Origin of the sequence: Pseudomonas svalbardensis (assembly GCF_030053115.1) — a bacterium.
Lineage (GTDB): Bacteria > Pseudomonadota > Gammaproteobacteria > Pseudomonadales > Pseudomonadaceae > Aquipseudomonas > Aquipseudomonas svalbardensis.
Genome location: NZ_CP125619.1, coordinates 1 through 57,277, shown reverse-complemented (window position 1 = coordinate 57,277; position 57,277 = coordinate 1). Strand labels below are relative to the sequence as shown.

The following is a 57,277-nucleotide window of genomic DNA, read 5'->3' as shown; positions in this document are numbered from 1 at the left end:
GTCGCGGTAGAGATTCGTCTGCCGGGTTCGCTCACGGCCGATGCATTGCCCGCGTTGAGTCCTGCCCCTCGCGGATCCCATGAATGAGCGACGAAGCACAGCGCTGGAAAGAAAAATACCTCAAAAGCATCGAACAACAGGAAAAGCTCGAACGTCGATGGGACACCCGGCTCGACCTGCTGCGTCGTGGCCTGGTGCGCAGCACGCTGGCAGCCGAGGGCACCGACCGCGTCGTTGACCAATGCATGAAGGAAATGCGTGAAGTCGTGCGCACCGACGACATGGACGCCGGCCTGGCCGCCCTGCTTCCGCGGCTGGAAAAAGCCGTGCTCGACTCCGAACAACGCCGGGAAACCCGGGTTAATCAGACCAGCGCCGCATTGACCGCGCTGGTCTCGCAGCTGCAAACATTACCGCTGCCCCGCGAAGTAAGCCGGCCGCTGAAAAACTTCGCCAAGCATCTGGATGCAAGAGTCGGGCAGGCGCGCGAAATTCCGCTGCTGCTCAGCGAACTGAGCGGTCTGCAAGGAAAAGCCCTGAATCAGCTTGAAAACCCGACAGAACCCGGCCGCCCTGGTTTGCTGCAGCGACTGTTTGGTAGCCGTGAAGCGGATGAAGCGGCATTACAGGTTGTCCCCGGCGCTGTCCCGACGCCCACCCTGCAGCATGCCGAAGCGGTTGCTGTGCGTCATGCCGAGACACCACAGGTATCTGTCGATCTCGCGCCAGAGGTCGATAGGCCCCAAGTTGCGGTCGCACAAGTTGCCGCACCCGCTACTGCATCCGAGCCACCGACGATCGAGGCTCCGCCCGCAGCAGCGCCTTCTCCTGCGGTCGTAGCGTTTGTTCCGCCGGTGCTTGAGCCGGAGCGAGCGCGCACCCAGACTCCAGAGACGCAACCGCAACCGGACATAGAACATCCAGAAGAACCCGCTCCATCAATCATCGAGCCAGAAATACAGGCTCAACCGGAAAGCAATCCCGACGAACTGACCCCGGTGGTCTATCTCGACAGCCTGCCGCTGCCCCCGGCCATGGCTGAAGTGCTGGCCGCCGTAGACACTGAACAATCCGAGCCGGATGTTCTCTACGCCCTGCCGGACTCACCCGAGCCGTCCTACAGCTCGGTGGCCAAGCATATCGAAGACACGCTACTGGGCCTGCTCGACGACCTGACGCTGCCCGAGCGTCATCGTCCGCAAGCCGAAGCGATGCGTGATCGCCTGCAAAACGGTTTGAATTGGTACGAACTGCTGCCAATCCTCGACGATCTTGCAACCTTGATGCTGGCAATCACCGACAGTGGCCAGCATGAATTCGAAGCCTACTTGCAACAGTTAAACGAACGCCTCGAGTCGTTCCAAAGCAACTTGCAAGCCGCCAGCGAAGGCCATGCCGACAACCGTTCCGCCGCACGCGAGATGGACACGCAGATCCGCGAGCAGGTCGACGGCTTGCAGAGCAGCATGCAGGAAGCCGCCGACCTGGACGATCTCAAGCACGTCCTGGAAAACCATCTGGAAGGGCTGCTCGGCACCATGGACCAGCACCAGAAGCAGCGTGACGAGCGCGAGCAGGAAGTCGCGGCCCGCCTCCATAGTCTGGCCGAACGCGTTGCGCACATGGAGCAGGAAGCCCTGGGCTACCGCGAGCATCTTGAAGAGCAGCGTCAGAAAGCCTTGATCGACCCGCTCACCGGCCTGCCTAACCGGGCAGCCTGGAGCGAACGGCTGGATCACGAAATCAACCAATGGCAGCAACACGGCAACACCCTGTTGCTGGCAATGCTCGACCTCGACCATTTCAAACGCATTAACGATAACTATGGTCACCTGGCGGGCGACAAAGTACTGAAAATCATCGCCAGCGTGCTACGCAAGCGCCTGCGCGGGACGGATTTCATTGCCCGATTCGGCGGTGAGGAGTTTGTCCTGTTGATGCCAGACACGGTGCCAGCTGCTGGTGCGAAACTGCTGGAAAAGCTGCGCGCCTCGATCGAAGCCTGCCCTTTCCACTTTAAGGGTGAGCCAGTAACCATCACTATTTCCATGGGTCTGACTGCATTCAAGCCCGGCGAACATAGCGATCTGGTCCTTAAAAGAGCCGATCAGGCCCTATATCGCGCGAAACATGCCGGCCGTAACCAAGTCGCACTGGGCTGACGGGCAATTGTTCCATTTTGTTTAAAACTTCGCGTGGGCCGTCTGCCCGCAAGGCAGTACGTTACACTGTTGCATTACTGTCTTGCGTGTATTGCCTTCTGCCATGAAATATCTATCTCTCATCGTGTCGCTGATTCTGTTAGCCGGTTGTGCCAGCGGCCCCCGGTTCGACACCCGTCACCCTTCAGCCAATTACGACAGCCGCGTTCAGTTCGTGGTGGTGCACTACACCTCCGCGTCACTGGAACGCTCGCTGCAACTGCTGACCCACGGCGACGTCAGCAGCCACTATCTGATTGGCGACGACAAGGGCGCCACCATCTACAAGCTGATGGATGAAAACCTCCGAGCCTGGCACGCCGGGGAAAGCGAATGGCAAGGCCGGACCTGGTTGAACTCCAGTTCCATCGGGATCGAAATCGTCAATCCGGGTTTTAAAGACACCCCTGCCGGGCGCCTTTGGTATCCCTACAGCGAAGATCAGGTCCAGTCCCTGATCGTTCTGCTCAAGGACATCAGCAAGCGTTACGCCATCAATCCCCGCAGCATCATCGGCCACAGCGACATCGCCCCGCTGCGCAAGCTCGATCCGGGGCCGCTGTTCCCCTGGAAGCGTCTGGCTGCCGAAGGCCTGGGAGTCTGGCCGAACGAGCAGGCCGTAACGCGTCAGCAAGTACAGTTCGAAGTACAACTGCCAACCATCAGCTGGTTTCAGGCACAGCTGGCCCGCGCGGGTTATCCCACGCCGCAAACCGGCGAACTGGATGTTGCGACACGTCATGTGATTGCGGCCTTCCAGATGCATTTCCGACCGTCACGTTTCGATGGCACACCGGATGCGCAAACCGCGGCACTTCTACAAGTATTGAACCAGACAAAATAATGACGCCCGCCCGACGGTCAGGGCTTTTTTCCAATCAGCAGCTATAACTCATTGGTAATTCTTCGGATATTCCCTATGCCTGCTGCTCGAGAGACACTACGTAGTTGGTTCTTTCGCCCTTGGTTTTTGGCGATACTGGCTGCTGCCTTGAGCGCGACACTCCTGATGGCCGGCAGCCTGTTCGTGGCCATGCATCAAGTCGAGCAGAGCGAAAGCGAAGAAATGAATGCCCAGGGAAAGCGCTTCCTTGCTCGTCTGGAGCAACTTTTCGGGCAGTTGCGTGAAAGCCTCGACGACCTGGAAGCCCAGCCGTTACGCGGCTGCGATGACGAAATGATCGCGACCTTGCAACAGGTTAGCTTCAATTACCGTTTCGTTTACGAAGCCGCTTATATGGACGCCTCGCGGATCTGTTCCAACCGCCCCCGCCAGGAAGGGCTGTCGATGATAAGGCCGCCAGACATCAGGGGGCCGACCTACAGCTACTGGCTGAACACCACCACCGAACCCGATGAAAACCGCGCCGCGCTGATGCTCGGACGCGGCAATTTTCGTGTCGCGACGTCTCGCGGGCATTTGACCGACATGGTCGACTTGCCACCGGGAAGCAGCCTGCTAGTGGTGCTCGACCACGGTACGCGCGCGATTCCGGTACTGGGTGTCTCGCAGGCCTGGCCACCCACCGAACCCTGGCCCCCGAAAAGCCTCGACGCGCTACAAGTGACGCAGACCCGCTTGATTTACCGCATGCCAACCAACAATCCAGAATACCAATTGGTACTGATCAGCCCGCGCACCGGTATGCATGTGCCCGCTGTCTGGTGGTGGTTGCTGCCGGCCAGCCTGGCACTCGCCTTATGCGTGGGTTTTCTGGTGCTTCTGCTGGTGCGCCAGCGACAGTCGCTGGACGCCGAACTGAGTGGCGCCATACGACGAGGCGAATTGCAGGTGCTGTATCAACCGATCTTCGACCTCGACAGTCGCAACTGTGTCGGGGCAGAAGCCTTGCTGCGCTGGCGAAGACCGGACGGCACCCTGACCAGCCCCGACCTGTTTATTCCGATGGCGGAGAACACCGGCCAGATCCGCCAGATGACCGACTTCGTCCTGCAACGCCTGCTTGAGCAACTGGGTCAATTGTTGCGGGCCAATCCGCAACTGTACATCTCGGTCAACCTTGCGGCCTGCGACGTCATGGTGCCGCGCATCGGTCAGGTAATGGCGAGACTGCTGACCTTGCACCGCGTCGCGGCAAAGCAAATTGCCTTTGAGGTTACCGAGCGGGGATTGATCGATGTCGTGGTAGCCCGGGAAAACCTGCAAGCCTTGCGGGATGTCGGGCATCAAGTGCTGATCGATGACTTTGGCACCGGCTATTGCAGCCTCGCCTATCTGCAAACCCTGCCCGTCGATTGCCTGAAAATCGACAAGGCGTTTATCGATGCACTGGGCCATGACGCCGCGAGTAGCGGTGTCGCCCCGCACATCATTCACATGGCCCAGGCACTGCAACTCAAGGTAATTGCCGAGGGCATCGAACTTGAATCCCAGGCGGCGCTTCTGAGCAGTGAAGGCGTGAAGTTCGGTCAGGGCTGGCTATTCGCCCATGCGCTGAGTGCGGTGCAGTTCATCGAGCTGATTACCCGTGGTCGCCGATTGGCTGCCCGACGTCTCGATGACGAAGCCTGAAGCGGCTGCGGCTTAAACCGACAGCGCCATGTAGAACTGAGTACCCTGCCCTGGCCGCGAATAAACACCCATCCGACCGCCGTGCAACTGCACGATTTCCTTGCACAGTGCCAGACCGAGTCCGGCACCGCCCTTCTTGCGACCCACCTGTACAAAGGGTTCGAAAATCCGCCCCTGCTGACCATAGGCAATGCCTTCGCCGTTGTCCTCGACGCTGATAATCACTCGCTCCCCGTGGCGTCGAGCCTGCAAACGTATTTGCCCGCCGGAAGCGGTGTGGCGCAACGCGTTGTCGATCAGGTTATCGAGCACCCGGTCCAGCTGCGGCTGATCGGCCTGCAATCGCGGTAATGGCCCTTGCACTTCCACTAGCAGGTCGATGCCCTGCTCTTCTGCAGGGCCGGCAAAACGTGCCCGGGCCTGCTCCAGCAAATCCTCGATGGAGCACGGCGCCAACGTGAGCTTCTGCAATCCGTTCTGGTAGCGGGAGAAGTTCAGCAGGTCGTTGATCAACTGCATCAAGCGCTGCATCTCTTCATTCACGGTGTCCAGCAGATCAGCTTCACGCGAGTCCTTGGCAAAGTGCGCGCGCTCGCGGAACAGGCCGAATGCCATGTGCATCCCGGTGACCGGCGTTCGCAATTCATGGGAGGCGCGCAGCACGAACTCGCTGCGTACCCGTTCAAACGCCCGCTGTTCGGTGACGTCATGCAGCACCATCACGGCGCCCAGAATATGCCCCTGTGTATGGCTGACCGGCGTCAGGCTAAAGGTCAGCAACCGCGACTCACCGTCGACCTCGATACTCAGGTCCTCAGGCGCCCGCTCCAGGGTGCCGCCGCGCAGTACCAGTTGCAACTGATCATCGAGTTCGGGACGCTCAAGCGCCGTACCCAGACCTTGACCGAGACGATCGCTGTCCCAACCTAACTGACGCTGCGCCACTGGATTGAGGTGTTCCAAACGACCATCGCGGTCAATCATCAACAGCCCATCGTCGATGCTGTCGAGCACGGCCTGCAAACGCTGCTGGCCTGCGAGCAGTTCATCGACATTGGTGGCCTGATGCTCGCGCAGGGCCTCGGCCATGATCCCGAAGCGCTTGGTCAGCAGGTTCATTTCCACGGCCGAGGAAATCGGTAGCGTCACTTCGAAATTGCCTTGGCCGATGTTGTCCGCCGCTTGGGCCAGAGCCTCGATCGGTGCACCAAAACGTTGAGCGATAGCGTGGGCGGTGACGAAGCCGATGATCAACACCGCCAGCCCCACCAGCCCGAGCAGGCCGGCAACCAGCAGCGCCCTCTCCCGAGCCTGCCGTTCGGTGGCATTGATGTTATCCAGCGCACGCTGTTGCTCGACGATCAAACCATTGCGCAACGCATTGAATTTTTCGGTGAGTTCTTCGTTGCCACTCAACACCTGCGTCGAGTCACGTGAAAGGTCGTACGCCTGCAGAAAGCTCAGGTAGTCAGTCTTGGCCTGTTCGAAACCGTGTTGGAGCTCATCGCCAGCCTGGGCATGGACAATGCCTTCATCAAGCAACTGAAAATAATGCTGCCTGGACGCCTCGAACGCTGCAGGATCCGGCTTCTCGCTGAGCATGATCATCAGTTGATCGCCCAGGGTCTGACGCAATTTCAGTCCCAGGTCGAGCGTGACGAAATTATTGCGAATCAGCGCTTCCTGGGAACTCGCCATCTGCATCACGCTGACCAGCCCGAGCAACAGCCCAAGCAGCGCCACCGTGATCAGTGCGGAAATACTCAGAAACAGCCGCGTGCGCAGCTTCATCGCCAGTCTCATCGGAGACAGCTCACAAGTTGTACTGCTTGCGTTTTCGGTACAACGTCGAGGCATCGATACCCAGGGTCTTGGCGGCCTGGTCCAGCGTATCTGCAGTGGCGAGGACCGCTCCGATGTGGGCTTTTTCCAATTCATCCAGACTCAACGCAGCGCCGATGCGAGGTGCGTTGTTGACCGGGGTTTCAGCCATGCCCAAATGACTGATCTCGACTCGCTCCTGTGGACAAATGATGCTTGCCCGCTCCACAACGTTGCGCAGTTCGCGAATGTTCCCAGGCCAGCGGTAGCCGAGCAGCGCTTCACGGGCTTCGTCGCTGAAGCCCCGAGCCGGACGCGCGTATTCCTTGACGAAACGGGCCAGAAAGCGATCGGCCAGGTTAAGAATATCTTCCCTGCGCTCCCGCAGTGGCGGCAGGTGCAAGGTGATGACATTCAGGCGGTAGAGCAAATCTTCACGGAAACGGCCGTCGCGCAACATGTCTTCGAGGTTCTGGTTAGTGGCCGCGAGGATGCGCACATCGGCGCGGCGGGTGACCGGGTCGCCCACCCGTTCGTATTCTTTATCCTGGATGAAACGCAGCAGTTTAGGCTGCAAAACCAACGGAAAATCGCCGATCTCGTCAAGAAACAGCGTCCCACCATCGGCTTGATTGACACGACCCAGAGTACTTTCGCTGGCCCCGGTGAACGCGCCACGGCTGTGGCCGAAGAGCTCGCTTTCCATGAGTTCGGCGGTCAGGGACGGGCAGTTGATCGTGATGCAGGATTTCTTCGCGCGCTTGCTCCAGCCGTGAATGGCTTGGGACAGTTCGCCTTTACCGGTACCGGACTCGCCGAGAATCAAAATATTGGCATCGGTGGTGGCCACCTGTCGGGCGGTTTCGAGCACGACTTTCATCGCCGGGCTGTGAGAGTCCAGGCCATCCTTGGGTTTGCGCACTTCCCCTTCAAGGGCTTCCAGACGTGCCGACAGTTGCCGCACTTCCAGCTGCTTGGCGGTGGCCAGGCGCAATTGATCGGGGCTGCAAGGCTTGACCAGATAGTCGGCGGCGCCGGCCTGAATGGCATCCACGGCGGTGTCCACAGCCGAATGAGCGGTGACGATCACCACCCTCATCCACGGCGCCTGAATGCGCATTTGGGCCAGCACATCGAGGCCATTGTCTTCACCCAGGCGCAGGTCGAGGAAGCACAGGTCGAAGACTTGACGCTGAAGCAGTGCATCAGCCTGAGCGGCGCTGTTGGCGGTAGCGACGCTGTAGCCTTCATCTTCGAGGCAATAACGGAAAGTACGCAGGATGGCGGACTCATCGTCCACCAGCAAAATGCGGCCTTGATGCTCAGTGGCTGACTCCATTTTCCTACGCTCCTTAATGAATGATCTTGGTTAGTCCCGGAAAAATCGGGCAAGTTGCATGGTTGATTCTGGTCGATTCCAGCCACAGCAGCGTAGCTCTCTCGTCACCCTACGGCTAATCGCCTGATTTTGTTGTTTTTTTATCAGATAGCCGGTTCGCAGGCGATTGCCGGTGTCCCCTTGTGACATCCACGCCCTCCTCGCAATTCAAAAATATTGAAAGTTCCTACGAATCTATCGTGCATTACGCACGACCTCAACAGGACCATCGTGCAGGATGCGTCCGATCCGAATTCGACATCATTCATAACTAATTGATTTTATTGGTTTTTATTATCATGAAAAGCTGGCATGCAGACTGCAATGGTCTGATTAACCGGGGCATTCAAGAAGTCGCCCCTAACAAGATCACCACAGAGTGGGAGGAGCTTCAGGATGAGTCGCCAACGTGCCGCCCAGTTGCGTATCTCGCCACTGCATATCCAGCAAGGTCTATTTGCTGTTCTGGCGCTATTAATCACCTTGATCGCCGGCCAGCAGTTTCAGCGTTGGGAGCAAAACCAGCATCAAGAAGCGCCACGTTTGTTGATTCAGCACCCGACACAAACCCATTTCAGCGCGGCCAGCAGTAACCAGGCTGACGGCCCCCCAATGCGAATGATGGACGTCGACCAGGCTCAGCCTGCGGATGAGATGCCTCGCCAGGAACGTTGGGTGTTCTAAACACATGAACTTGGCGCGCTCGATGCGCCGGGAAAAGCACCACAAGCAACATCTCTAAATAGAAGCGTAAGGAGAATCACCATGTTGAGCTGGGCAATCACATTCTTGATCATTGCCATCATCGCTGCGGTACTGGGCTTCGGTGGTATCGCGGGCACCGCCACGGGTATCGCCAAGATTCTCTTTGTCGTGTTCCTGGTGATGTTCATTGCTTCCTTCTTCTTTGGCCGTCGCGGTCGAGGGTGAATATGAGCGTTTTGTTAAAGACACTGGCAGCCGCCCTGCTTCTGGGCGGCAGTGCCATGGCAACAGCGGCCAATGACGGCCAGGCGCGGGTCAATGAGTTGCTCAATGCAGACCCGCAGTACCGTGAAACCTGGCAAGGCGTGGTGAAGAAGGAAGAACGCCTGCCGGAATGGGTCATGAACCTGTCCGGCGACGCCGAGCAAATGAATGCCGTTGAAGAAGATGGCGAAAAGTATCTGGTTGGGCCGCTCTGCGAATCGCAGGCGACATGCCTCAATAAGCGCTTGATCGTTGCCGTCAGCTTCGACAAGAAGGATGCCTACGCCATGCTGGTCGAAGTGCCTGCGGGGCTGCCGGCCGACAAGTCGCCCACGCGACATGCCGACTACCGCTTTCTGGGAAAGCCAGACCAGGGCATGCAGGACTTGTTGATGGAACAGCTGAAGAAAGATCCACACTGGTACTGAATTCGTAACATGAAAGAAGCAGCATGGCTTCTTACCACTGCGCTACCCGAGGACGGTAGACGCATGATCAAGGGGCCGGGACGTTCTGCCTGTTTCAGGGGCGGAGTGACCTACGGGTACAGGGAGTGCCTGCGCAAGGGCCGGGTCAGGCAGAAGCTGCGACGCAAGTTCGCCGGTCACTCATGGATCGACGGACTTGCGAAGAGCTCCCTCAGCGCAAAGTGTTGTCCTAGAGCGTTCTGCTCGCCTGCTCCGTTAATCCCTCGCAAAACCATTTCGCGGTGTTTCTTTAGTGACCGTATATCGAGAAACTGCGACTCAAAGACCGAGAATTCTCGCGCTTAAACGTAGGCTTTTTCCCAAGTTTTAGCCCACACCCCCTTGTTCAAAAAACAACCAACCTCCTCTGCGATGGCCGGTTCACGGCACTTATGCCTGCCGAAATGTCGTATTCGAACCGGTTGGGACGCGAGTTTCAATTAAAAAAGCTCATGCCGATTCGGCATAGGGTAGGCGTTTACGGCATTAGACGTCGCTTCCTTGCATCTGAATAGTTGCGCCTTTTTTCGCCTGCCAGAAAGCCGATAACAAGCGCTCCGGGGCACCTTATACGGGGGTGGATGCACAAGACTTTTTCGCCACAAGCGTTCCAGTTCTTGCATCTGTCTGAGTCAAACGCAAGTAAGGGTAAAGATATGAAGAAGGCAAAGCTTAGCCTCGCCTGGCAGATCCTCATCGGTCTGGTATTGGGGATTGCAATCGGTGCGCTGCTCAACCATTTCAGTGCCGAAAAAGCCTGGTGGATCAGCAACGTCCTGCAACCAGCAGGCGATATCTTTATCCGTCTGATCAAGATGATTGTGATCCCGATCGTGATCTCGTCCTTGATCGTCGGTATTGCAGGCGTCGGCGACGCGAAGAAGCTCGGGCGTATCGGTCTGAAGACCATCATTTACTTCGAGATCGTCACCACCATTGCCATCGTGGTCGGTCTGATACTGGCCAACGTGTTCCATCCGGGCACCGGCATCGACATGAGCACCCTGGGTACTGTGGATATTTCCAAGTACCAGGCCACTGCCGCCGAGGTTCAGCATGAACATGCGTTCATCGAAACCATCCTCAACCTGATCCCGTCGAACATCTTCGCGGCCATGGCCCGCGGCGAGATGCTGCCGATCATCTTCTTCTCCGTATTGTTCGGCCTCGGTCTGTCGAGCCTGCAATCGGACCTGCGCGAGCCGCTGGTGAAGATGTTCCAGGGCGTGTCGGAAAGCATGTTCAAAGTCACTCACATGATCATGAACTACGCCCCGATCGGCGTTTTCGCACTGATCGCGGTGACCGTGGCCAACTTCGGCTTCGCCTCGCTGATACCGCTGGCCAAACTGGTGATCCTGGTTTACGTCGCCATCGCCTTCTTTGCCTTCGTGGTGCTGGGCCTGATCGCTCGCCTGTTCGGCTTCTCGGTGATCAAGCTGATGCGCATCTTCAAGGATGAGCTGGTGCTGGCCTACTCCACCGCCAGTTCCGAAACCGTGCTGCCGCGCGTGATCGAGAAAATGGAAGCCTACGGCGCGCCGAAAGCCATTTGCAGCTTCGTGGTACCGACCGGCTACTCGTTCAACCTCGACGGTTCGACCCTGTACCAGAGCATCGCGGCAATTTTCATTGCCCAGCTCTACGGCATTGATCTGTCGATCAGCCAGCAATTGCTGCTGGTGCTGACCCTGATGGTCACCTCCAAAGGCATCGCTGGCGTACCGGGCGTGTCCTTCGTGGTGCTGTTGGCCACCCTGGGCAGCGTGGGTATTCCGCTCGAAGGCCTGGCGTTCATCGCCGGTGTCGACCGCATCATGGACATGGCCCGTACCGCACTGAACGTGATCGGCAATGCCTTGGCCGTGCTGGTCATCTCCCGCTGGGAAGGCATGTACGACGACGCCAAGGGCCAGCGCTACTGGAACTCCCTGCCGCACTGGCGCAGCAAGGAAAAATTGCCAGCTGGCGAGATTTCCAGCAACTAATGCAAAACCCATGTGGGAGCAAGCTTGCTCCCACAGTGGATTGAGGCCAGTCCATAGCATTGGGTTCAACAAGGCCCAATGCAGTGCCAAACAGACCCCGGAGAAATCCGGGGTTTGTCGTTTCTGGCTACCCCGCTATCATTCGCCGCATTCTTCGGGGGATTTGACTGATGCTTAATGGCCTGTGGCTTGGCTTCTTCATCGTGGCTGCCGTTTCGGCACTGGCGCAATGGCTGATCGGCGGTAACGCCGGGATATTCGCGGCGATGGTGGAAAGCATTTTCGCCATGGCCAAGTTGTCGGTCGAAGTCATGGTCCTGTTGTTCGGCACCCTGACGCTCTGGCTGGGCTTTCTGCGGATTGCCGAGAAGGCCGGGATCGTCGAGTGGCTGGCCAGAGCGCTGGGCCCGTTGTTCCTGCGGCTGATGCCGGGAGTGCCGGCCGGGCACCCAGCCATCGGCCTGATCACGCTGAACTTCGCCGCCAACGGCCTAGGCCTGGACAACGCCGCCACGCCGATCGGCCTTAAAGCCATGAAGTCTCTGCAAGAGCTCAACCCCAGCGACACCATCGCCAGCAACGCGCAGATTCTCTTTCTGGTGCTCAACGCCTCTTCCCTGACACTGCTGCCGGTGACGATCTTCATGTACCGCGCCCAGCAAGGTGCGCCCGATCCGACCCTGGTGTTCCTGCCAATCCTGCTCGCCACCAGTTGCTCGACATTGGTCGGCCTGCTGTCGGTGGCGTTCATGCAGCGTCTGCGCCTGTGGGACCCGGTGGTGCTCGCGTACATGATTCCCGGCGCCCTGGCCCTCGGTGGCTTCATGGCGCTGCTGGCGACGCTCTCAGCGACCGCTCTGGCCGGCCTGTCATCGATCCTCGGCAACCTGACGCTGTTCGGGCTGATCATGTTGTTTCTGGTGATTGGCGCGTTGCGTAAGGTGAAGGTTTACGAAGCGTTCGTCGAAGGCGCCAAAGAAGGCTTCGACGTGGCCAAGAACCTGCTGCCGTATCTGGTGGCGATGCTGTGTGCCGTCGGCGTGCTGCGGGCATCCGGAGCGCTGGACTTCGGTCTGGACGGGATTCGGCATCTGGTGGAATGGGCCGGTTGGGACACGCGCTTCGTCGATGCGCTGCCGACCGCCATGGTCAAGCCGTTCTCCGGCAGTGCCGCCCGGGCGATGCTGATCGAAACCATGAAAACATCAGGCGTGGACAGCTTCCCGGCGCTGGTGGCGGCGACGATTCAGGGCAGTACCGAAACGACCTTCTATGTATTGGCGGTGTACTTCGGCGCGGTGGGAATCCAGCGGGCGCGGCATGCGGTGGGGTGTGCGTTGCTGGCGGAGCTTGCCGGCGTTCTCGGCGCGATCGGCGTTTGTTACTGGTTCTTCGGATAAACCAAAAACCCTGTGGGAGCGAGCCTGCTCGCGATGAGGTCGGCACATTCAACAACTCTGTTGGCTGTTAAACCGCCATCGCGAGCAGGCTCGCTCCCACATTGATATGTGTAGGTCTTCAAGGCCTCAGCGGCGGTGCAACCTTCTGACCTTGCTCAACAGCCCAAGCCACCACCTGCGCCGTCAACTGATCACTGGCCTGACCAAACCCGGCCACCACCGCCGGCACCTTCACATCGCTCAACGGCTGGCGCACTTCGAAGCGGCGGCTGGCGAGGATTCGCTGGTCATAACCGCGCACCAGCAATGCATCCAGACGCACGACGACGCTCGCACTCGCGCCTTGGTACTCGGTCTGGAACGCCTGAAGGCTACCGCCTAACTCCAAATCCGCCTGGAAATTGCTGTCATCTGTACTGAGCAGCGGCACCCGACCATCACGCTGGAAACCATCCAACAGACGATTGCGCAGCAACACCGGTGCCGGGTCGCTCCAACGCGAAGCGTTGTAGCTGCTGATCAGATCACCCTGAGGGATCACGGCGATCCTGGGGCTGTTCAAGGCCTCGCTGGCCTGCGGCTTGGTCAGACGCAGCGACCAGCGCTGCGGCGTCCCGTGACTGGCCGATGCGCTGCTCTGGGCCGAAGGCAACCGATAGACATCGGACGGCTCGGACTTGGGCAGGATCGAGCAGGCGCTGAGCACAATGAAGCTGGCGAGGAGGGCGAGGTGAGGCCGCTTCATGGCGTGAACTCCTTGTTCTTGTCATTGCCCAGCAAATAACCGGTGGGGTTGGCTTCCAGACGCTGGGAAATAGCCCGCAACGAGGTCAGGGTGTCGCGCAGTTCACGCACCGCCGGGGCCAGGCCATTGAGGCCTTGCATGCCGCTGTTAAGCGAATCCTGATTGGTCGTGAGCAACGTATTGATGGTCGCGCTGCTCTGTTCCAGCGACTTCATCGCCTGCTCGGCACTGCCGAACATCTGCTTGCCTTGATCGTTGAGCATGCCATTGGCGTTGCGTATCAGCGCCGACGTCTGTTCCAGCATGGCGCCGGCCTGTTTGCCGACCGACGCCAGTTGCTGCATCGCCTGGCGAATATCGCCGCGCTGGTCGGCGATGGTGCCGGTGGTTTGTTCCAGATGCTCAAGGGTCTTGCTGATGCGCTCGACGTTCTGCGAAGAAAACATCTGATTGGCGTTGTGCATCAGCATGTTCACACCGGCCACCAGATCGCCGCTGTCATTCAGCAAACGAGCGATGGGCGAGGGCGAAGCAATAATCACCGGCAGATTACCGTCCTTGCCCTTGAGCGTCGGACTTTGCGGTGTACCACCGCTGAGCTGAATGATCGAGGTGCCGGTGATTCCGGTCAGCGCCAATATGGCCCGGGTGTCTTCCTTGATCGGCGTATCACCGCCCAGACGAATCCGCGCCAGCACCCGGCGCGGGTCTTTCGGGTCCAGACGCAGGGTCACCACGTCGCCGACCTTGATCCCGCTGTACTGCACGGCGCTGCCCTTGGACAGGCCACTGACCGCCTCGTTGAAGACGATTTCGTAATCCTTGAACTCGGTGTCGACGCTGGACTTGGCCAGCCACAAGCCGAAGAGCAGGGCGCCCGCCACCACAATCACGGTGAACAGGCCGATCAATACATGATGGGCTCGGGTTTCCATGTCAGACCTCCTTAAGCTGTTGAGCAGCGGTCAGCGCCGCGCGGCCGCGAGGGCCATGGAAGTATTCGTGAATCCACGGGTCGTCGGTTTCCGAGACCTTGTCGATGGCATCCGCCACCAGCACTTTCTTTTGCGCCAGCACCGCCACCCGGTCGGTGATGGTGTAGAGCGTGTCGAGGTCGTGGGTGACCAGAAACACACTCAGGCCCAACGCATCGCGCAGGGTCAGGATTAATTGATCGAACGCGGCCGCGCCAATCGGATCGAGGCCGGCGGTGGGTTCGTCGAGAAACAGGATGTCCGGGTCCAGCGCCAGCGCGCGGGCCAGTGCCGCACGCTTGATCATCCCGCCGGACAGCGAAGCGGGGTACTTGTCGGCCGCCGACAGCGGCAGCCCGGCCAAGGCCATTTTCACTGCCGCCAGGTGTTCGGCGTCCTCTCGGCTCAAACCGGCATGCTCGATCAGGGGCAGGGCGACGTTCTCGGTCACGGTCAGCGAAGAGAACAGGGCGCCTTTCTGGAACAGCACGCCGAAGCGCCGTTCGACCAGCGAGCGTTCGTGTTCGGACAGCGTCGGCAGGTTTTTACCGAAGACCTTCACCACCCCTTCGCTGGGCTGGCGCAAGCCGACGATGCTGCGCAACAGCACCGATTTACCGCTGCCGGAACCGCCGACCACAGCCAGGATTTCGCCCTTGTACAAATCCAGGTCGAGGTTCTCATGCACGCTCTGACTGCCGAAGCGATTGCACAGCCCGCGGACTTCGATCACCGCCTCGGAGGGCGCTCGGGGTAGTCGACTCACCAGCCCATCTCCATGAAAAACAGCGCGGCCACGGCGTCGAGCACGATCACCACAAAAATCGACTGCACCACGCTCGACGTGGTGTGCGCGCCGACGGACTCGGCACTGCCACTGACCTTGAAACCCTCGAGACAGCCGATGGCGGCGATCAGGAACGCGAAGATCGGCGCTTTGACGATCCCGACCAGAAAGTGCTGAACGCCGATGTCGGTTTGCAGCAGCGACAGGAACATCGCCGGCGAGATATCCAGCGACACCGCGCAAACCACGCCGCCGCCGACGATCCCCGAAAGCATCGCCAGAAAGGTCAGCATCGGCAGCGCGACCAGCAGGGCCAACACGCGCGGCACCACCAGCAACTCCATCGGGTCGAGACCCAGGGTGCGGATGGCGTCGATTTCTTCGTTGGCCTTCATCGAGCCGATCTGCGCTGTGAATGCACTGGCGGTGCGGCCGGCCATCAGGATCGCGGTCAGCAACACACCGAATTCGCGCAGGAAGGAAAACGCCACCAGGTCCACGGTGAAAATACTCGCGCCGAAACTCGCCAACACCGTCGCCCCGAGAAACGCCACCACGGCGCCCACCAAAAAGGTCAGCAGGGCAACGATGGGCGCGGCGTCGAGGCCGGTCTGTTCGATGTGCGCCACCATCGGCGTGATACGCCAGCGCTTGGGGCGAAACAGACCGCGGGCGATGGTTTCCAGAATCAGGCCGACGAAACCCAACAGTTGCAGGGTGTCCTGCCAGACCGCGTCGACCGCGCGGCCGATGCGGGTCAGCAGTTGAATGCCGACGCTGATTTCCGGTTCCTTGATCGGCACGCAGAAGTCGGTCAGCGAGCAATAGACCGTCTGCAACAAGGCACGGTCGGCCGAGGACAGTGTGCAATCGGGGTGTTCGGCGGATCGCCCCAAACGCTCGGAACCGAGCAATTCCACCAGCAGCGACGCGCCGGCGGTGTCGAGCGCGCCGAGGCCATTGAGGTCGATGTGAGTGCTGTCGTCGTATTGGCCGTGGAGCTTTTCGCTCAGTTGCTTGAGATCGGCGTAATGGGCAAGCGTCCAGTCACCCGTGACCCGCAACTGAGCAGGGGAGTGAGAGGTGTCCAGTCGGGCACTGCCGGCCATTGTGCTGCTGGTCATAAGCTCCGTGCTTTATCGGCTATTACGCAGCTCTACGTAATAGCACGAACGGGTTACTTTGCGGCAGTTGCAGGCTTGTTGTCCTTTACCACGAAGCGCAACACACCGATGACCTGGCCATCTTCGGTCAGCACCCGAACCTGCCACTTACCCGCGGGGTTGCCGGGGAAATTCTGTTTGTGGGTCCAGGCCCGGTAACCTTCCTTGCGCCCGCCGTGGATGTCCAGGGGGATGCGGTCGACCTCTTTGCCGTTGAACTGCCACACGTGATAGATCCGCTCTTCCAGACCGCGCGGGGCGTTGATCGCGGTGTAAGCGTACAGGCCGCCACCACGGATCTGGTCGGCGCTGACTTCTTCCAGACTCTTGCCAGGTGTGCGGTCCTGCATTTGCGTGCTGATCGCCACGTCGGTCATCCACAGGGTCGCCGGTGGCACCCAGGATCGCAGCACCCAACCGAGCGCGCCGATGCCCAGCGTGATACTGAGAATCGCCAGCGCGTTGCGCACGGTACGAATCGGGAAGATCGACGCCAGGCTCGGGAACGACAGCACGACGGCGGTGCCCAGGGCCAGTTTGAAGCTCTGAGCGGTGGTCAGGTGCAGGATGACGGGCAGGGCGGTCAGCAGTGCAGCGAACAGCGTCAGGGTATGCAGCGCCAGGAACGCCCAGCGCCGGGGGGCCAGCCATTTGTAGTAGAGCGGGTCGATGATAGAAATCAGCGCGGCGATGCCCAGCAGACCGGTGAAGAACAGCTGGCCGCTGTTCCAGGTGGTGGTGATAAAAAAGAACGGCAGGACGAAGAACAGGCTTTCCTGGTGGATCATCTGCGTGGCGTAACGCAGCAGAGGTTTGGGGATTTCGCGTTTGAAGATCCTGGCGAACAGCTTGGTGAGGCTGTTTTCCAGCATCAGCCAGATCCAGCTGACGAGCATGATGGTGGTGATCCAGGTCGCCAGACCTTGCTGGCGATCCACCAGAATGAAGCTGCCGACCCCGGAAATGAAACCGCCGAGCGCAATGACCCCTGGGTAGCGCTTCATCAACTCCAGGATGCGCTGGACGTATAGGGTCAGAGTAGGCATTCGGCGGTTCGCAATCGTCGTGGGAAAAATCCTCGACAGGGTAACCGCCGAGAGGTCGGCGTGGCGAGGGGCTGCGGTCGGATCACGAATCCTTGTAGCAGCTGCCGAAGGCTGCGTTCGGCTGCGCAGCAGTCGCAAATCCGTTACGTCAGATATACCTGATGGACCGCGTTGAATGGTTTTACGACTGCTGCGCAGCCGAACGCAGGCTACGCCAGCTGCTACGCGGTTTGCGGTGTCCTTCGATGCAAGCGCCACCCCAGCAGCATCAATACGATGAGCCCCAGCATCCCGGCAATCGCCCACATAAACTGATCATCACTGGTCAACGGCTTTTCGATCCGCAGGTAGCCCGGCTGCATGAGCAATTCACGCATGGCCTTGTTTGCTTCCTCCAGCGTCACTCCTTGCAGTTCCTTCGCCGGGTTGGCGAAACGGCCATCCTCGTAGTCCCCAAGGGCACTCCAGTAATAATCGGCCAACGCGCTGTTGCCTTGCACGGCCCAGGCTTGGCGGGCAATGGCAGCCTGCTTGAGGCGGTTGAAGGTGTTGGCATTGAGACCGTCCCTGAGCATCCCGGCCTTCAGATCCTCCAGAACCTGTTCGGCCCTGGACACGTCATCGCGCTCAACATCGGCGTTCAGGCTCATGAAACCCACGCCACCAAACACCTCGCGCCCGGCCGAAGGCCCGTAGGACAAGCCATGGGCCAGGCGCATTTGGCGGTAAAGCGCCCAGTCCAGATAGTCCTTGAGCAAGTCGAAGGTTTCGTCGTGCTGATCCTCTTGCACCGGCTCCGGCACCAGCCAGTGCAACTTGGCACTACCACCAACGAAACCATGACTCAGCGTGCGTTCATGTGCAGCACTGGCCTTGATTTCCGGCAGGGGCGGGTGATCGGTAGGGTCGACCGCTTCAAGCGCACCATAAGACCGTTCCAGATAGGCCGGCAGAACTCGATCGAGGTCGCCGACCACGATCAGGGTCATGTTGTTCGGCGCGTACCAGGCCTTGCGTACCTTTTCCAGCTGTTCGCGGGTCAGGTAATCGACCTCAGGCCGCTCGGGGCATTTGAGGCCCAGTTCCACCGCCAGCTGATTACTCGCCGTGTGGCCAAGATCCTGGCGATCCAGCCAGCGTTGAAGGTGCGAATAATGGCCGCCGTCTTCGCGCTCGACCACTTGTTTGGCGGCCTTGATGGCGTTGTCGTCGATTCGGGTCTGGGTCAGCAGCGCCAGCAGCAGGTCGAGGACCTTGCGCTGGTTTTTCGCCGGGGCTTCGATGACGAACGTCGTGTCGGCATTGCTGGTGTAGGCGTTCCACTCGCCACCCAGGGCCTGCATGCGTTCTTCCAGCCCGCCCTCGCCAGTGGCGTCGATGCCGCTGAACAGCAAGTGCTCAAGCAGGTGCGGCAGCTCCTTGTCGGCGCAGCTGAAATCATCGATGCCGACGCCGACCACCAGACGAATCGCCACATGCCCGCGCTCGGTGCCAGGCTTGAGCAGCAATTGCAGGCCGTTGGACAACGTATAGCCCTCGACCTGAAAGCGATCCAGGGCAAATGAAGGGAATGATCCAAACAGCAGACAGGCGAACAACAGACAACGCATAACGGGTTTCCATACGGCTAGCGTAAGTTCAACAGACTTCAGGCAACGGTGGACGTTCAGGGTGAATGCGTGATGTCAGCAAAATCATCGGCAATGAGTGCGCCGGTGTCGGAAGTTTCCAGCACCACATAGGCGCTGCTGCAGAACAGAGAATTCAGACGCTTCATGTCGGCAATCAACTCCAGGTGCAACGAGCTGGTCTCGATACTCTGCACGATCTTACGTTGCAACCGGCTGACGTGAGCATGGGCCAGGCGCCGTTCCTGTGCGCGAAAGCGACGTTTCTCACGCAATAACTGGCGGGCACTTTCCTTATCGGCACTGAGGAACACCGACAACCCCAGGCGCAGGTTGGATATCAACTGACTGTGCAGCCCCGCCAACTCTTCCAGGCCGACCTCGGAAAAAGACCGACGCTGCGAGGTTTTCTGCTGCTGAACCTTGCGCAGCATGCGTTCGATAAGGTCGCTGGCCAGTTTAAGGTTGATCGCCAGCTCGATGATTTCCGCCCAGCGCCGGCTGTCCTGCTCGCTGAGGTCTTCGCGGGGCATTTGCGCCAGATACAGTTTGATCGCGCCATAGAGCGATTCCACATCATCGGTCAGGCGCCGCATTTCCTGGGTAACGGCGGTTTGCTTGCCGTTCAGCACGTCGAGCATGGCCTCGAGCATGTTGTCGATCAAGTCGCCGATGCGCAGGGTTTCCCGGGCGGCATTGGCCAGCGCCAGGCTGGGCGTGACCAACGCCGTCGGATCAAGATGCCGCGATTTGGCAGTACCATTGACTTGCGGGCGCTCCGGCAGCACCCACGCACAGAACCTGGCCATCGGTCCGACACTCGGCAGCAAGAGCAGGCAGCGCGCGGTGTTGTAGAGCAGGTGAAAGCCGATGACCATTTCCTGAGGGCTGAAGTCCAGGCTGTCGATCCAGTGCACCAACGGGTCGAGTACCGGGATGATCAGCAACAGGCCGATCAACTTGTACAGCAAGCTGCCCAACGCCACCTGACGACCAGCGGCGTTCTGCATGCTGGTGCTGAGGAAGGCAAGGATGCCGCTGCCGATGTTGGCGCCGATCACCAGACCGATGGCCACGGGCAGGCTGATCACTGCGGCACCGGCCAGGGTTGCGGTCAGCAGGACGGCGGCCAGGCTGGAATAGGAAACCATTGCGAACAACGCGCCGACCAAGGCATCCAGCAGGATGTCGCCGGTCAGCGAGGCAAAAATCACCTTCACGCCTTGGGCCTGAGTAATCGGCGCGGCAGCCTCGACGATCAGTTGCAGCGCCAGAATGATCAGCCCCAGTCCGATACTGACCCGGCCCATCTGTCCGACTCGGGTCTGTTTGCGCGACAGGAAGAAAATCACCCCAAGAAAGATCAGCAGCGGTGACAGCCATGACAGGTCGAAGGTCAGCACCCGCGCCATCAGCGCGGTACCGACGTCGGCCCCGAGCATGGTCGCCAGGGCTGGGGTCAGCGCCATCAGGCCCTGACCGACAAAGGAAGTGACGAGCATGGCGGTGGCATTGCTGCTCTGGACCATCGCCGTCACGACAATCCCCGAGATGAACGCCAGACAGCGCTTGGACATGTTCCGGCCAATCACATGGCGCAGGTTGGAACCGTAGACCCGCAGGATGCCGGTTCGGACGATGTGCGTGCCCCAAATCAACAAGGCCACGGCAGATAACAAATTGAGCAGGGTGAGCATGCAGGCCCCCTGTGGTGGTAGCGCCCCAAAGGGGCAAGTTGACGGTGCCGCGCGACGTTCTACGTTCGTGTACTTAAGCTGTAGTTGGCTAACGGTCTGTGCGCCAGCATCGCACAGCTAAAGAAGCGATTGAAACAAAACTGTCATGAAAACAGGTTGATGCAGATTTGAAAAAGGGGCCCATAGATCTCAGTCTCTCAGTTGAAAGGTTACGCGAACATAACCTGCGGCGAGGGCGCTTGTTCCCGCTGGGCTGCGCAGCAGCCCTAAAATCGGGGGGAGAACTCAATCGCTGAAATGATCCCTGCTCAGCCGTATGTCGATCAGATACCTGGCTGTTTCGGCGTCTCGCTCATCACAGTGGGCGTAGCATTTGATGTGCAGTAACAGACTGTATTTGTTGGGAATCAGAAGAATTACTCCGTCAGCCTGATCAAACAGCTTGGCTTGCAACTGTCGTTTCTCTTCGTCACTCGATACTTTTATCCAGTCGTTACCTTCAGCCAGCTCAGGTGTCCAACCGGTCTTTTTGAACATGGATTGCAGCTCGCCCAACAGTTTTGCTGTTTGGGCGAAAGGTAGCGTCTCCACCATCGGAGACGTAGTGATGCCATCCACTTTTCCCTTGCTGTAACCCACAGCCCCGTAGATGGTTTTGGGCAAGGTAAAGCCATGTTCAGGATCATCAAACGTAATGACGACCGGACTGCTTATCCAGGTGGAGTCAACTTCGGGAGGTTCGCTTGGGTAAACGGCGGTTTGGCGCTCGACGGGGAAAGTAGAGTCTTTGACGACCTCGGCATATGCTTTGCCGACATGGGCATAGAGCGTGGCTGAATTGGACATGAAATACGCTACAGCACCCGCCAACAAGACAACTGACCCAGTCGCGATAATCAGCGCTCGACGTGAAAACCTCATCACTTAATCCCGCCTCCATTGGCAATGTCCGTAATCGATTGCTTCAACTGAGCACGAGTTGCGGGATTTTTAAGCAAATTGTCAAATTGACTGGCTGCACGTAATACGAACTCCATCCGCTGATCTTTGTCCGCAAGATTAGCCACAGGGTTCTTGGAAAATGAAACCTGCCTGCTATCAGGTGCTTTACATTGACTAGCCAGCGTTAATTGAATTTCTTCTGCCACGCCGGACATCAACCCTGTTACCACAGACACATAGTTACCTGCGTGCGTGCTACGCATCAGCGCTGCGAAGTAGGTGTCCTCGTACATGGCTGGTTGCAAGATATTCAACTGTTCATGACGCGCCATCTGCCTTACGCTTTCGGCAATGTCGCCGACATCAATGGCTTCAAAGGTCCGATATATCTCGCCTGCATCAACACCAAACTCTACCGTCCCTGCAATCGACCACATCACGTCTTTCACAATGCTACGACGGCTCTTCAAGCACTTCTCCATTTCCTTATAACCCCGCACCATAAAAAACCGATGCAACGGATAAACGTCCAGAAATAGCGAAGTGTTCCCAAGCGCCAGCATTTCATACACGTAGTCCAACTGCTGCTGAACAGCGGAACGGGAGTTGTCGCCGAAGGTAATATCCTCAGTGGGAAGAGGATTGGCCGCTTTGGCGTTCGCTAACTCTTTCTCGATTTCGGGATCAGTCTTGCTGAGCTTGAACCCAAACCCTTCGAAAATGGTTTCCGACTTACCCGTCCGCAATTTCACCTGCGCCGTCTTCTGCGCCGCAATAGCCGTTTGCAACTTGGTGGCATGGATCAACCCACACCCCACCTGCTTCGAAGCAAACGCCGCCAACCCCGCCCACTGAAACCGGTTATCCGCCAGCCACAACTGCGCATAGGCCGCGTTAATCTTGCGATTGCGTGCTTGCGGATCAGCAATCAACACGCCGCCCGGTGCGACCCATTCTTCGGCTTCTTTCTGAAACCTGCGCCATAGGCAATTACACGTCAGCAACGGCACTTCGACGCGGGTTTTCGGGTTCGGGCCGCCCTTAGTGGTTTCGCGCTTGCAGGCGGGGAGTTCGCAGGTACTGCCCCAGAGTTTTTTCATGTCCAGATCGTCTGGGGCCATGCATTGTCCAGTCATTTCATTCTTCCTTGAGGGTCAGACGATCCAGCGGACGACGGCGAGGTCGGGCTGTAGGGTGACGACGCTCTGAGTCATACCCTGAGCGTTGGTCTGGCCTTTGACGATGCGGCCTTCGGCGGTTTCGATTTCGTAGTCTTGCTGGGCAATCGGTTCGCCGTTACCGGCGCTGATGGCTTTGAATTCGACCAAGGGCTGACCAATGATCGGCAAGGGCGGAATGAATGGCGCGGGGGTGTGACTGCTGCCGATGATGACGTTGCCGGAGCCGCCGATCACCACGCCGCCATGGCTGGCGGTGCTGTCGAGGGTCATGGCGTTCAGGCCGTTAATGAACACCGTTGAAGAGAATCCACCGCTGAGGGCTTGACCGCAGGTGCATTTGTCGCTGACCCGAGCGGCGGCGAGACCGTTGAAAAAGACATCGGGTGAGCCGCTGGCAATCGGGTTGGTACCGTGACCGGGGAGGGACAGGTGGTCGGGTCCGTGAGGCGTGCAGCCGGTTTTCCAGACATATGCATTCCTTGTCATTGTCGTTTGAAGCGAGCGGGGGACGCTAACCACCCAAGCATGATGCGTCAACCTCTGGAATGGACTGTCGGCTAATTCTTCAATTGCGTTGGTGTGATTCACGCGCTCTGCGACACATGTTTAATGACACCCAGAGTTACTTCTCGGAGGCTACAACGCCTTGCGCCGTTGCCTACGGTTACGCCAGAATCCGCCGGCTTGTGCGCCTAGAGGCTCGTCGGTAACTTGGCTCCCGTCACTGCCCATCAGTGATCGGGTTTAGTAGTCCGGCCAGTCATCTCGGTTGTACAAGCGTCATCCAGTCAGGTATCCGCCTGCGCTTGATGGTGGCTGTGCATAGGGCGCCCCCGGGCGCGCCGGGTGTTTTAGGTGACTTTGCCGGTCTACTAACCTGTGCACAGCTGCCACCCTTTCGTATTAGTAGCGAACGGGTTGCGGCCATACTGGAGAAAGTCCCTATGTTCAAAGTCACACCCAACCCGCCGCGCAAACCCAGCGGCATTTTCTTCATAGACCCCAAGGTCGATAACGAAACCTTGCTCGCGCACGCCTGCGAATCGTTGGCGTCAGCCAGCGTAATGGCCAGTGATTTCGCGGGGTTTCTGGATGGCCCACAGCGCAGCACTCTGCTGGGGATTCAGCAAAGCATCATGTTGGGGGAATTGGCGGTAAATCGAGTGCTGGATAACCTCGATCCGCCAGGGTAATCACAGAGCAAAAAAAATGTGGGAGCGAGCCTGCTCGCGATGGGGCCGTCACATTCAACATTGATGCTGACTGACAGGCCGCTATCGCGAGCAGGCTCGCTCCCACAGGTTTTGTGCACTGGCTGACACCAGCCAGTGCACAGGTTCGGGTTACTGACCCGGAATATCCTTGCGCAGTTTCACTGGGTCCTGCTGCTGCTTCTTCTTTTTCATCATTGCGGTGCGCATCTTGATGTTGATCGCTTCCACTGCCAGCGAGAACGCCATGGCGAAGTACACGTAGCCTTTTGGCAAATGCACTTCGAAGGACTCGGCAATCAACACGGTACCGACCAGCAACAGGAACGACAGCGCCAGCATTTTCAGCGACGGGTGCTTGTCGATGAATTCGCTGATGGTGCCAGCCGCCAGCATCATCACCAGTACGGCGACGATGATCGCAGCGACCATGACCGGCACATGGGAAACCATACCCACGGCGGTGATCACCGAGTCCAGGGAGAACACGATGTCGATAATCGCAATCTGGATGATGGTGTACAGGAAGCTGCCACCCTTGGCGGTCGGCTCCTCGTGGGTCTCATCCTCGCCTTCCAGTGCGTGGTACATCTCTTGCGAGCTCTTCCACAGCAGGAACAGACCACCGAAGAACAGGATCAGGTCTCGCCCGGAAATACCCTGGCCGAACATTTCGAACAGGTCGGCGGTGAGGCGCATGACCCAGGTGATCGACAGCAACAACAGGATCCGCGTGACCATGGCCAGCGCCAGGCCGAAAATCCGGGTGCGCTGCTGCATGTGTTTGGGCATGCGGCTGACCAGGATCGAAATCATGATGATGTTATCGATACCCAGGACGATTTCCAGGGCGGTCAGGGTGAAGAAGGCAACCCAGATTTCAGGGTTGGTCAGCCATTCCATGTGTATTCCTTTGAGCGATTGTTAAACCACGAAGGCCCGGGCTTCAAACAGCAAAGCCTGGACCCGTCATGGTGAGTCTTGGGCTTATAGAGTGCTGAACAGCGGAAAAATCCCCATCAGCAACGCGGCAACCAGTATGCACATGCACACCAGCACTGCCCATTTCAGGGTGAAGCGCTGATGGTCACCGAAGTCGATACCGGCCAGGGCCACCAACAAGTAAGTCGATGGTACCAGCGGGCTCAACAAGTGGACGGGCTGACCGACGATCGAGGCACGTGCCATTTCAACCGCGGTTATACCGTAATGACTGGCGGCTTCCGCAAGTACCGGTAACACGCCGTAATAAAATGCATCGTTCGACATGAAGAACGTGAACGGCATGCTTACCAGCGCAGTGATCACGGCCAGATACGGGCCGAGGAAATCCGGGATGACCGCCAGCAGGCTTTTCGACATCGCGTCGACCATACCGGTGCCCGTCAGGATACCGGTGAAGATGCCCGCGGCAAAGATCAACCCGACCACCGCCAGCACGCTACCGGCGTGGGCCGCAACGCGGTCCTTCTGTTGTTGGAGGCACGGGTAGTTGACGATCATCGCGATACTGAACGCCACCATGAACAGCACCGGCAGCGGCAACAGGCCCGCGATCAGGGTGCACATCAAGCCCAGGGTCAGGGCGCCGTTGAACCAGATCAACTTCGGACGACGGGCATCGGGGAATTGCGAAACGCTGATTTCACTGTGGTCGATTTCATCGCCCACCAGGTGCAACTCACCCAGACGCGCACGCTCACGCTTGCCGTAGAAGTAGGCGATCACGAGAATTGCCAGCACCCCGGCAGCCATCGCCGGAATCATCGGTACGAAGATGTCCGACGGGTCCACATGCAGCGCACTGGCCGCACGGGCGGTCGGGCCGCCCCATGGGGTCATGTTCATCACGCCACCGGCGAGGATGATCAGACCGGCCATGATCCGCGGGCTCATGCCGATGCGGCTGTAGAGCGGCAGCATGGCGGCCACGCAGATCATATAAGTGGTCGCGCCGTCCCCATCGAGGGAGACGACGAGCGCCAGTACGGCGGTGCCGACCGAAACTTTCAACGGGTCGCCCTTGACCAGTTTGAGGATCTTGCGCACGGCCGGGTCGAACAGGCCGGAATCGATCATCAAGGCGAAGTACAGAATGGCGAACATCAGCATCACACCGGTCGGTGCGAGCTTGGTGATGCCTTCGAGCATCATCGGGCCGATCTTCGGCGCAAAACCACCGAACAGCGCGAACAGGATCGGGATGATGATCAGAGCGATCAGCGCGGACAGGCGCTTGGTCATGATCAGGAACATGAACGTGATGACCATGGCAAAGCCAAGGAAAGTCAGCATAGGAATACTCCAGGCATAGCGCGGCTAGGGAATGGGCGAACCGGGTGGGTCAGCGCAGAACGGGAAGCACGAGGCGTATGGGCGGAGTGACAGCGAAGCGGCGGGTAGAAGCGGACATCAGGATCACCATTGTTGTTGTTAAATGGGCTGTGCGAGCGATAAAACACTGGCATTGGCCGACCGGTCTGCTGCCGGTAGTGGGGCGATCCTAATCGGGGAAGCTTTCACCCAGCTTTCGCGAATGAAAGCATTGACCCGATGTGCAACCGGTCGTCGGACGGGTTCACAGTCCCTGAATACGGGGCAGGAGGAAAAAACATGGCCGACATTCATACAGGCGGCTGCCACTGCGGACATCTGCGCTATCAATTCAGCGGGCCTTTGCACGACATCGCCCACTGTCATTGTTCGATTTGCCGACGGGTCAGCGGCGGGATTGTGACCACCTGGATCACCGTGCCCGCGTCAGCCTTTGAATGGGTGAAAGGGACACCCGCGCAGTACGACTCTTCGACAACCTGCGTACGGTATTTCTGCTCAAACTGTGGGGCGCAACTGGCGCTGGTCACGCACCTGAGCCTGGACAGCATCGACGTGACCATCGCCACCCTCGATCATCCCGAGCACGCACCCGCCGAAAGGCATATCTGGACTGACAACCGACTGCCCTGGCTGCATCTGGACGAACATTTGCCCGGCGAACCCGAGGAACAGTTGTAAACTGATCAAAAAATAGACAGATCCAGCGGGCGAATCGCGCCCATCCAGATGGCATGCTCGGTGTGGTCGAGCAGATCGTCGCCGGTGTCCGGGTGCAGGAACACCACCAAACCCTTGCGGTTGAGCGCAAGCCAGGGCAGCACGTCGCCGATGTATTGCGGCTCGAAAGCCAACTGGCAGCTCCAGTCCGGGTGTGGGCCCACCGGTAGTTCATGGACGCGGCCCATCTTCACTGGAAACAATTGCGCCGCCTGCTCACACAAGGCTCGCGCCTGTGGGAGGGTGCTGGCATCGAAATAGACATGCGCGTGGTAGCCCCTGATCCGCTGCATTTGAAACCCTCTGAAACCGAGTCGAACTGGCGCTGTTTCCCACAGGTCACACGCCATATAGATAGGAAGAACGGAGCACGGCCATGAAAAATGCCGAAACCCCGGTGGTGAAAGTGGTGCTTTATGGTGCCATGAGTAGCCTGGGCAGTGCGCTGATGGCTGAAATGCTGCGGCGCCAACATGAAGTGATCGCGATTCTCGATGATTTGACGGCGCTCGCGCCGCGCCCGGGACTGCGGACCAAGAGCGGCGATTTGTTCGACGCCAAGCGGGTCAAGCAGAGCGTCGCCGGTTGTTCATCGGTGATCTGTCTGCTGGATGCACCCGGGTTACCGATGAACAGCGAGCACGTGGAAAAATCCATCGTGCCCGGCCCGGTCGAGCAAGTCCTGGCGGTGGATGCTCTGATCGATGGCATGCAGGCCTCGGGAATTGCCCGGTTATTTCTGGTGGGCGATTTCGAGGTATTGGACGATCCGGAAATAGAAGATCAACTTCAACGCCACGCCGCCGAAGAAATTCGCGAGGCCCTGCAAAGCAGCACCCTGCACTGGACGCTGGTGAATGCGCCGCGCGGGGTGCCCGGGCTGACCATCGAACATTTCAGCCACGTCAGCAGTAGCCTGGAGCCGGGCCTCGCCGAACCGCTTGAACGGTTGAGCCGGGCGGCCGTGGGGATTGCCGATGAATTGCGGTTGAACCTGCATGTCGGCGAACACGTGACCTTCGTCGCGACCGAGGCTATACAGCGATAGATGGCAGCGGCAGGCCGTTCAACGATTGCGCACTGCTGGCCTGCTCAGCCATCAGCCAGTCCACAAACTGTTGAATCAGCGCTCCACGCCGTTTCCGCTGGGGCAGGACCACGTAATAGCCGAGCCTGGAAATCACCGTTTCCGCAATCGGTCGGCATAACAATCCCTGCGCAAGCAAGTTATCCACAAGGTGCCGCCATCCAATCGCCACACCTTGGCCGCCAATCGCCGCTTGAATCAACAGCGTGTAATTGTCGAAGCGCAATTGCCCGGGCGCTGGCGCAGAAGCAATCCCCAACTCACGAAACACGCCGCTCCAGTCGAACCAGTTGCTGCTGTTTTCGCCTCGAAGGTGCAGCAGCGGGAACTCGAGCAATGACTGGGAGGGCAAGGGCAGGGGACGATCCTTCAACAGCAGCGGGCTGCACACCGGAAATACTTCCTCGCTGAACAGCCAATGGCTTTCGCCCTGTTTGAATCGGCCATCACCAAACAACACTGCCACATCAATATCGGTGCGCAGCATGTTGAGGCTGCGTTCGCTGGTGACCAGACTGACATCCACCTGAGGATTGGCGGCATGAAAGCGGTGCAGCCGCGGCATCAGCCAATACGCGGCGAAGGCGAAATCGGTGGCGACCTGCAACACTTCATGCTGGTGCTGTGCGCTGATCGCGCTCAATCCTGAATCGATGTTCTGCAATCCGAGCTGAACCTGCTCAAACAGGATCGTCCCGGCCTCGGTCAGTTCGATGCCGCGATAGATCCGGTCGAACAGCCGCGTCCCGAGTTGTTCTTCCAACCGTTTGATCTGTTGGCTGATGGCCGGTTGCGTGGTGCCAAGCTCCACTGCGGCCGCCGTGAAGCTGCGTTGACGGGCCGCCGCTTCAAAAGCGCGAAGCAAATCCAGAGACAAATCACCGAGGGCATCATACATAAGCTGTGCTTATCCTAGTCATTGCCGTGCATGGGCTTTACCACAAGTTGCGTGGGCTACATGCTCGATCGCAGCACTCTCGCATAAATATTCACTATGGAATGCCGCGATCACATGAAGCGCAAGAATATTCTTTTCATCATGGCCGATCAGATGGCCGCGCCAATGTTGCCGTTTTACGGTCCTTCGCCCATCAAACTGCCGAATCTCAGCCGCCTCGCCGCCCAAGGCGTGGTGTTCGACGCCGCTTATTGCAATAGCCCATTGTGCGCGCCGTCGCGTTTTACCCTGGTCAGCGGTCAGTTGCCGAGCAAGATCGGCGCCTACGACAACGCGGCCGATTTCCCCGCCGATGTACCGACTTATGCTCACTACCTGCGTCGACTCGGCTACCGCACCGCGCTGTCGGGCAAGATGCATTTCTGCGGACCGGATCAGCTGCACGGCTATGAAGAACGCCTGACCAGCGACATCTACCCGGCCGATTACGGCTGGTCTGTGAACTGGGACGAGCCAGACGTGCGTCCAACCTGGTTTCACAACATGTCTTCGGTGCTGCAAGCCGGGCCGTGCGTACGCACCAATCAGCTGGATTTCGACGAAGAGGTGGTGTTCAAGGCCCAGCAGTATTTGTTCGATCACATCCGTGAGGACGGCGATCAGCCGTTCTGCCTGACCGTTTCGATGACTCACCCACACGACCCGTACACCATTCCCAAGGCTTTCTGGGATATGTACGACGACGCCGACATCCCGTTGCCTGAAACCCCGGCGCAGACCGAACTTGATCCGCACTCCCAGCGTTTGCTCAAGGTTTACGACCTGTGGGACAAACCGCTGCCTGTGGATAAGATTCGCGATGCGCGTCGGGCGTACTTTGGTGCGTGCAGCTATATCGACAGCAACGTCGGCAAACTCCTGCAAACACTCGAGGAAACCGGCCTGATCGATGACACCATCATTGTGTTTTCCGGCGACCACGGCGACATGCTCGGCGAGCGTGGGCTCTGGTACAAAATGCATTGGTACGAAATGGCCGCCCGCGTGCCGCTGTTGATCAGTGCACCGGGGCAATTCGGGGCTGGCCGGGTCAGCGCGGCGGTCTCGACTGCCGATCTGTTGCCGACCTTCGTCGAACTGGCCGGCGGGTCGCTGGAGCCGGGGCTGCCGCTGGATGGCCGCTCACTGGTCTCGCACCTGCAAGGGCAGGGCGGTCATGACGAGGTCTTCGGCGAGTACATGGCCGAAGGCACTATCAGCCCGCTGATGATGATTCGCCGTGGCGCCTACAAATTCATCTACAGCGAAGACGACCCTTGCCTACTCTTCGATGTACACAACGACCCGCGCGAACAGGAAGAACTCAGTCAATCGCCGCAACATCGGCCGCTTTTCGAAGAATTTTTCGCCGAAGCACGGGCTAAATGGGATATCCCGGCGATCCACCAACAAGTGCTCGCCAGCCAACGGCGCCGACGTTTTGTCGCCGATGCGTTAACCATCGGCAAACTGAAGAGCTGGGATCACCAGCCGCTGGTGGACGCCAGTCAGCAGTACATGCGCAACCACATCGACCTCGACGATCTGGAGCGTAAAGCACGTTATCCACAACCCTGCCAAAACCAATAATGTTAAGGGGAATGCCATGCGTAGGTTATCCACAGCAATGACGGTCGGGCTTCTGGCTCTGGGCAGTGCATCGGCGTATGCCGAGCAGAGTTGCGAGACGGTGAAAATGGCCGACCCGGGCTGGAGCGACATTGCCGCGACCAACGCCATCACCGGGTTTCTGCTGGACGGCATGGGCTACAAGGCCAAGGTCGACACGCTGGCGGTGCCGATCACCTTTGGCGGCTTGAAAGATGGTCAGGTCGACGTGTTTCTCGGTAACTGGATGCCGGCACAACAGGGTTTCTACGACAAGTTCGTGGCCACCGGCGATGTCACGCAACTGGCGAAGAACCTGGATGGCACCGAATTCACCCTCGCCGTTCCGGATTACGTCTGGGACGCGGGTGTGCATAACTTTTCCGACCTGAACCAATACGCCGACAAGTTCGACAAGAAGATCTACGGCATCGGCTCCGGCGCTCCCGCCAACATCTCCTTGCAGGAAATCATCAAGAAGAACGACTTCGACATGGGTCAGTGGAAACTGGTCGAGTCCAGCGAGCAGGCAATGCTGGCGGAAGTGTCTCGCGCGGTGAAGAAACAGAAGTTCGTGACCTTCCTCGGCTGGACCCCGCACCCGATGAACGTGCAACTGAAAATGCATTACCTGAAGGGCGGCGAGAAATACTTCGGCGACACCGGCAGCGTCTACACCCTGACCCGCAAAGGTTATGCACAGGCCTGCCCGAACGTCGGCAAACTGCTCACCAACCTGAGTTTCACCCAGGAAATGGAGAACAGCATCATGGCCGAGGTGGTGAACAAGAAGGTCAGCAATGCTGATGCGGCCAAGGCGTGGATCAAGGCTAATCCGGCGGTATTGGATAAGTGGCTGGATGGGGTGAAGACAGTGGATGGGAAGGATGCGTTGGGGGCGGTGAAGGCGAAGCTTTGATGGATCGATCCTGAGTATTGTGTCTGACTCAGGATCCACCCCTCACCCCAGCCCTCTCCCCAGAGGGGAGAGGGGGAAAGGGGGCCGATCTTCATGCTGTTCTAACATGAGTTCGACTCGATATCTCAGGTCGATGTAGCTCGAAGGAACACCTCGGTCAGTCCCCTCTACCCCTTGGGGAGAGGGTTAGGGTGAGGGGTGGATTCATCTGACACTCCTCACACCCTGCTACCCTTGCCCAAACCCCCACCCGAGAGGACCCATGGCCTTCCCAAGCCGCCATTCGCTCTTCCCCTTCCTCAGCTGGATGCCCCGGCAAACCCGCGCCAGCGTCGGTCGTGACCTGATCGTCGGCCTCAGCGGTGCGATTCTCGCGTTGCCGCAATCCATTGCCTACGCGCTGATCGCCGGTCTCCCACCTGAATACGGTCTGTACGCTGCGATTGTCCCAGTGCTGATCGCGTGTCTGTGGGGCTCTTCGTGGCACTTGATCTGCGGTCCTACGGCGGCGATCTCTATTGTCTTGTACGCCAGCGTCAGTCCGCTGGCCGTTCCCGCGTCAGAGGACTACGTCACCCTGATCCTGTTGCTGACGCTGCTTGCCGGCATTTTCCAGTGGCTGCTCGGTTTGCTGCGCTTCGGTGCCTTGGTGAATTTCGTCTCGCACTCGGTAGTACTGGGTTTCACCCTCGGCGCGGCGGTGGTGATTGCCATCGGCCAACTGCCGAATCTGTTGGGGCTGGAATTGCCCAACCAGGCAACAGCGCTGAACAGTTTGATGATGCTGTTCAGTCACCTCGGCGAAGTGAATAAACCTTCGTTAATGCTGGGCTTGGCGACTGTCGTGGTGGGCGTGGTGTTGAAACTGCTGTTGCCACGCTGGCCGACGCTATTGATCACCCTGGTGCTGAGCGGATTGCTGGTCTGGCTCTGGCCATCGATGTTTGGCCATGTGAAGTTGGTCAGCGCATTTGTCGGCCGACTGCCGCCCTTCAGCCCGCTGCCGCTGGATCTGGACCTGATTCTGCGCTTGCTACCCAGCGCGGTGGCAGTGGGCATGCTCGGGCTGGTCACCAGTCTGTCAATCGCCCGATCCTTGTCGGCCCGCTCCCAACAGTTGCTCGACGCCAATCAGGAAGTCCGCGCCCAGGGTTTATCGAACATGGTCGGTGCGTTTTTTTCCGGATCGCTGTCAGCCGGCTCTTTCACCCGCTCCGGCCTGAGCTACGAAGCAGGTGCCTGCTCGCCGATGGCCGGCGTTTTTTCGGCGGTGTGGGTGGCGTTGTTCGCCATCTTCGGCGCGAATTTGATCGCGAACATTCCGATCCCGGCCATGGCCGGCAGCATTCTGTTGATCGCCTGGGGGCTGGTGGATCATCGCGGCATTCGCGCGTTGTTGCGGGTCAGCCGCGCCGAGTTCCTGGTCATGGCGCTGACCTGTGTCGCCACGCTGCTGCTGGAATTGCAGACTGCGATCTACGCCGGGGTGCTGGCCTCGCTGTTCTTCTACCTCAAACGCACCTCGCAACCGCGTGTTCAGCATTGGCGAGATGGGGATGAAGACATTCTTCGGGTTGGTGGTTCGATCTTTTTTGGCGCCAGCCATTACCTGCAAGTACGCCTGCAACGAATGCACGGCGCGCGCGTGGTGATTGAAGCGCAGCAGATCAATTTCATCGACTATTCAGGCGTGGAGATGCTGCACCAGGAAGCGCGACGGCTGCTGCGGCAGGATCGCAGCCTGACCCTGCGGCGTGCACGGCCGCAGGTGGTGGAAGAATTGAGGAAGCTGGAAGGCGCGGAGAAATGTCCCATAAGGTTCGAAGACTGATCCGGAATCGGTATCGCAGCCATTCGCGAGCAGGCTCGCTCCCACAGGTTTTCGGTGATCCCCTGTGGGAGCGAGCCTGCTCGCGAAGCTTTTAAAGGGCCAACTGGCGGCGAAGTTCGGCGAGCACCGGCGCCGTATCCGGGCGCACACCGCGCCACAGGAAGAAGGCTTCTGCCGCTTGTTCCGCGAGCATCCCCAAGCCATCCATCGACACCGCCGCACCATGTTCACTGGTCCAACGGCAGAACGAGGTCGGCTCCTTGCCGTACATCATGTCGTAGCACACCGTCTTGCCCGGCTCGATCAAACTGCTGGCAATCGGCGGTACTTCCCCTGACAGACTGGCGGACGTCGCGTTGATGATCAGATCGACCGACTCCTTCAACCAATCAAAACCACTGGCCGACACCGGCCCCAAGTCCGCGAACAATTCCGCCAACAGTTCGGCTTTTTCCACCGTGCGGTTGGCGATGACCACCGAGGCGGGTTGCTCAGCCAGCAACGGCTCCAGTGCGCCGCGCACCGCGCCGCCAGCACCGAGCAGCAGGATGCGTTTGCCCTTGAGGCTGAAACCGGCGTTGACCGTCAGGTCCCGCACCAGTCCGGCGCCATCGGTGTTGTCGCCCAGCAGGCTGCCATCGGCCAGTTTGCTCAGGGTGTTCACCGCACCGGCGCGCTGCGCCCGTGCCGTCAGACTGTTCGCCAGACGATAGGCCTCTTCCTTGAACGGCACCGTCACATTCGCTCCGCGGCCTTCGAGGAAAAACGTCCGGGCGCACGTGGAAAAATCGTCGAGGGGCGCCAGCAACGTGCTGTAGTCCAGTTTTTGAGCCGTCTGCTCGGCGAATAGACGGTGGATCAGCGGCGACTTGCTGTGGCCAATCGGGTTACCGAATACGACATAACGGTCCATCAGGATTCCTCGTTCAGGCCTTGGCCAACCAATCGCGGTCTTGCAGGAAGTACTCGGTCAGCCGTGCTTCTTCGCTGCCCGGCTCGGCTTTCCAGTCGTAGCTCCAGCGTACTTGCGGCGGCAGAGACATCAGAATCGACTCGGTACGCCCGCCCGATTGCAGACCGAACAGCGTACCGCGGTCGTAGACCAGGTTGAATTCAACGTAGCGCCCACGGCGGAATTCCTGAAACTCACGCTGTTTGGCGGTAAACGCATCATTTTTGCGGCGCTGCACGATCGGCAGGTAGGCGTCGATGAACGCATCACCGATGGCACGCATGAAGGCGAAGCTGGTGTCGAAGTCCCACTCGTTCAAGTCATCGAAGAACAGGCCGCCGATGCCGCGCGGCTCGTGGCGATGCTTGATGTGGAAGTAGCTGTCGCACCAGGCCTTGTAGCGCGAGTAAACATCCGGACCGAACGGCGCGCAGGCCTGCTCGGCGACGCGGTGCCAGTGCACGCAGTCTTCTTCATTGCCGTAATAAGGGGTCAGGTCGAAGCCACCGCCGAACCACCAGACCGGTTCTTCGCCTTCTTTTTCAGCGATGAAAAAGCGCACGTTGGCGTGGGACGTCGGCACATACGGGTTGTGCGGGTGAATAACCAAAGAGACGCCAAGGGCTTCGAAGCCACGGCCGGCCAGTTCTGGGCGATGGGCGCTGGCGGACGGTGGGAGACCGCTGCCGAAGACGTGGGAAAAGTTGACGCCGCCCTTTTCGATGACCGCGCCGTTTTCGATCACCCGGGTGCGACCGCCACCGCCGGCAGGCCGGGTCCAGGCGTCTTCGACGAACTGCGTGCCGCCGTCTTCAGCTTCGAGGGCCGCGCAAATGCGGTCTTGCAGGTCGAGCAGGTAGGCTTTTACGGCCTCGGTGCGGGTCGTCATGTCATCACCTTGAATCGGGCAAAGCTACGCGGCGCTCCATGGGAGCGGGGGCCGGCGCAAATGGGCGCGTAGCATAACATCGCAGATGGACCTGCCGCAGTTGACGAAGATCAAGCTTGGGAGTTCGATAGGGAGCTTCGCGCTACAACTCTAGTAGCTAAGACCTAAGGAGAGTTCTGATGGCTAAGCGTATCCAGTTCCGCGCCCATGGCGGCCCTGAAGTGCTCGATTATGTCGATTACCAACCCGCCGAGCCCGGCCCGCAGCAGGTTCGCGTGACTAACAAGGCCATCGGCCTGAATTTCATCGACACCTATTACCGCAGCGGCCTCTATGCGCCGCCAGCCCTGCCATCGGGCCTGGGCTCGGAAGGCGCGGGCGTGGTCGAGGCGGTGGGCAGTGAAGTCACCCGGTTCAAAGTGGGTGATCGCGTGGCGTACGGCAGCGGTCCGTTGGGCGCCTACAGCGACGTTCACGTGTTGCCGGAGACCAATCTGGTGCACCTGCCGGACGCGATCAGCTTCGAACAGGCCGCGGGCGTAATGCTCAAGGGCCTGACCGTGCAGTACCTGCTGCGTCAGACGTATGAACTCAAGGGTGGCGAAACCATCCTGTTTCACGCTGCCGCGGGTGGCGTCGGTTCCCTGGCCTGCCAGTGGGCAAAGGCCTTGGGCGTGAAGTTGATCGGCACGGTCAGCTCACCGGAGAAAGCCGCACTGGCCATGGCCAACGGCGCTTGGGCAACCATCGATTACAGTCATGAAAACGTCGCACAGCGTGTACTGGAATTGACTGACGGGAAAAAAGTCCCGGTGGTGTACGACGGCGTGGGCAAGGACACTTGGCTGACTTCGCTTGATAGCGCGGCGCCTCGCGGGCTGGTAGTGAGCTTCGGCAATGCGTCGGGTGCGGTAGACGGGGTGAACCTGGGGATTCTCTCGGCAAAGGGTTCGTTGTACGTGACCCGGCCTACGCTCGCGACCTACGCCAATAACGCCGAGAACTTGCAGCGAATGGCGGATGAACTGTTCGAGATGATCATCAGCGGCAAGCTGAAGGTGGACATCAGCCAGAAGTATCCATTGGCCGAAGCGGCGCAGGCGCAGACCGAGTTGTCGGCGCGGCGTACGACTGGTTCGACTGTTCTGTTGCCTTGAGGGCCTCTTCGCGAGCAAGCCCGCTCCCACAGGATCGGTGTTGAACACAAATCTCGTGTCCACTGAAAATCAATGTGGGAGCGAGCCTGCTCGCGAATGGCCGCACTGCGGTCTCAATCCGGGCGAATTACGTTCCCGGTCGCGAGATCCCGGATCACGCTCGGGTTCTTGCGACCACCTAAATTCCCACCCAGCACCAAATCAACCTGCCCACGGAAATACTGCTCCACGCGAATCCGTGTGCGCGCCGCCGGCCGGCCCTGTGGATTGGCCGAGGTCGAAACCAGCGGCCCGACCACCGCGCACAAATCCCGCACCAACGGGTGATCGCTGACCCGCAACGCCACCGTCTCGTGCACACCCGTAATCCACTGCGGCAACAGATTCTGATGCGGCACCAGCCAGGTATTCGGCCCCGGCCAGGTGCTGGCCATGCGATCCATCCACAGTTCAGGGAAGTCTTCGAAGAGAAAATCGAACTGGCGAATGTTGTCGGCGACCAGAATCAGGCCCTTATCCACCGACCGACCCTTGAGCAGCAGCAGACGTTCTACCGCTTCTTCGTCCCACGGGTCGCAACCCAGGCCCCAGACTGCCTCGGTTGGATAGGCAATCACCGCCCCTGCGCGAATGGCTTGCGCGGCTTGTTGCACACGCCAATTGTTGACCATGAAAAACTCTCCGGAATAAGGCTCTGCGCAGTTTACCGATCTTCCTTATAAAACCTAGCTCACCCGCGCAAACCAGCGCCCGCTTTCGCAGACCGCACGGCCGTCCATTTCCAGCTCCGTCAGCGCTGCCAGCACTTTCGGCAAGGCCCAGCCGCTGGTGACGGACAACGCTTCACTGGTGTGGGGCGCGGCATGCAGCAGCATGAGCAACGGATGTGTCACCGCTGGTGTCGCTGTGGATAATGGCAAATGCTGCCAGCCGCGCAACGCTTCGAGGATATGCTCGATGGTTTCTACCAGCACCGCGCCGTCGCGGATCAGCTGATGACAACCCTTTGCGCCCGGGTGATGAATCGAGCCTGGGATTGCATACACCTCGCGCCCTTGTTCCGCCGCCAGCCTCGCGGTGATCAACGAACCGCTGGCGACACTCGCCTCGACCACCAGCACGCCCAGGGATAAACCGCTGATGATTCGATTGCGCCGGGGGAAGTTACTGGCGGTCGGCCCGGCGTCCAGCGGGAACTCCGAAAGCACTGCGCTGCCCGAGGCGATCATGGCGTCTGCCAGTCGTCGATTACGCTGTGGATAAAACTTTTCAAGTCCCGTGCCAAGTACACCGACCGTTCGCCCCCCCACGTCCAAAGCGGCTTGATGCGCGGCGGCATCAATGCCCAGTGCCAAACCGCTGGTAATGACAAAACCGGCGCCGGCCAGACTGCGGGAAAAGGCGGCGGCGGTGTCCAAGCCCGGCCGCGAAGCGCGACGGCTGCCGACCATCGCCAGCTGCGGTTTTTCCAGAATGCCGGGATCGCCCGCCACGAATAACAGCGGCGGCGCATCACTGATTTCCGCCAACAGTGCCGGATAGTCAGATTGGTCCCACATCAGTAAATGTTGGCCCGGACGCTCTAACCAGGCCAATGCATGGCTCGCGCCATCACGGATTTCACTGGAGCGCCTGGCCTCCGCGCAAGCGAGGGGCAAACCCAACGAACGCCAGGCACTGGCCGGCGCGCTGATAGCTTTGGACGCCGAGCCGAAGGCCTCAAGCAATTTCTTGAATCGCGCAGGACCGAGTTCCGGCAGGCGATGCAAACGTAAACGAGCTTCCAGTTCCGCAGGGGAAACCGGTGCAAAAGCAGACAGCGACATGGATCATCCTTGATCGTTATGAGCCCCGTTCAAACGGGAATAAGCTGTGGATAACTCTGTTGGTAACTTGTGGAGCCTGTTAAGGATTTCGCACCTTGTCCAGCACCGCCAGGGAGCGTGATGCGTTGAGCACCAGCCCGTAGCTGAGCTTGTCGTAGGTGCGGAAAACCATCAGCAAGCCGGCGCGCTCATCCGGGATTTTCAATGGCTGACCGGTGATCCGGTCACGCACGGTTTCGCCGGTTTTCATCACCACCAACACATTGCCTTCGGCCAGGCCATCGCGCTGGCCCTTGTTCAGCGTGACCACGTCCAGCGCGCCAATTTGGGTAACCCCGCGCGGCACGTCGATGATCAACCCGTTGATCTCGGTTTTGGGCGCACTGGGCATGAAGGTTGAGTTGATGGAGCGCTCTTCACCGCTGAACAAGCGGTCGCCGAGGCGAACTTCCTGAGTGGTGCGTTGCAGCGCCAGGGTGGCGACGTCGCCTTCGGTGGCCACAATCTCGCCACCGCCGATGTCATCGGCATTGATCCCCAAAAATTCTTTACTGACAGGATCGGTGTAGGCCTTGCCCTGACGGAAGATGCCGTAAACCGGCTGAGCCGGGTCGAAGTGGCCGCGAGCGAAGATTCGGTCACCGGTGCCACTGAGTACGCGTTCGGCATCGCCAGCGACGATATAAGGCGCCTTGTCGAAGTCCTCGACCTTATCGACGATGCGGTTGCTCAGCAGAAAGCTGTTGATCGATTGCAGCGGAATGCTCGGGATCGCATCGGCAACCGGGCTACTGCGGATGCGTGGCGACAGCTTGATGGTGCCCCGGGAAGCGCCGCGATTGAGGGTCAGGCGTGGCTGCCCGTTGACGTAGACCAGCGACAGCGAGTCGCCGGGGTAAATGAGATTGGGGTTTTCGATCTGTGGATTGGCCTGCCAGAGTTCCGGCCATTTCCACGGTTCACGAAGGTATTTCCCCGATATGTCCCAGAGTGTGTCACCCGATACCACGGTGTATTGCTGTGGAAAACCTTCCTTGAGTTGCACTTGCCCGTGCGCCAAACCGGCCGAGGCCAGAAGGAGCAAGGCGAGTAGTGATTTCCTCATGCGGTGAATCCCTTTATTATGTGCATTCGCGTAGAACGCCAGAGCCCTCGTGGCTCGCTCCCGACTCTTTACCAAAAAGAGCAGGAAGCTACGTTTTACAACGGTAGCCTGCATCTTCGGACCCGCCAGGCCATCGACCCGACATTACCTCAAACGTGCAGCAATTAAGCTTATGGCCATTTTAGACATCCTCGAATTCCCCGATTCGCGCCTGCGCACTATCGCCAAACCTGTGGCCGTAGTGGACGACGAAGTGCGTCAGTTGGTCGATGACATGTTTGAAACAATGTATGAAGCGCCAGGCATCGGCCTCGCCGCGACCCAGGTCAACGTGCACAAACGTATCGTCGTGATGGACCTCTCCGAAGACCGCAGCGAACCACGGGTGTTCATCAACCCCGAGTTCGAAACCCTGACCGACGAGATGGAGCAATATCAGGAAGGCTGCCTCTCGGTGCCGGGCTTCTACGAAAACGTGGATCGCCCACAGAAGGTCAAGATCAAGGCCCTGGACCGCGACGGCCAGCCTTACGAACTGATCGCCGAAGGCCTGCTCGCGGTGTGCATCCAGCATGAATGCGACCACCTGAACGGCAAATTGTTCGTTGACTACCTGTCCAGTCTCAAACGCGACCGAATCAAGAAGAAACTGGAAAAGCTCCATCGCCAGAACGCTTGATGCCCTCCTTTCAAAGGCTTGCTGCGGCAAGCCTTTTTCTTTTGCGAGACCTTTTGAATGACTGAGCCACTGCGCATCGTCTTTGCCGGCACCCCGGAATTCGCCGCCGATCACCTCAAGGCCCTGCTCGACAGCCCTTATGAGATCGTCGCGGTCTACACCCAACCGGACCGTCCGGCGGGTCGCGGGCAAAAACTGATGCCCAGCCCGGTCAAGCAGTTGGCTCTGGAAAACAACATTCCTGTGCTGCAACCGCCGACGCTGCGCAACGAAGACGCTCAGGCTGAACTGGCCGCGCTCAAACCGGACTTGCTGGTGGTGGTCGCCTACGGCCTGATCCTGCCGCAAGTGGTGCTGGATATTCCGCGCCTGGGTTGCATCAACAGCCACGCCTCCTTGCTGCCACGCTGGCGCGGTGCGGCGCCGATCCAGCGTGCCGTCGAAGTGGGTGACAGCGAAAGCGGCGTGACCGTGATGCGCATGGAACTGGGCCTCGACACCGGGCCGATGCTGCTGAAAGTCACTACGCCGATCACCAGTGAAGACACCGGTGGCAGCCTCCACGACCGTCTGGCCGAAATGGGTCCGCCAGCCGTGATTCAGGCGATTGCCGGCCTCGCTGCGGGCACTTTGGAAGGCGAAGTGCAGGACGACAGCCTCGCCACTTATGCTCACAAATTGAACAAGGACGAAGCGCGCATCGACTGGAGTCGCCCGGCGGTTGAGCTGGAACGCCTGGTTCGCGCCTTCAATCCATGGCCGATTACCCACAGCACGCTGAACGGCGAAGCGCTGAAAGTCCTGGCCGCCAACCTCGCTGAAGGGCAGGGCGAACCGGGGGAAATCCTCAGCGCCAGCAAGGATGGTTTGATCGTCGCCTGCGGTGAGCAAGCCCTGTGTCTGACTCGTCTGCAATTGCCCGGCGGCAAGGCGCTGAACTTCAGCGACTTGTTCAACAGCCGTCGTGAGAAATTCGCCGTCGGCACCGTCCTCGGTCAAGCGGCGGACGCTCAATGAATCCACGTCTGGCCGCCGCCAAGGCACTTGCTGCTGTTCTTAACGGAAAAGCCTCACTCAACAGTTCCCTGCCGACGCAAATGGACAAGGTCGAAGACCGCGACCGCGGCTTCACTCAAGACTTGGCATTCGGCACCGCGCGCTGGCAGCCGCGTTTGTCGGCGCTGGCGGCCAAGTTGCTGCAGAAGCCGTTCAAGGCAGCCGATGCCGATGTCGAAGCGCTGTTGCTGGTCGGTCTCTACCAGTTGCTCTACACCCGGGTTCCGGCCCATGCCGCCATCGGTGAAACCGTGGGTTGCGCCGACAAGCTGAAAAAGCCCTGGGCCAAGGCCTTGCTCAACGCCGTGCTGCGCCGCGCCCAGCGTGAAAGCGAAGCGCTGCTGGCCGAGCTGGAACACGACCCGGTCGTGCGCACCGCCCACCCGCGCTGGCTGCAAAAATCCCTGAAAGCCTTCTGGCCTGAACAATGGGAAGCCATTTGTGCGGCGAACAACGCGCATCCGCCGATGATCCTGCGGGTCAACCGTCGTCATCACAGCCGCGATGCTTACCTCGGGTTGCTGACCGACGCCGGCATCGCCGCCACGCCATGCGTTTACAGTCAGGACGGCATCATTCTCGAAGCCGCTGCCGACGTGCGCAGCCTGCCGGGTTTCGCCGAAGGCTGGATCAGCGTGCAGGACGAAGCCGCGCAACTGGCCGCCGATCTGCTCGACCTGGCACCGGGCCAACGGGTGCTGGACGCCTGCTGCGCACCGGGCGGCAAGACCTGCCACATCCTTGAAGCCGAGCCGGCACTCGCCGGCGTGGTGGCGGTGGACCTGGAAGCCAAGCGTCTAGTGCGGGTGCGGGAAAACCTCGCACGCCTGGGCCTGAGCGCCGAACTGATCGCCGCCGACGGCCGCGACACCGCCACCTGGTGGGACGGCAAGCCGTTCCAACGCATTCTGCTGGACGCGCCGTGCTCGGCCACCGGTGTGATTCGTCGTCACCCGGACATCAAGCTGACTCGTCAACCCGACGACATCGCTGCGCTGGCGGTGCTGCAAGGTGAGCTGCTCGATGCCATGTGGATAACTTTGGAGGTCGGCGGCATCCTGCTTTACGCCACCTGCTCGACGCTGCCGACCGAGAACACCGAAGTGATCGAAGCCTTCCTCGCTCGTACGCCGGGCGCCCGTGAACTGGACCTCGCCACTCAAGCCGGTATCAAGCAGCCTCACGGTCGCCAATTGCTGGCCCAGGACGGCGGCCACGACGGGTTCTACTACGCCAAGCTGATCAAGATCGCCGCCGCGCGCGGTTAATGGGTTTTAAGGGAGTGACTGGATGAAAATCATCATCCTCGGCGCAGGGCAGGTCGGCGGTTCGCTGGCAGAACACTTGGCCAGCGAGGCCAACGACATCACCGTGGTCGACACCGACGGCGAACGCCTGCGCGACCTCGGTGATCGGCTGGACATCCGCACCGTGCAAGGCCGCGGTTCACTGCCGACAGTGCTGCGTCAGGCCGGCGCGGACGACGCCGACATGCTGGTGGCGGTGACCAACAGCGACGAAACCAACATGGTGGCCTGCCAAGTCGCCCACACCCTGTTTCACACGCCGACCAAAATCGCCCGGGTTCGCGAAGCCGCCTACCTGACTCGCTCCGAGTTGTTCGACAATGACGCGATTCCGGTGGACGTGCTGATCAGCCCGGAGCAAGTGGTCACCAATTACATCAAGCGCCTGATCCAGCATCCGGGCGCCTTGCAGGTGATCGACTTCGCCGAAGGCAAAGCCCAATTGGTGGCGGTCAAGGCGTACTACGGCGGCCCGCTGGTGGGTCAGCAACTGCGTCAGTTGCGTGAACACATGCCGAATGTCGAAACCCGTGTGGCGGCGATTTTTCGTCGTGATCGGCCGATCCTGCCGCAGGGCGATACGGTGATCGAGGCAGACGACGAAGTCTTTTTCATCGCCGCCAAGGCGAATATTCGCGCCGTGATGAGCGAAATGCGCCGCCTCGATGAGAGCTACAAACGCATCGTCATCGCCGGCGGCGGGCAGATCGGTGAGCGTTTGGCCGAGGCTATCGAAAGCCGTTACCAAGTGAAGATCATCGAGATGAACCCGGCGCGCTGCCGTCATCTCTCGGACACCCTCGACAGCACCGTGGTCCTGCAAGGCAGCGCTTCAGATCGGGATCTGCTGCTGGAAGAGAACATCGCCGACGCCGACCTTTTCCTGGCCCTGACCAACGACGACGAAGCCAACATCATGTCGTCGCTGCTGGCCAAGCGCCTGGGCGCGAAGAAGGTGATGACCATCATCAACAACCCGGCCTATGTCGACCTGATCCAGGGCGGCGACATCGACATCGCCATCAGCCCGCAATTGGCGACCATCGGCACCTTGCTGGCCCACGTGCGTCGCGGCGATATCGTCAGCGTGCACTCATTGCGCCGGGGCGCGGCGGAAGCCATCGAGGCGATTGCCCATGGCGATGAAAAGTCGAGTAAGGTCATCGGCAAGTGCATTGAGAACATTGGCCTGCCGCCGGGCACCACCATCGGCGCAATCATCCGTGACGAAGAGGTGATCATTGCCCACGACGATACCGTGATCGCGGCGGGCGACCATGTGATTCTGTTCCTTGTGGATAAGAAGCATATTCGGGATGTGGAAAAGTTGTTCCATGTGGGACTTAGCTTCTTCTGATCCGGGATTTGCGGTGGCGGGACGGGCCTCTTCGCGAGCAGGCTCGCTCCCACAATGGATTTTTGCCGTACACAAAATCTGTGTTCACTGAAGATCAACTGTGGGAGCGAGCCTGCTCGCGAAGGCGATCTCACGAAAACAGATCCCTCCCTGAGACACCCGAATAAGGAATTCACCATGATCGAATCCCTGGAAAAAATGCTCGCCAAGGGTGTGGATAACTCATTGCTGCGCTTTGGGCTGGGCAAGGGTTATCTGGACCTTGGGGAAAACGCCAAGGCCGCTGAGCATTTCCAGCGTTGCGTCGAATTTGATCCGAAGTATTCAGCGGCCTGGAAGCTATTGGGCAAGGCCCATCTGGGGCTTAAGGATTTCGCATCCGCACGTCAGGCGTGGGAACAGGGTCTGGAAGCCGCTCGCGCCCATGGCGACAAGCAGGCCGAAAAGGAAATGACCGTGTTTCTGAAGAAGCTTGAGCGTCAGGCTCACTGATCAGAGGTATCGCAGGCCAATGCCCTCGGCATCCACCAGCACCACCTCCATGCGCACCCGCGGCGCGCCTGTGGGTAAGTCCTGCACCTGACCGTATACCACCGCGCCCTTGGGCAATGTCGACAGGCCCGGATGCTTGACGTAGACGCCTGTCGTCGACAGGTTACGCGTCTGGCCCAGGCATTCGCCGAAGCTGTGGTGACTGATCTTGATGCGAAACGATTTGCGGTGTTCGGACATCTTCTGCGCCCTTTATTGAACGGTTGTGGATAACCCTGGCCTCAAGGTTATCCACAGATCATGCCAATCAACTCAATACCAGCGTTCTTCACCCGGCGGACGCTTCTTGAAGCGCTTCATGCTCCACATGTACTGGCTCGGATACGCCCGCACATAGCGCTCGACCACTTGGCTCATGGCTGCGCAGGACGTCTCGGTATCGGTGCTGTACATGGCTTCTGGCGCGGCTTCGAGGATCACTTTGTAACCCGAACCGTCCGGCAGACGTAGCGCATGCAGAAACACGCCGACCGCTTTGCCGCCGGCGAGCATGTTCGGTACGAATTTGCTGGTCAGGGCCTGAGTGGCGAAGAACGGCACGAAAATCCCGGCGGATTCGGACGGTTCCGGGTCAGCGGGAATGCCCACTGCACCACCTTTGCGCACTTCCTTGATGACGCTGAGGATACCTTCCTTGGTGGAAGCGGCCACGCGGTTGCCCAGTTGCACCCGTTGCTTGCGCAGCAAATCGTCCACCGCTTTCAACTTGGGCGGGCGATAGAAAATGATCGGTTTGCACTGGTTGCAATAGAAGTGGTTCAACACTTCCCAGTTGCCCAGGTGACTGGTGATGCCGACGACCCCTTTGCCGGAGGCGAGGGCGTCCTTTAATACGTCGAGACCTTCGACTTCACGCACCAGATCAATGGAGCGCTGAGCCGGCCAGATCCAGGCGCAGGCACTTTCGGTCAGCGACTTGCCAATGTCTTTCAGGCTCTGGCCTACCAGCCGCTCACGCTCGACCGGGTCCATGTCCGGGAAACACTTGGCGAGGTTGATCCGCACCACATCGCGGGAACGGTTGGGGGTTTTCCACATGAACCAGCCGATGGCCGAGCCCACTGCCTGCACTGCCCGCCACGGGAGTAGGGCAAACAGCCGCAGAGCGCCTACCAACAAGGCGCCTTTAAACTTATCCACAGGTCACTCCTGATCTTGTGCTGTGCGCGAGGCGGCTATTCTAACCGCCGTTCGCCAGCGCCGCGTAGCGATCGCAATCCTGGGTGTGATCCATGACCATGCCCGAGGCCTGCATCAGCGCGTAACAAATAGTCGGGCCGACGAACGTGAAGCCGGCCTTTTTCAGGCTTTTGCTCATCTCCACGGCGGTCGGCGTCACGGCCGGCACTTCGCTGCGGTCCTTGAAATGGTTGATCACAGGCTTGCCGTCGACGAAGGACCAGAGAAACGCCACCGGATCCTCCAGCGCCAGCCAGGCCTGAGCATTGCGCCGGGCCGCATTGAGTTTGAGGCGATTGCGAATAATGCCCGGATCGAGCATCAATTCATCGATTTCGGCGTCGCTCATCTGCGCCACCCGTTGTACGTCGAAGCCGAACAGCACCTCGCGATATCGCTCACGTTTACGCAGCACGGTGATCCAGGAAAGGCCGGCCTGGAACCCTTCGAGCAAAAGCAACTCGAACAAACCCTGCGCATCGCGTAGCGGCGTGCCCCACTCCTGATCGTGATAAGCCATGTACAGCGGATCTTCGGAACACCAAAAGCAGCGTGGCATAAGGCTCCAGGGGGCGTGCGCTGGACCGAATCGGGTATACTCCCGCTCTTTAAATCGCAGCCCAAGAAACAGGTGAATTTCGTGAGCCAGCCTACGCCAGCCGTGCGTACCTTCCAAGACTTGATCCTCGCCCTCCAGCAATACTGGGCCGAGCAAGGTTGTGTGGTACTTCAGCCCTACGATATGGAAGTAGGCGCCGGGACTTTCCACACTGCCACGTTTCTGCGCGCCATTGGCCCGGAAACCTGGAACGCCGCTTATGTGCAGCCCAGTCGTCGCCCGACTGACGGCCGCTACGGCGAAAACCCGAACCGTCTGCAGCACTACTACCAGTTCCAGGTCGTGCTGAAGCCGAACCCGGACAACTTTCAGGAACTGTACCTGGGCTCCCTCAAGCATGTCGGCCTGGACCCGCTGGTCCACGACATTCGCTTCGTTGAAGACAACTGGGAATCGCCAACACTGGGCGCCTGGGGCCTCGGCTGGGAAGTCTGGCTCAACGGCATGGAAGTAACGCAGTTCACCTACTTCCAGCAAGCGGGCGGCATCGAGTGCTACCCGGTGACCGGCGAGATCACTTACGGTCTTGAGCGCCTGGCCATGTACCTGCAAGGGGTGGACTCGGTCTACGACCTGGTCTGGGCGGACGGCCCGATGGGCAAAGTGACCTACGGCGACGTGTTCCACCAGAACGAAGTGGAGCAGTCGACCTACAACTTCGAACACGCCAACGTCGAGAAGCTGTTCGAACTGTTCGACTTCTACGAAAGCGAAGCCAAGCGCCTGATCGAACTCGACCAGCCGCTGCCGTTGCCGAGCTACGAAATGGTGTTGAAGGCCTCCCACACCTTCAATCTGCTGGATGCGCGCCGGGCAATCTCGGTGACCGCGCGTCAGCAATACATTCTGCGAGTGCGCACCCTGGCGCGTTCCGTTGCGCAAGCCTATCTGCTGGCTCGCGCCAAGCTGGGCTTCCCGATGGCGACTCCAGACCTGCGTGATGAAGTACTGGCCAAGCTGGAGGCTGCACAATGAGTGCTCAAGATTTTCTGGTTGAACTGGGCACCGAAGAACTGCCACCCAAAGCCCTGAACACCCTGGCCGACGCGTTCCTGGCCGGTATCGACAAGGGCCTGCAAGCCGCTGGCCTGAACTACGAGACCAAAACCGTCTACGCCGCGCCACGTCGTCTGGCTGTGCTGATCACCGATCTGGCGACTCAGCAGCCGGATCGCAGCATCAACCTCGATGGCCCGCCACGTCAGGCCGCGTTCGATGCCGAAGGCAACCCGACTCAAGCAGCTTTGGGTTTTGCCAAGAAGTGCGGCGTCGACCTGAGCGAAATCGATCAGAGCGGCCCAAAACTGCGTTACAGCCAAAGCATCGCCGGCAAACCGACCGCGAGCCTGCTGCCGACCATCGTCGAAGATTCCCTGAACGACCTGCCAATTCCCAAGCGCATGCGCTGGGGTGCTCGCAAGGAAGAATTCGTTCGTCCGACCCAGTGGCTGGTGATGCTGCTCGGTGACCAGGTCATCGATTGCACCATCCTCGCCCAGAAGTCCGGCCGCGATTCCCGTGGTCACCGCTTCCATCACCCGGAAAGCGTGCGCATCACCTCGCCGGCCAACTACCTGACCGACCTGCGTGCTGCTTACGTACTCGCCGACGCAAACGAGCGTCGCGAACTGATCAGCAAGCGCGTCGAAGAGCTGGCGACGATGCAGGAAGGGACGGCGATCGTGCCGCCAGCGCTGCTCGACGAAGTGACCGCGCTGGTTGAATGGCCGGTGCCGCTGGTGTGCTCGTTCGAAGAGCGTTTCCTCGACGTGCCGCAAGAAGCCCTGATCACCACCATGCAGGACAACCAGAAGTACTTCTGCCTGCTGGATGCCGACGGCAAGTTGCTGCCACGTTTCATCACCGTGGCCAACATCGAAAGCAAAGACCCGCAACAGATCATCGCCGGTAACGAGAAAGTGGTTCGCCCACGCCTGACCGACGCCGAGTTCTTCTTCAAGCAAGACAAGAAGCAGAAACTCGAAGACTTCAACCTGCGCCTGCAGAACGTGGTGTTCCAGGAAAAACTCGGCAGCGTTTATGACAAGGCCGAGCGCGTTTCCAAACTCGCTGCGTTCATCGCCCAACGCATTGGCGGTAACGCCGCATGGGCTTCCCGTGCAGGCCTGCTGTCCAAGTGCGACCTGGCGACCGAGATGGTCGGTGAGTTCCCGGAGATGCAAGGTGTCGCCGGTTACTACTACGCCCTCAACGACGGCGAGCCGGAAGAAGTCGCTCTGGCGCTGAACGAGCAGTACATGCCGCGCGGTGCCGGCGCTGAACTGCCGACCACCCTGACCGGTGCGGCCGTGGCCATCGCTGACAAGCTTGACACGTTGGTGGGCATTTTCGGTATCGGCATGCTGCCAACCGGTAGCAAAGACCCGTACGCCTTGCGCCGTGCAGCGCTGGGTGTGTTGCGCATCCTGATCGACAAGAAGCTCGACCTCGACTTGAACGATGCCGTGGCGTTTGCCGTGAATGCGTTCGGTACCAAGGTCAAGGTTGCCGGCCTCAACGATTCGGTGCTGGAGTTCATCTTCGACCGTCTGCGTGCCCGTTACGAAGACGAAGGGGTTGATGTCGGGACTTACCTGTCGGTGCGTGCTCTGAAGCCGGGTTCGGCGCTGGACTTCGATCAGCGCGTACAAGCGGTAGAAGCCTTCCGTAAATTGCCGGAAGCCGCTGCCCTGGCCGCGGTGAACAAGCGCGTTTCGAACTTGCTGAGCAAGGTCGAAGGCTCTGTTCCTTCGGTCGTGGAAGCCAAGTACTTCGACAACGCCAACGAGTTCTCCCTGTACTCGGCGATCCAGCAAGCTGACCAGGCTGTCCAGCCGATGGCGGCGGCGCGTCAGTACAGCGAATCGCTGGCACGTCTGGCTGCCTTGCGCGAGCCGGTGGATGCGTTCTTCGAAGCCGTGATGGTCAACGCTGAAGATGCCAAGGTCCGCGCCAACCGTTATGCGTTGCTGTCGCGCCTGCGTGGGCTGTTCCTCGGCGTCGCCGACATTTCGCTGCTGGGCTGAGGGGCTGCTGTTGAAACTGCTGATTCTCGATCGGGACGGGGTGATCAATTACGACTCCGACGCTTACATCAAGTCGGTGGAGGAGTGGATTCCGCTCCCTGGTTCGATCGAAGCCATCGCGCAGTTGAGCAAGGCCGGCTGGACGGTGGCGGTCGCTACCAACCAGTCGGGCATCGCTCGCGGCTATTACGACATCGCCACCCTGGACGCCATGCACGAGCGCTTGCGCGAGCGGGTGGCGGAGCAGGGCGGTGAAGTCGGGCTGATCGTCTATTGCCCGCACGGGCCGGACGATGGCTGCGATTGCCGCAAACCAAAACCCGGGATGTTGAAAACCATCGCCGCACATTACAACGTATCGCTGACCAATCTTTGGTTCGTCGGCGATACCCTTGGTGACCTGGAGGCCGCCAAAGCCGTCGATTCTCAGCCAGTTTTGGTAAAGACCGGGAAAGGCGAAAAGACTTTGGGCAAGACCCTACCGGTAGGCACCTTGATTTTTGACGATCTGGCGGCGATTGCCGCAGAACTTATCCACAATTAGAGTGCTTCTGATATTCCTGGCCAAGGATTGATCGGGAGTGCGCTTGAATAGGCGGGCAGTGCCCGCAACGGTAAATGTCGCCATGTCGATACTGCAGGCCATCAGAACCTTCCTCTTTTACCTGCTGCTGGGCACCAGTTCCTTGCTCTGGTGCAGCCTGAGCTTTTTTATCGCGCCTTTTCTGCCGTTCAAGGCGCGCTATCGCTTCATCAATGTGTACTGGTGCCGCTGCGCCTTGTGGCTGAGCAAAGTCTTTCTCGGTATCAGCTACGAAGTGAAGGGGGCCGAGAACGTTCCAGACCAGCCCTGTGTGATTCAGTCGAACCACCAGAGCACGTGGGAGACGTTCTTTCTATCGGCTTACTTCGAGCCGTTGAGCCAAGTGCTCAAGCGTTCACTGCTGTTCGTGCCGTTCTTCGGCTGGGCGATGGCCATGCTGCGACCGATCGCCATCGACCGCGACAACCCGAAAGCGGCGCTCAAGCATGTGGCGAAGAAGGGCGATGAACTGCTGAAAGACGGCGTCTGGGTCCTGATCTTTCCAGAAGGAACGCGCGTTCCTTACGGCACCATCGGAAAATTCTCTCGCGGTGGTACCGCTTTAGCCGTCAACGCCGCACTTCCCGTGCTGCCGATTGCGCACAATGCTGGCAAGTTCTGGCCGAAAACCGGTTGGGCGAAGAAGCAGGGCGTCATTACCGTGATCATCGGCGCACCGATGTATGCCGAGGGTAGCGGGCCACGAGCCATTGCTGACCTGAATGACCGGGTGCAGAGCTGGAACCAGCAGATGCAGCGGGAAATGGGTTCGATTCCAGCAGCCCCTGCGACCCCCTCGGCCAACGATCAGATGGCTGTCTGAGATTCTGTGGATAACCTGTGTACCGTTTTGTCAAAAAGTAGCGATTTATGTTTTTAACTTTATGATTTATATACATATTTCCTAAACACATAAAATTCGGGAAATGGTGCATAAGTTTTTTTCGGGCGCAAAAAAACCGGCTGATATAGCCGGTTTTTTTATGCCTGGAGTTTGTTGGGTTTCAGGCTTCGCACAAAGGGCACGCGGGGCCTGCTTTCACGGAATCGCAGAAATAAAAAAGGCCAACGCTTGAGCGTTGGCCTTTTTCGTTTGGCAGGTTCGCTCTGGATCAGAAGTCCAGGTTGGAAACCGCCAAGGCATTGCTTTCGATGAAGTCACGACGAGGCTCGACCGCATCACCCATCAGGGTGTTGAAGATCTGGTCCGCGCCAATGGCGTCTTCGATGGTCACTTTGAGCATCCGGCGCTGGCTTGGGTCCATGGTGGTTTCCCACAGCTGATCCGGGTTCATCTCACCCAGACCTTTGTATCGCTGGATGGTGTGACGCTTGGTGCTTTCGGCCATCAGCCATTCAAGGGCTTCCTTGAACTCGGTGACCGGCTTCTTGCGCTCGCCACGCTGGATATACGCGCCGTCGTCCAGCAAGGTGCTCAGTTGAGCGCCCAGAGAAACAACAGTCTTGTAATCGTTGCTGCCGAAGAAGTCGCGGTTGAAGGTGACGTAGTTCGACAAGCCGTGGGAGATCAGTTCGACCTCAGGCAGCCAGACGTTACGTTCACGGTCTTCACGCAGGCTGGCTTTGTAAACCAGGCCGGACTTCTCGACGGTGCGCAGGCGAACTTCGTACTGGGCCATCCAATCCTGCATTGCAGCGTGATCGGACAATTGCTCCAGGCTAACGGCAGGCAGGTAGATGAAGTGCTCGGTCAGCTCCTGTGGGTACAGACGCGACAGACGCTTGAGGGTCTTCATTACCAGACGGAAGTCATTCACCAGACGCTCGAGGGCGGGTCCGGAAATACCCGGGGCTTCCTCGTTCAGGTGCAGGCTCGCATCTTCCAGGGCCGACTGCGTCATGTACTCTTCCATGGCGTCGTCGTCTTTGATGTATTGCTCTTGCTTGCCTTTCTTGACCTTGTACAGCGGCGGCTGGGCGATGTAGATGTAGCCGCGCTCGATCAGCTCCGGCAACTGGCGGAAGAAGAAGGTCAGCAGCAGGGTACGGATGTGCGAACCGTCGACGTCAGCATCGGTCATGATGATGATGTTGTGGTAACGCAGCTTCGCGATGTTGTACTCATCGCGGCCAATGCCGCAGCCCAGCGCGGTGATCAAGGTGCCCACTTCTTGCGAAGAGATCATCTTGTCGAAGCGCGCCTTCTCGACGTTCAGGATCTTACCCTTGAGAGGCAGGATGGCTTGGGTCCGACGGTTGCGTCCCTGCTTGGCGGAGCCGCCAGCAGAGTCACCTTCCACGAGGTACAGTTCGGAAAGGGCAGGGTCTTTTTCCTGGCAGTCAGCCAGTTTGCCCGGCAGGCCGGCGATATCCAGCGCGCCTTTACGACGTGTCATCTCACGGGCTTTACGCGCCGCTTCACGAGCGCGAGCCGCATCGATCATCTTGCCGACGACCAGCTTGGCTTCGTTCGGGTTTTCCAGCAGGAAGTCGGAGAAGTACTTGCCCATTTCCTGTTCGACCGCGGTCTTCACTTCGGAAGAAACCAGCTTGTCTTTGGTCTGAGAGCTGAACTTCGGATCCGGCACTTTTACCGAGATGATCGCGGTCAGGCCTTCACGGGCATCGTCACCGGTGGTCGCGACTTTGTGCTTCTTCGCCAGACCTTCGGCTTCGATGTAGGTGTTCAGGTTACGCGTCAGAGCGGAACGGAAACCCACCAGGTGAGTACCGCCATCGCGCTGTGGAATGTTGTTGGTGAAGCACAACAGGTTCTCGTTGAAGCTGTCGTTCCACTGCAAGGCGATTTCCACGCCGATGCCGTCTTCGCGCTGGATGTTGAAGTGGAACACCTGGTTGACCGGGGTCTTGTTGGTGTTCAGGTACTCAACGAACGCACGCAGGCCACCCTCGTACTTGAACAGCTCTTCCTTGCCGCTGCGCTCATCCTTGAGGACGATGCCGACACCGGAGTTGAGGAAGGACAGTTCACGAATCCGCTTGGCCAGGATGTCCCAGCTGAAGTGGATGTTCTTGAACGTCAGGTCGGACGGTTTGAAGTGGATCTGGGTGCCGGTGGTTTCGCTCTCACCGACGATTTTCATCGGTTCTTTTGGAACACCGTGAATGTAGGTCTGTTCCCAGATTTTGCCGCTGCGGCGAACGGTCAAGACCAGCTCTTCGGACAGGGCGTTCACAACCGACACACCTACACCGTGCAGACCGCCAGATACTTTGTAGGAGTTGTCGTCGAATTTACCACCAGCGTGCAGCACGGTCATGATGACCTCGGCTGCCGAGACGCCTTCTTCTTTGTGCACGTCTACCGGGATGCCACGACCGTTGTCGCGAACGGTGATGGATTCGTCCGGGTGAATGATGATGCTGATGTCGTCGCAGTGGCCGGCGAGAGCTTCGTCGATCGAGTTATCGACCACTTCGAACACCATGTGGTGGAGACCGCTGCCATCGTCGGTGTCACCAATGTACATACCGGGACGTTTGCGTACGGCATCCAGGCCTTTCAGCACTTTAATGCTCGTTGAGTCGTACGTATTTTCTTCGCTCAATGCCTTCACTCCCGATGGTCGTGGGTCTGGGTGATACGGCCCTGTTCCACGTGGAACAGAGCGACTGGCGTTTCCGTCTGCCAGCCTTCCCTCAATAATTCGTGATCTACACAGGTGATAAACACCTGGCAGCGTAAGTCTTCCAGCAAGCGGCAAAGCGCGCGGCGGTGGTGCTCGTCCAGTTCGGACGGCAGGTCATCCACCAGATAAATACACTGGCCGCGTCGGGCCTGGCTGACCAAGTGCCCTTGGGCAATCCGCAATGCACAGACCACCAGCTTCTGCTGACCGCGAGACAAAATGTCCGCTGCGTTGTGTGCGCCCAATCTAAGACGCAAATCAGCACGCTGTGGTCCGGCCTGAGTATGACCCATTTGCTGATCCCGCTGAAGGGACCCGGCGAGCACTGCACTCAGCTCGCGGTCTTTGTCCCAACCTCGGTAATAGCTGAGCGTTAAGCCCTCGAGCTCAACCAGTTCGCTCAAGGTCTGTTCAAAGACTGGTTTCAAGGCTTTGATATAAGCGCGGCGGTATTCATCAATTTCAGCGCTGGCCTGGCACAGTTCCCTGTCCCAAACCGCTTGCGAAACGGCGTCAAGTGTACCATGCCGCAGCCAAGAGTTTCTCTGGCGCAGGGCCTTCTGCAAGCGCTGCCAGGTGGACATGAATCGTGGTTCCACGTGGAACACGCCCCAGTCTAGAAACTGCCGGCGAATCTTCGGTGCGCCTTCCAGCAATCGGAAACTGTCAGGGTTGATCAACTGCAGCGGCAGAATTTCCGCTAGCTGCGCCGCGCTACGAGCGTTCTGCCCGTCGATGCGAATCTGGAACTCGCCTTGACGGTCGCGGGAGATCCCCAAGGCGCTGTGCCCACCCTCAGCCATCTCCACCTGACCAAACACCGTACAGGCGAGCTGCTCGTACTGGATGACCGGTAACAGGCGGGTGCTACGAAACGAACGGGCAAGCCCCAGCAGATGAATGGCTTCCAGAACACTGGTTTTGCCGCTGCCGTTGGCGCCGTAAAGAATGTTGATTCGGGGGGAGGGGGAGAAGGTCACCGGGTGCAGATTGCGCACCGCGGTGACCGAGACGCGACTTAAGGACATCTAGCTTCTGCTGAGCATGATTACAGACGCATCGGCATGACAACGTAGGCCGAGTCGTCGTTGTCAGACTCTTGCACCAACGCACTGCTGTTGGAGTCGGACAGGATCAGACGAACCTGCTCAGTCGTCATGACGCCCAACACGTCCAGTAGGTAGCTGACGTTGAAGCCGATTTCCAGATTGCCGCCGTTGTACTCGACGCCCACTTCTTCTTCCGCTTCTTCCTGTTCAGGGTTGTTCGCCTGGATCTTCAGCTGACCGTTGGCCAGTTGCAGACGGATGCCGCGGTACTTCTCGTTGGACAGAATCGCGGTACGGCTGAAGGCTTCACGCAGGGCCTGACGATCGCCGAGGACCAGCTTGTCGCCACCTTTCGGCAGAACACGCTCGTAGTCCGGGAATTTACCGTCGACCAGTTTCGAGGTGAAGGTGAACTCGCCAGTGGTCGCACGAATGTGGTGCTGACCCAGTACGATACTGACGATACCGTCCGGTTCAGTCAGCAGGCGCGCCAGTTCAAGGATACCTTTACGTGGCACGATCACCTGATGGCGATCCGGCTGACCGATATCGGCCTTCATCGAGCACATGGCCAGACGGTGACCGTCGGTGGCCACGGCGCGGATGATGCCTTCGGAAACTTCCAACAGCATGCCGTTGAGGTAGTAACGCACGTCCTGCTGGGCCATGGCGAAGCTGGTGCGTTCGATCAAACGGCGCAATTTGCTTTGCTCAAGGCTGCACGTCAACGAGCCTGGGCCTTCTTCCACAGTCGGGAAGTCATTGGCCGGCAGGGTCGACAGGGTGAAGCGGCTACGGCCGGCCTTCACCACGAGCTTCTGCTCGTCGACCTTGATGTCGATCAGCGCATCGTTCGGCAAGCTTTTGCAGATATCCATCAGCTTGCGCGCAGGCACAGTGATGGAACCTGGATCCGCAGGCTCTTCGAGTTGTACACGACCGACCAGCTCGACTTCCAGGTCGGTACCGGTCAGCGACAGTTGCTGGCCTTCGACAACCAGCAGCACGTTGGAGAGCACCGGCAAGGTCTGTCGGCGCTCGACGACGCCTGCGACCAGTTGCAGGGGTTTCAACAGGGCTTCGCGTTGAATGGTGAAATGCATGGTCTAGTCCCTTGCCTTAATAAGCTGCGCTGGTGTTCATCAAGTGGTCAGTGTACGCAGCAGGTTCTTGTAGTCCTCGCGGATGTCCGCGTCGGATTCCTTAAGTTCGTTGATCTTGCGACAGGCGTGCAAAACAGTCGTGTGGTCCCGGCCGCCAAACACGTCACCGATTTCCGGCAAGCTGTGGTTGGTCAGTTCTTTGGACAACGCCATGGCGACCTGACGCGGACGAGCTACCGAACGCGAACGACGTTTGGACAACAAGTCGGAGATCTTGATCTTGTAGTACTCGGCGACAGTGCGCTGAATGTTATCCACAGAGACCAGTTTGTCTTGCAGTGCCAACAGATCTTTCAGGGATTCGCGAATCAACTCGATGGTGATATCGCGGCCCATGAAGTGCGAGTGGGCGATCACGCGTTTGAGCGCGCCTTCCAGCTCACGGACATTGGAACGAATACGCTGGGCAATGAAGAACGCCGCGTCATGGGGCAGATCGACTTTGGCCTGATCGGCCTTTTTCATCAGGATCGCCACGCGTGTTTCCAGCTCCGGCGGCTCGACGGCTACCGTCAGGCCCCAGCCGAAGCGGGATTTGAGGCGTTCTTCAAGACCTTCGATTTCTTTCGGGTAGCGGTCACTGGTGAGAATGACCTGCTGGCCACCTTCAAGCAGAGCGTTGAAGGTGTGGAAAAACTCTTCTTGGGAACGTTCCTTGCGGGCGAAGAACTGAATGTCGTCGATCAGCAACGCATCCACCGAACGGTAGAAGCGCTTGAACTCGTTGATGGCGTTCAGCTGCAGGGCCTTGACCATATCGGCCACGAACCGCTCGGAATGCAGGTACACAACCTTGGCATTCGGATTCTTCTTTAATAGGTGGTTACCTACCGCGTGCATCAAGTGGGTTTTACCCAAGCCGACGCCACCATAAAGGAAGAGCGGGTTGTAACCGTGCTTGGGATTGTCCGCCACTTGCCAGGCCGCAGCCCGGGCCAGTTGGTTGGACTTGCCCTCGACGAAGTTTTCGAAGGTGAAGGTGCGGTTCAGGTAGCTGGTGTGCTTGAGCGCGCCTTCGACCTGCACCGTACGCTGTTCGGCGCGAATCGGAGCTTGTTGCGAACTGGCCCCGGCCATCGGGTCGAAGCTGTCGCGCGATGGCTCTTCATTAACCTCGGCAACTTTTTGCGTTGCACGCTTGGTCGGAGCGGCTACCTGGGCTGACGCCGGGGCGCTGACAGGTATTTGAGCGGCCTGCGCATGTGAAGCAGCGGCGGCCAACGGAGCATTCGGGGCGGCACGCGGTGCCGAACTGCGTTTGCTGCCTATTAATAAGGACAGCGCTGGCGCCATGCCATTGCCATGCTCATCCAGCAGTTCAAGGACGCGGCCCAGGTACTTTTCGTTGACCCAGTCGAGAACAAAACGATTTGGTGCGTAGACACGCAACTCGTCGCCTTCGGCTTCGACCTGTAGTGGACGGATCCAAGTGTTGAATTGTTGGGCAGGCAGCTCATCGCGCAAAAGCTCCACGCACTGCTGCCAAAGTTCCACTGACACGGATATCCCCTAAGTTGAAAGCCGGTGAGGCAAAAACAAGCGGCCATTGTAGCCGACCAGGCCCCGACTTATCCACATGAAGGTTGTTCACCATCCATGA

52 protein-coding genes and 1 pseudogene (1 of these 53 cut by a window edge) are annotated in these 57,277 nt (G+C 59.2%); 25 read left to right on the top strand and 28 right to left on the bottom strand.

The genetic code is table 11. The features are described 5' to 3' along the window. From QFX16_RS00265 to QFX16_RS00250, 4 genes are all read left to right on the top strand, one after another. Nucleotides 1-87: the final stretch of an endonuclease/exonuclease/phosphatase family protein gene (locus QFX16_RS00265; protein ID WP_283182375.1), read on the top strand. 792 nt of this gene lie to the left of the window's left edge; only the last 87 of its 879 coding nucleotides appear in the window; its start codon lies off the left edge, out of view; it ends in the stop codon at nt 85-87. Further along, nucleotides 84-2,162 carry a GGDEF domain-containing protein gene (locus QFX16_RS00260; RefSeq protein WP_283182374.1) on the top strand — a complete coding sequence of 693 codons (2,079 nt, stop codon included), beginning with the start codon at nt 84-86 and terminating at the stop codon, nt 2,160-2,162. Before QFX16_RS00265 ends, QFX16_RS00260 begins: the two co-directional genes overlap by 4 nt. A gap of 103 nt (nt 2,163-2,265) precedes the next feature. Next, a complete protein-coding gene (locus tag QFX16_RS00255) occupies nt 2,266-3,045 on the top strand; it encodes an N-acetylmuramoyl-L-alanine amidase (protein WP_283182373.1) in 780 nt (259 codons plus the stop codon). Nucleotides 3,046-3,120: 75 nt separating this feature from the next. Further along, complete coding sequence (locus tag QFX16_RS00250; RefSeq protein WP_283182372.1) at nt 3,121-4,734, top strand: EAL domain-containing protein; 1,614 nt, start codon at nt 3,121-3,123, stop codon at nt 4,732-4,734. Between the two features lie 12 nt (nt 4,735-4,746). Here QFX16_RS00250 and QFX16_RS00245 read toward each other — a convergent pair whose 3' ends face one another. Both QFX16_RS00245 and algB read right to left on the bottom strand, forming a co-directional pair. Then, nucleotides 4,747-6,537, bottom strand: a complete 1,791-nt coding sequence (locus QFX16_RS00245; protein ID WP_283182371.1) for an ATP-binding protein — start codon at nt 6,535-6,537, stop codon at nt 4,747-4,749. Nucleotides 6,538-6,547: 10 nt separating this feature from the next. Further along, nucleotides 6,548-7,894, bottom strand: a complete 1,347-nt coding sequence (gene algB, locus QFX16_RS00240) for a sigma-54-dependent response regulator transcription factor AlgB (RefSeq protein ID WP_283182370.1) — start codon at nt 7,892-7,894, stop codon at nt 6,548-6,550. Between the two features lie 435 nt (nt 7,895-8,329). Between algB and QFX16_RS00235 the strand changes: the two genes are divergently transcribed. From QFX16_RS00235 to QFX16_RS00215, 5 genes are all read left to right on the top strand, one after another. Then, nucleotides 8,330-8,617, top strand: a complete 288-nt coding sequence (locus QFX16_RS00235) for a hypothetical protein (protein ID WP_283182369.1) — start codon at nt 8,330-8,332, stop codon at nt 8,615-8,617. An 81-nt stretch (nt 8,618-8,698) separates the two neighbouring features. Next, nucleotides 8,699-8,863, top strand: a complete 165-nt coding sequence (locus QFX16_RS00230) for a DUF1328 domain-containing protein (RefSeq protein WP_003177151.1) — start codon at nt 8,699-8,701, stop codon at nt 8,861-8,863. A 2-nt stretch (nt 8,864-8,865) separates the two neighbouring features. Then, nucleotides 8,866-9,330, top strand: a complete 465-nt coding sequence (locus tag QFX16_RS00225) for an inhibitor of vertebrate lysozyme family protein (protein ID WP_283182368.1) — start codon at nt 8,866-8,868, stop codon at nt 9,328-9,330. A 695-nt stretch (nt 9,331-10,025) separates the two neighbouring features. Beyond that, entirely contained in the window at nt 10,026-11,357 is a 1,332-nt protein-coding gene (gltP, locus tag QFX16_RS00220) for a glutamate/aspartate:proton symporter GltP (RefSeq protein ID WP_283182367.1), read from the top strand. A 170-nt stretch (nt 11,358-11,527) separates the two neighbouring features. After that, nucleotides 11,528-12,757 carry a nucleoside recognition domain-containing protein gene (locus QFX16_RS00215; protein ID WP_283182366.1) on the top strand — a complete coding sequence of 410 codons (1,230 nt, stop codon included), beginning with the start codon at nt 11,528-11,530 and terminating at the stop codon, nt 12,755-12,757. Between the two features lie 118 nt (nt 12,758-12,875). On the opposite strand, the gene QFX16_RS00210 is transcribed toward QFX16_RS00215, so the two are convergent. From QFX16_RS00210 to QFX16_RS00165, 10 genes and pseudogenes are all read right to left on the bottom strand, one after another. Then, nucleotides 12,876-13,502, bottom strand: coding sequence for an ABC-type transport auxiliary lipoprotein family protein (locus tag QFX16_RS00210; protein WP_283182365.1), 627 nt, complete (start codon nt 13,500-13,502; stop codon nt 12,876-12,878). Beyond that, on the bottom strand, nt 13,499-14,437 hold the full coding sequence (locus tag QFX16_RS00205; protein WP_283182364.1) for an MlaD family protein: 939 nt from the start codon (nt 14,435-14,437) through the stop codon (nt 13,499-13,501). The genes QFX16_RS00210 and QFX16_RS00205 overlap by 4 nt, the downstream gene beginning before the upstream one ends. 1 nt (nt 14,438) lies before the next feature. After that, a complete protein-coding gene (locus QFX16_RS00200; protein ID WP_283182363.1) occupies nt 14,439-15,242 on the bottom strand; it encodes an ABC transporter ATP-binding protein in 804 nt (267 codons plus the stop codon). Further along, entirely contained in the window at nt 15,239-16,387 is a 1,149-nt protein-coding gene (locus tag QFX16_RS00195; protein WP_283182362.1) for an ABC transporter permease, read from the bottom strand. The genes QFX16_RS00200 and QFX16_RS00195 overlap by 4 nt, the downstream gene beginning before the upstream one ends. Before the next feature lie 53 nt (nt 16,388-16,440). After that, on the bottom strand, nt 16,441-17,472 hold the full coding sequence (locus QFX16_RS00190; RefSeq protein WP_283182361.1) for a DUF5924 family protein: 1,032 nt from the start codon (nt 17,470-17,472) through the stop codon (nt 16,441-16,443). A 221-nt stretch (nt 17,473-17,693) separates the two neighbouring features. Further along, entirely contained in the window at nt 17,694-19,082 is a 1,389-nt protein-coding gene (locus tag QFX16_RS00185; protein ID WP_283182360.1) for a M16 family metallopeptidase, read from the bottom strand. A gap of 56 nt (nt 19,083-19,138) precedes the next feature. Continuing rightward, nucleotides 19,139-20,797, bottom strand: a complete 1,659-nt coding sequence (locus tag QFX16_RS00180; RefSeq protein WP_283182359.1) for a Na/Pi cotransporter family protein — start codon at nt 20,795-20,797, stop codon at nt 19,139-19,141. A 285-nt stretch (nt 20,798-21,082) separates the two neighbouring features. Next, the gene (locus QFX16_RS00175; protein WP_283182358.1) at nt 21,083-21,718 is read right to left on the bottom strand and encodes a hypothetical protein; all 636 of its coding nucleotides are present in this window, start codon (nt 21,716-21,718) and stop codon (nt 21,083-21,085) included. After that, nucleotides 21,718-22,875, bottom strand: a complete 1,158-nt coding sequence (locus QFX16_RS00170; protein WP_283182357.1) for a DUF2515 family protein — start codon at nt 22,873-22,875, stop codon at nt 21,718-21,720. The genes QFX16_RS00175 and QFX16_RS00170 overlap by 1 nt, the downstream gene beginning before the upstream one ends. A gap of 18 nt (nt 22,876-22,893) precedes the next feature. Further along, a pseudogene (locus QFX16_RS00165) lies at nt 22,894-23,390 on the bottom strand (PAAR domain-containing protein). A 474-nt stretch (nt 23,391-23,864) separates the two neighbouring features. Here QFX16_RS00165 and QFX16_RS00160 point away from each other — a divergent pair. Beyond that, nucleotides 23,865-24,113, top strand: coding sequence for a DUF6124 family protein (locus QFX16_RS00160; protein ID WP_283182356.1), 249 nt, complete (start codon nt 23,865-23,867; stop codon nt 24,111-24,113). A gap of 150 nt (nt 24,114-24,263) precedes the next feature. Here the strand turns inward: QFX16_RS00160 and QFX16_RS00155 are convergent, their stop codons facing one another. Then, the gene (locus QFX16_RS00155; RefSeq protein ID WP_283182355.1) at nt 24,264-25,034 is read right to left on the bottom strand and encodes a TerC family protein; all 771 of its coding nucleotides are present in this window, start codon (nt 25,032-25,034) and stop codon (nt 24,264-24,266) included. Between the two features lie 84 nt (nt 25,035-25,118). Beyond that, on the bottom strand, nt 25,119-26,426 hold the full coding sequence (locus tag QFX16_RS00150; protein ID WP_282379672.1) for a CitMHS family transporter: 1,308 nt from the start codon (nt 26,424-26,426) through the stop codon (nt 25,119-25,121). A 318-nt stretch (nt 26,427-26,744) separates the two neighbouring features. On the opposite strand from QFX16_RS00150, the gene QFX16_RS00145 reads away from it, so the two are divergent. Further along, nucleotides 26,745-27,146, top strand: a complete 402-nt coding sequence (locus QFX16_RS00145) for a GFA family protein (RefSeq protein WP_283182354.1) — start codon at nt 26,745-26,747, stop codon at nt 27,144-27,146. 5 nt (nt 27,147-27,151) lie between these two features. Here QFX16_RS00145 and QFX16_RS00140 read toward each other — a convergent pair whose 3' ends face one another. Continuing rightward, nucleotides 27,152-27,478: a DOPA 4,5-dioxygenase family protein gene (locus tag QFX16_RS00140; RefSeq protein ID WP_283182353.1), complete on the bottom strand. Its 327-nt coding sequence runs from the start codon at nt 27,476-27,478 to the stop codon at nt 27,152-27,154. A gap of 83 nt (nt 27,479-27,561) precedes the next feature. Between QFX16_RS00140 and QFX16_RS00135 the strand changes: the two genes are divergently transcribed. Then, on the top strand, nt 27,562-28,233 hold the full coding sequence (locus QFX16_RS00135; RefSeq protein WP_283182352.1) for an NAD(P)-dependent oxidoreductase: 672 nt from the start codon (nt 27,562-27,564) through the stop codon (nt 28,231-28,233). Here QFX16_RS00135 and QFX16_RS00130 read toward each other — a convergent pair. Then, a complete protein-coding gene (locus QFX16_RS00130; RefSeq protein ID WP_283182351.1) occupies nt 28,220-29,170 on the bottom strand; it encodes a choline sulfate utilization transcriptional regulator in 951 nt (316 codons plus the stop codon). The genes QFX16_RS00135 and QFX16_RS00130 overlap by 14 nt on opposite strands. A gap of 114 nt (nt 29,171-29,284) precedes the next feature. Between QFX16_RS00130 and betC the strand changes: the two genes are divergently transcribed. From betC to QFX16_RS00115, 3 genes are all read left to right on the top strand, one after another. Next, nucleotides 29,285-30,799: a choline-sulfatase gene (gene betC, locus QFX16_RS00125; RefSeq protein ID WP_283182350.1), complete on the top strand. Its 1,515-nt coding sequence runs from the start codon at nt 29,285-29,287 to the stop codon at nt 30,797-30,799. A 16-nt stretch (nt 30,800-30,815) separates the two neighbouring features. Beyond that, nucleotides 30,816-31,736, top strand: coding sequence for a choline ABC transporter substrate-binding protein (gene choX / locus QFX16_RS00120; protein ID WP_283182349.1), 921 nt, complete (start codon nt 30,816-30,818; stop codon nt 31,734-31,736). A gap of 262 nt (nt 31,737-31,998) precedes the next feature. Next, entirely contained in the window at nt 31,999-33,567 is a 1,569-nt protein-coding gene (locus QFX16_RS00115) for a SulP family inorganic anion transporter (RefSeq protein WP_283182348.1), read from the top strand. 91 nt (nt 33,568-33,658) lie between these two features. Here QFX16_RS00115 and aroE read toward each other — a convergent pair whose 3' ends face one another. Both aroE and hemF read right to left on the bottom strand, forming a co-directional pair. After that, the gene (gene aroE / locus QFX16_RS00110; protein ID WP_283182347.1) at nt 33,659-34,480 is read right to left on the bottom strand and encodes a shikimate dehydrogenase; all 822 of its coding nucleotides are present in this window, start codon (nt 34,478-34,480) and stop codon (nt 33,659-33,661) included. 13 nt (nt 34,481-34,493) lie between these two features. Next, on the bottom strand, nt 34,494-35,408 hold the full coding sequence (gene hemF, locus QFX16_RS00105) for an oxygen-dependent coproporphyrinogen oxidase (protein WP_033059730.1): 915 nt from the start codon (nt 35,406-35,408) through the stop codon (nt 34,494-34,496). A 179-nt stretch (nt 35,409-35,587) separates the two neighbouring features. On the opposite strand from hemF, the gene QFX16_RS00100 reads away from it, so the two are divergent. Continuing rightward, a complete protein-coding gene (locus QFX16_RS00100; RefSeq protein ID WP_283182346.1) occupies nt 35,588-36,565 on the top strand; it encodes an NADPH:quinone reductase in 978 nt (325 codons plus the stop codon). Nucleotides 36,566-36,678: 113 nt separating this feature from the next. Here QFX16_RS00100 and tsaC read toward each other — a convergent pair whose 3' ends face one another. The 3 genes from tsaC to QFX16_RS00085 all read right to left on the bottom strand — a co-directional run bounded on the left by tsaC (nt 36,679) and on the right by QFX16_RS00085 (nt 39,496). Then, on the bottom strand, nt 36,679-37,236 hold the full coding sequence (gene tsaC, locus QFX16_RS00095) for an L-threonylcarbamoyladenylate synthase type 1 TsaC (RefSeq protein WP_283182345.1): 558 nt from the start codon (nt 37,234-37,236) through the stop codon (nt 36,679-36,681). A 54-nt stretch (nt 37,237-37,290) separates the two neighbouring features. Next, nucleotides 37,291-38,391, bottom strand: a complete 1,101-nt coding sequence (gene dprA / locus QFX16_RS00090; RefSeq protein WP_283182344.1) for a DNA-processing protein DprA — start codon at nt 38,389-38,391, stop codon at nt 37,291-37,293. A gap of 79 nt (nt 38,392-38,470) precedes the next feature. Beyond that, nucleotides 38,471-39,496 carry a LysM peptidoglycan-binding domain-containing protein gene (locus QFX16_RS00085; RefSeq protein ID WP_283182343.1) on the bottom strand — a complete coding sequence of 342 codons (1,026 nt, stop codon included), beginning with the start codon at nt 39,494-39,496 and terminating at the stop codon, nt 38,471-38,473. A gap of 172 nt (nt 39,497-39,668) precedes the next feature. On the opposite strand from QFX16_RS00085, the gene def reads away from it, so the two are divergent. The 5 genes from def (at nt 39,669) to QFX16_RS00060 (ending at nt 44,387) form a co-directional block, all read left to right on the top strand. Further along, nucleotides 39,669-40,175, top strand: coding sequence for a peptide deformylase (gene def / locus QFX16_RS00080; protein WP_027926190.1), 507 nt, complete (start codon nt 39,669-39,671; stop codon nt 40,173-40,175). Nucleotides 40,176-40,232: 57 nt separating this feature from the next. Next, the gene (gene fmt / locus QFX16_RS00075) at nt 40,233-41,192 is read left to right on the top strand and encodes a methionyl-tRNA formyltransferase (RefSeq protein WP_283182342.1); all 960 of its coding nucleotides are present in this window, start codon (nt 40,233-40,235) and stop codon (nt 41,190-41,192) included. Further along, on the top strand, nt 41,189-42,499 hold the full coding sequence (rsmB, locus tag QFX16_RS00070) for a 16S rRNA (cytosine(967)-C(5))-methyltransferase RsmB (RefSeq protein ID WP_282479388.1): 1,311 nt from the start codon (nt 41,189-41,191) through the stop codon (nt 42,497-42,499). Before fmt ends, rsmB begins: the two co-directional genes overlap by 4 nt. 22 nt (nt 42,500-42,521) lie before the next feature. Next, entirely contained in the window at nt 42,522-43,895 is a 1,374-nt protein-coding gene (gene trkA / locus QFX16_RS00065) for a Trk system potassium transporter TrkA (RefSeq protein WP_283182341.1), read from the top strand. A 177-nt stretch (nt 43,896-44,072) separates the two neighbouring features. Then, nucleotides 44,073-44,387, top strand: coding sequence for a tetratricopeptide repeat protein (locus QFX16_RS00060; protein ID WP_056738491.1), 315 nt, complete (start codon nt 44,073-44,075; stop codon nt 44,385-44,387). Here QFX16_RS00060 and QFX16_RS00055 read toward each other — a convergent pair whose 3' ends face one another. The 3 genes from QFX16_RS00055 to tag all read right to left on the bottom strand — a co-directional run bounded on the left by QFX16_RS00055 (nt 44,388) and on the right by tag (nt 46,185). After that, the gene (locus QFX16_RS00055; RefSeq protein ID WP_046056616.1) at nt 44,388-44,627 is read right to left on the bottom strand and encodes a PilZ domain-containing protein; all 240 of its coding nucleotides are present in this window, start codon (nt 44,625-44,627) and stop codon (nt 44,388-44,390) included. It lies immediately after the preceding gene. 72 nt (nt 44,628-44,699) lie between these two features. Continuing rightward, nucleotides 44,700-45,587, bottom strand: coding sequence for a lysophospholipid acyltransferase (locus tag QFX16_RS00050; RefSeq protein ID WP_283182340.1), 888 nt, complete (start codon nt 45,585-45,587; stop codon nt 44,700-44,702). Nucleotides 45,588-45,627: 40 nt separating this feature from the next. Then, nucleotides 45,628-46,185, bottom strand: coding sequence for a DNA-3-methyladenine glycosylase I (gene tag, locus QFX16_RS00045; RefSeq protein ID WP_283182339.1), 558 nt, complete (start codon nt 46,183-46,185; stop codon nt 45,628-45,630). Nucleotides 46,186-46,266: 81 nt separating this feature from the next. Between tag and glyQ the strand changes: the two genes are divergently transcribed. From glyQ to QFX16_RS00025, 4 genes are all read left to right on the top strand, one after another. Further along, nucleotides 46,267-47,220: a glycine--tRNA ligase subunit alpha gene (gene glyQ / locus QFX16_RS00040; RefSeq protein ID WP_008155694.1), complete on the top strand. Its 954-nt coding sequence runs from the start codon at nt 46,267-46,269 to the stop codon at nt 47,218-47,220. After that, nucleotides 47,217-49,271, top strand: a complete 2,055-nt coding sequence (glyS, locus tag QFX16_RS00035; protein ID WP_283182338.1) for a glycine--tRNA ligase subunit beta — start codon at nt 47,217-47,219, stop codon at nt 49,269-49,271. Before glyQ ends, glyS begins: the two co-directional genes overlap by 4 nt. A gap of 4 nt (nt 49,272-49,275) precedes the next feature. After that, nucleotides 49,276-49,815, top strand: a complete 540-nt coding sequence (gene gmhB / locus QFX16_RS00030) for a D-glycero-beta-D-manno-heptose 1,7-bisphosphate 7-phosphatase (protein WP_165353315.1) — start codon at nt 49,276-49,278, stop codon at nt 49,813-49,815. Between the two features lie 82 nt (nt 49,816-49,897). After that, nucleotides 49,898-50,677: a lysophospholipid acyltransferase family protein gene (locus QFX16_RS00025; RefSeq protein ID WP_283182337.1), complete on the top strand. Its 780-nt coding sequence runs from the start codon at nt 49,898-49,900 to the stop codon at nt 50,675-50,677. A gap of 289 nt (nt 50,678-50,966) precedes the next feature. Here QFX16_RS00025 and gyrB read toward each other — a convergent pair whose 3' ends face one another. Genes gyrB through dnaA form a run of 4 tightly spaced genes read right to left on the bottom strand, consistent with a single transcriptional unit; the run spans nt 50,967 to nt 57,177 of the window. Next, a complete protein-coding gene (gene gyrB, locus QFX16_RS00020; protein ID WP_074872220.1) occupies nt 50,967-53,384 on the bottom strand; it encodes a DNA topoisomerase (ATP-hydrolyzing) subunit B in 2,418 nt (805 codons plus the stop codon). A gap of 5 nt (nt 53,385-53,389) precedes the next feature. Beyond that, nucleotides 53,390-54,493 (bottom strand): DNA replication/repair protein RecF, encoded by a 1,104-nt coding sequence (gene recF / locus QFX16_RS00015; protein WP_056738504.1) that lies wholly within the window; start codon nt 54,491-54,493, stop codon nt 53,390-53,392. A 20-nt stretch (nt 54,494-54,513) separates the two neighbouring features. Continuing rightward, nucleotides 54,514-55,617, bottom strand: a complete 1,104-nt coding sequence (dnaN, locus tag QFX16_RS00010) for a DNA polymerase III subunit beta (RefSeq protein WP_008155702.1) — start codon at nt 55,615-55,617, stop codon at nt 54,514-54,516. Between the two features lie 39 nt (nt 55,618-55,656). Beyond that, a complete protein-coding gene (dnaA, locus tag QFX16_RS00005; protein WP_283182336.1) occupies nt 55,657-57,177 on the bottom strand; it encodes a chromosomal replication initiator protein DnaA in 1,521 nt (506 codons plus the stop codon). Between the last annotated feature and the right edge of the window lie 100 nt (nt 57,178-57,277).

Excerpts from the sequence above, each read along its gene's own strand:
- QFX16_RS00150 (WP_282379672.1), bottom strand. The coding sequence starts at position 26,426 with ATGCTGACTTTCCTTGGCTTTGCCATGGTCATCACGTTCATGTTCCTG.
- QFX16_RS00175 (WP_283182358.1), bottom strand. The coding sequence starts at position 21,718 with ATGAGGTTTTCACGTCGAGCGCTGATTATCGCGACTGGGTCAGTTGTC.
- QFX16_RS00130 (WP_283182351.1), bottom strand. The coding sequence starts at position 29,170 with ATGTATGATGCCCTCGGTGATTTGTCTCTGGATTTGCTTCGCGCTTTT.
- choX (WP_283182349.1), top strand. The coding sequence starts at position 30,816 with ATGCGTAGGTTATCCACAGCAATGACGGTCGGGCTTCTGGCTCTGGGC.
- dnaN (WP_008155702.1), bottom strand. The coding sequence starts at position 55,617 with ATGCATTTCACCATTCAACGCGAAGCCCTGTTGAAACCCCTGCAACTG.
- QFX16_RS00060 (WP_056738491.1), top strand. The coding sequence starts at position 44,073 with ATGATCGAATCCCTGGAAAAAATGCTCGCCAAGGGTGTGGATAACTCA.
- QFX16_RS00195 (WP_283182362.1), bottom strand. The coding sequence starts at position 16,387 with ATGACCAGCAGCACAATGGCCGGCAGTGCCCGACTGGACACCTCTCAC.
- QFX16_RS00100 (WP_283182346.1), top strand. The coding sequence starts at position 35,588 with ATGGCTAAGCGTATCCAGTTCCGCGCCCATGGCGGCCCTGAAGTGCTC.
- gltP (WP_283182367.1), top strand. The coding sequence starts at position 10,026 with ATGAAGAAGGCAAAGCTTAGCCTCGCCTGGCAGATCCTCATCGGTCTG.
- QFX16_RS00145 (WP_283182354.1), top strand. The coding sequence starts at position 26,745 with ATGGCCGACATTCATACAGGCGGCTGCCACTGCGGACATCTGCGCTAT.
- QFX16_RS00260 (WP_283182374.1), top strand. The coding sequence starts at position 84 with ATGAGCGACGAAGCACAGCGCTGGAAAGAAAAATACCTCAAAAGCATC.
- QFX16_RS00185 (WP_283182360.1), bottom strand. The coding sequence starts at position 19,082 with ATGCGTTGTCTGTTGTTCGCCTGTCTGCTGTTTGGATCATTCCCTTCA.
- QFX16_RS00160 (WP_283182356.1), top strand. The coding sequence starts at position 23,865 with ATGTTCAAAGTCACACCCAACCCGCCGCGCAAACCCAGCGGCATTTTC.
- QFX16_RS00250 (WP_283182372.1), top strand. The coding sequence starts at position 3,121 with ATGCCTGCTGCTCGAGAGACACTACGTAGTTGGTTCTTTCGCCCTTGG.
- algB (WP_283182370.1), bottom strand. The coding sequence starts at position 7,894 with ATGGAGTCAGCCACTGAGCATCAAGGCCGCATTTTGCTGGTGGACGAT.
- QFX16_RS00255 (WP_283182373.1), top strand. The coding sequence starts at position 2,266 with ATGAAATATCTATCTCTCATCGTGTCGCTGATTCTGTTAGCCGGTTGT.
- QFX16_RS00230 (WP_003177151.1), top strand. The coding sequence starts at position 8,699 with ATGTTGAGCTGGGCAATCACATTCTTGATCATTGCCATCATCGCTGCG.
- QFX16_RS00235 (WP_283182369.1), top strand. The coding sequence starts at position 8,330 with ATGAGTCGCCAACGTGCCGCCCAGTTGCGTATCTCGCCACTGCATATC.
- tag (WP_283182339.1), bottom strand. The coding sequence starts at position 46,185 with ATGCCACGCTGCTTTTGGTGTTCCGAAGATCCGCTGTACATGGCTTAT.
- QFX16_RS00215 (WP_283182366.1), top strand. The coding sequence starts at position 11,528 with ATGCTTAATGGCCTGTGGCTTGGCTTCTTCATCGTGGCTGCCGTTTCG.
- QFX16_RS00245 (WP_283182371.1), bottom strand. The coding sequence starts at position 6,537 with ATGAGACTGGCGATGAAGCTGCGCACGCGGCTGTTTCTGAGTATTTCC.
- betC (WP_283182350.1), top strand. The coding sequence starts at position 29,285 with ATGAAGCGCAAGAATATTCTTTTCATCATGGCCGATCAGATGGCCGCG.
- glyS (WP_283182338.1), top strand. The coding sequence starts at position 47,217 with ATGAGTGCTCAAGATTTTCTGGTTGAACTGGGCACCGAAGAACTGCCA.
- aroE (WP_283182347.1), bottom strand. The coding sequence starts at position 34,480 with ATGGACCGTTATGTCGTATTCGGTAACCCGATTGGCCACAGCAAGTCG.
- QFX16_RS00180 (WP_283182359.1), bottom strand. The coding sequence starts at position 20,797 with ATGCTCACCCTGCTCAATTTGTTATCTGCCGTGGCCTTGTTGATTTGG.
- QFX16_RS00205 (WP_283182364.1), bottom strand. The coding sequence starts at position 14,437 with ATGGAAACCCGAGCCCATCATGTATTGATCGGCCTGTTCACCGTGATT.
- trkA (WP_283182341.1), top strand. The coding sequence starts at position 42,522 with ATGAAAATCATCATCCTCGGCGCAGGGCAGGTCGGCGGTTCGCTGGCA.
- QFX16_RS00115 (WP_283182348.1), top strand. The coding sequence starts at position 31,999 with ATGGCCTTCCCAAGCCGCCATTCGCTCTTCCCCTTCCTCAGCTGGATG.
- QFX16_RS00155 (WP_283182355.1), bottom strand. The coding sequence starts at position 25,034 with ATGGAATGGCTGACCAACCCTGAAATCTGGGTTGCCTTCTTCACCCTG.
- recF (WP_056738504.1), bottom strand. The coding sequence starts at position 54,493 with ATGTCCTTAAGTCGCGTCTCGGTCACCGCGGTGCGCAATCTGCACCCG.
- dprA (WP_283182344.1), bottom strand. The coding sequence starts at position 38,391 with ATGTCGCTGTCTGCTTTTGCACCGGTTTCCCCTGCGGAACTGGAAGCT.
- rsmB (WP_282479388.1), top strand. The coding sequence starts at position 41,189 with ATGAATCCACGTCTGGCCGCCGCCAAGGCACTTGCTGCTGTTCTTAAC.
- hemF (WP_033059730.1), bottom strand. The coding sequence starts at position 35,408 with ATGACGACCCGCACCGAGGCCGTAAAAGCCTACCTGCTCGACCTGCAA.
- QFX16_RS00170 (WP_283182357.1), bottom strand. The coding sequence starts at position 22,875 with ATGACTGGACAATGCATGGCCCCAGACGATCTGGACATGAAAAAACTC.
- QFX16_RS00135 (WP_283182352.1), top strand. The coding sequence starts at position 27,562 with ATGAAAAATGCCGAAACCCCGGTGGTGAAAGTGGTGCTTTATGGTGCC.
- QFX16_RS00055 (WP_046056616.1), bottom strand. The coding sequence starts at position 44,627 with ATGTCCGAACACCGCAAATCGTTTCGCATCAAGATCAGTCACCACAGC.
- QFX16_RS00140 (WP_283182353.1), bottom strand. The coding sequence starts at position 27,478 with ATGCAGCGGATCAGGGGCTACCACGCGCATGTCTATTTCGATGCCAGC.
- QFX16_RS00025 (WP_283182337.1), top strand. The coding sequence starts at position 49,898 with ATGTCGATACTGCAGGCCATCAGAACCTTCCTCTTTTACCTGCTGCTG.
- QFX16_RS00225 (WP_283182368.1), top strand. The coding sequence starts at position 8,866 with ATGAGCGTTTTGTTAAAGACACTGGCAGCCGCCCTGCTTCTGGGCGGC.
- QFX16_RS00190 (WP_283182361.1), bottom strand. The coding sequence starts at position 17,472 with ATGCCTACTCTGACCCTATACGTCCAGCGCATCCTGGAGTTGATGAAG.
- QFX16_RS00085 (WP_283182343.1), bottom strand. The coding sequence starts at position 39,496 with ATGAGGAAATCACTACTCGCCTTGCTCCTTCTGGCCTCGGCCGGTTTG.
- QFX16_RS00210 (WP_283182365.1), bottom strand. The coding sequence starts at position 13,502 with ATGAAGCGGCCTCACCTCGCCCTCCTCGCCAGCTTCATTGTGCTCAGC.
- def (WP_027926190.1), top strand. The coding sequence starts at position 39,669 with ATGGCCATTTTAGACATCCTCGAATTCCCCGATTCGCGCCTGCGCACT.
- fmt (WP_283182342.1), top strand. The coding sequence starts at position 40,233 with ATGACTGAGCCACTGCGCATCGTCTTTGCCGGCACCCCGGAATTCGCC.
- tsaC (WP_283182345.1), bottom strand. The coding sequence starts at position 37,236 with ATGGTCAACAATTGGCGTGTGCAACAAGCCGCGCAAGCCATTCGCGCA.